This is a genomic window from Nonomuraea jabiensis (genome assembly GCF_014204795.1).
GTDB classification, from domain to species: Bacteria; Actinomycetota; Actinomycetes; order Streptosporangiales; family Streptosporangiaceae; genus Nonomuraea; species Nonomuraea jabiensis.
Genome location: NZ_JACHMB010000001.1, coordinates 1,197,092 through 1,251,766 on the forward strand (window position 1 = coordinate 1,197,092; position 54,675 = coordinate 1,251,766).

A 54,675-nucleotide genomic window follows, 5' to 3' on the forward strand; every position below is an offset into this window, starting at 1 on the left:
GAGCCGAAGATCGAGACGGGGACGCCGAAGCAGGAGGTCAAGACGTACCGGGCGGGCTACGTCTTCGGCCGTACGGCCTGGGGCAAGCCGGACTCGGCGTACTACTCGATCAGGTTCGGGCCCGGGCTGAAGTTCCACGGCCACGAGGACCACCTGGGCGTCACGTACTACGCCCACGGGCGCAACCTCCTGGTGGACGGCGGCTTCCACTCCTACGAGAAGAGCGCCTACCGCTACTGGACGCTCTCCCCCGAGGCCCACAACGTGCCGACGGTGGCCGGGGCGCGCTTCAAGCCGCGGACGCCCTCGAAGCTCGTGGCGTCGAAGTACGGCAAGGGCCGACAGTCGTTCAAGCTGACCGACAAGGCGTACGGGGTGAGCCGCACCAGGTCGGTCCTGGTGAACCACGGCGAGGACCTGATGGCGGTGCTGGACACGGCGTCGGGCGGCAAGAAGGTCAGCAACCTCTGGCGCTTCGACCCGTCGCTCAAGCTCGTGTCCAACGGCGGGGGCAAGGTCGTGCTCGGGGACGGCAAGTTCAAGGTCACCCTGCTGCAGTTCTCCTCGTCGTGCGACCGGGTCGGCGGGCAGAAGGTGGAGCGCGGGGGGAAGGTGGGCTGGGTCTCGCCCACGTACCTGTCGAAGCTGCCGACCAATGTGGTGGTCTCACCGGCGGCGAAGTCGCTGCTGACGGTGATCGTGCCCGGGACGGACTCGCCCAAGGTGTCCTGCTCGGGCGGGAAGGTCACGGTGGACGGCACCTCGTTCTCCGCCAAGGCGTTCTAGCCGTGGGGGTGGACGGGGCGCCGTCCACCCATCAGCCCAGGAACGAACCGCCGCCGTCCACCATGATCGAGCAGCCGGTGATGAACGAGGCGTCCGGCCCGGCCAGGAAGACGGCGGCACGGCCGATGTCGGCCTCCGCGTCGCCGGTGCGCCGCAGCGACAGGCCGGACAGCGCCGCGTCCAGCTCGTCCGGCCGCGAATCGAAGTAGGACTTAGCCCCTTCGCTGAGCGCGAAGGGGCAGATCGCGTTGACCGTGATGTCGTGGGCACCCCACTCGCGGGCCGCGGTCCTGGTGAGCCCGCCGACGGCGGCCTTCGCCGAGACGTACGCGGCGTAGCCGACCAGCCCCTGGATCTCGGAGCCGGAGCGCAGGTTGATGACCCGCCCGCCACCCTTGAGGTGCGGGAAACAGGCCCGCATGAAGTACGTGCTGGCCATGGGGCCGGTGCGGAACGCCAGCTCGAGATCCTCGTCGGTGATCTCCTCCAGCGGCACCCCGACGCGGGCGGCCATCGCGTTGTTGACCAGGATGTCCACGGTGCCGAACCGCTCGACCACCGCGGCCACCGCGGCACCGACGGCGGCGGAGTCGCGGATGTCGCAGGTCAGCGGGATCGCCGCCGCGCCGAGGCGCTCGATCTCGCCGGCCGTCCCGGCCGCCGCCTCGGCGTTGAGGTCGACGACGGCGATCGAGGCGCCCTCCTTGGCCATGGCCGTCGCGATGCCGCGCCCGATCCCCTGCCCGGCGCCTGTCACTATCGCGACCTTGCCCTCCAACGAGCCCATGACGGCTCCCTTCCTTCGCACTATCCAACACCTGTCGGATAAACAACGGGTGCCGTCAAAGTACACTGAGCCCGTGCCCGGAGAGAAGCCCCCGCTGACCGGCCGCGACCAGGCCGCCGACCCCCGCGCGCGGCGATCCCTGGCCGCGCTGCAGCAGGCGCTGCTGGATCTGGTCCTGGACAAGGAGCTGGGGCAGATCACGGTGGCCGACGTCACCAAGCGGGCCGGCCTCAACCGCTCGACCTTCTACGACCACTTCCCCGACGTCCACGCCCTCGCCGAGTCGGCCTGCGCGGCGATGTTCGACGGCCTGGTCGCCGCCGCGCCGAAGCTGGGCCGGTACGTGGTGGCCCGGAGCGAGCCGCCCGCCGAGACCACCCGGCTGTTCGCGCACGTCGCCGAGCACGCGCACCTGTACCGGGCGCTGCTGGGCCCCGACGGCAGCGCCCGGCTCCAGGACCACCTGCGGCACCGCATGACCGTCGCCATCCACGTCAGCGTGCGGCACGCCGCCCCGGACGACGGCGGCTCCACCCACGTCGACGATCCCGCGGACATCCCTCATGACGTTCCGGCGGCGTTCATCGCGGGGGCGCTGCTGTCGGTGGCGGCCGACTGGGTGCGGCGGGGGTGCCCCGGCACCCCCGAGGAGCTCTCCGCGGCGGTCTGGCCCCTGATGGTCGGCGCCTCACCGTGAGCCGGCGGCCGCCGTCAGAACATCCCGTTCGGGATCTCGCCGGGGTCGGGCACCGGCTGCACCACGTCCCAGTGCTCGACGATCTGCCCGTCCACCATCCGCCATATGTCGACGACCGCGATCCCGCGCTCGTCCCCCGGCGGGACCAGGTGATAGTGCAGCATCACGTGGTCGTCCTCGGCGATGACCCGCTTGAGGTCGAGCTTCGCCCCGGCAACCGGGGCGCTCGCGATGAACTCGATGAACGCGTCCCTGCCTGAGGGATTTCCCGGGCTGTGCTCGACGAAGTCCTCCCGGAGCAGGTCGCGAAGGATCTCCACGTTGCCTGCCGCGAACTCCGAGAAGCCGCGCAGGACGATTTCCTTGTTGCGTTGGGCGATGCCGTTCTCACTCATGCGCCCACCATGCGGCGCCCCGGCCCGGCCCGTCGATTACATCCCGTGTAATTGACGGCGTTCAGCGCCCCCGCGTGGTGAAGGCCAGGAGAAGGTCGGCGGTCCGCTGCGGATCTTCCAGGATGGGCGAGTGTCCGGCACCGGGCAGCAGCTCGACCTTCGCGCCCGGAACCACGCCGTAGTCGGCCGCGGACGAGGATCGCCATCTCCGGTCCTCCTCGCCGAAGATCACCAGCAGCGGCTTGCCCAGAACCTTCAGCCGGTCCGGGAGGGCCTGCTCCTCCAGGTACGCGCGGGGCGCCTGCATGATCGCGACGAACGCGGGGAAGCTCATGCCGCGCAGATCGTCCACGAGGTCCTGCGGGACCGGGTGGTCCGCGCGGCTGAAACCGGTGCTCGCGAACTGGCGGATCTGCTCGTCGTTCGGCGGCCACTGCGAGGGGCCTATCGTGGGGGTTTCCTGTGCGATGAAGGCGTCCATGCCGGGTCCGGTGTTGACGAGCGCGAGCGCGGTCACCAGGTCGGGTCGTTGCTCGGCGAGGGCGGTGGCGACCGTACCGCCGCTGGAATGTCCGGCGACCACGGCGTGCTCGACGCCGAGCCGGTCCAGTACGGCGCCCGCCCGGCGCGCCTGGTCCGGGATCGCGTAGCTGCCGTCGGCCGGTTGGCCCGAGCGGCCGTGCCCGAGCAGGTCGATCCGGATGACGCGATGGGATCCGGTCAGCAGCGGAACCAGCAGGTCCCACGAACGGGCCGAGGCCGCCGTCCCGTGGATGAGCAGGAGCGGGGGCGCGTCGCGGGGGCCGTCCTGACGCACGTACAGGTCGCCGTCGTCCAGGGACAGGGTCGAGCTCTCGGGGGCGTCGTTCACGTATGGTCCGCCGTCAGAAATGGTCATGAGGCCACTGTCGCCGCCTGCGGGAACCGCTGGATTGGACAAATGCTCCCTCGATCGGCCCGCGTAGCATGGGGCAGTGCGGACATTCGTGCACGGCACGGCTGTGTGGGGCGTGGCCTGCCCGCGGCGGCCCAGCCGGGTGGCCGGTGTCACCATGGCCGGGTTCCGGGTCCGTGAGCTGGACACGCTGCGGATGGTGCCGCATCCGGCCGTGACGCTGCTGGTGGAGTTCGGTGGCGGTACGCCCGTCATGGATCATGCCGCCGGGCGGCAGCAGCGGGGAAGCGTCGTCGCCGGGCCGGGGTTCGGGTCCGGAGGCGCGGTGCGGGCACGGGGCGAGAACGTCGAGTGCGTGCAGGTGCGCCTGTCCCCGGCGATCGCACGCGCCGTTCTGGACGTCTCCCCCGCCGACCTCGACGGCACCGTGGTGGCCCTCGACGACCTGTGGGGCCGGGAGGCGTCACGCCTGCGCGAGCGGCTGAGCGAGATCGCGTCGTGGCAGGAACGCTTCGCGCTGCTGGACGCGCTGCTCGCCCGCCGGCACGAGGCGGGGCCGACGGTGGATCCGGAGGTGGCCTGGGCCTGGCAGCGGATCGTCGCCGGCCGCGGCCTGGTGCGGATCGACGGGCTGGCGGCCGAGGTCGGGTGGAGCCGTAAGCGCCTGTGGTCCCGGTTCCGCTCGCAGATCGGCCTGCCGCCCAAGCGCGCCGTGAAGCTGGTCCGCTTCGACCATGCCGCCCACCGCCTGGTCGCGGGTGAGGGTGCGGCCCGGGTCGCGGCGGACGCCGGCTACGCCGACCAGTCCCACCTGCATCGGGACGTCGTGGCGTTCACCGGGGTGACCCCGGCGACCGTGGCCGGCGAGCCGTTTCTGGCGGTTGACGACCTCGCGTGGCCCAACCGGGAAATCTGCGCCGGCCGGACGTGAGATGGCCGCCAGTAGTGGGCGGTCACACCTCCGCGAGCCGAACCTGAGGCGGCCGACGCTACCGGGCGGTCACGAACTCCCGCGCGCCGCGCAGCCTGGTCCGCAGCCGCCGCTGGGTCAGGGCGCAGTCCAGCCGCACATCGAGCGGCCCGGGCAGGTCGGTGTCGGCCCGCCGGCCGGACGGCAGCCGAGCCGGATCCAGCCCGTCGCGCCGGGCGATGAGACAGCCCAGCTCGTACCGGCTCACCGCGTCTGCCCCGGCCACGTGGTGGATTCCCGCGCGATCAGAGTTCGCGAGCTCCAGGAGGGCTGCTGCCAGATCACGGACATGCACCGGGCAGCGCACGTCGTCGGTGAACAACACCCCGTGCGCACTGCCCGTGGCCAGCGCGTGCACGAAGTCCTCGTGCGGCGAGCCGCCGTCGCCGATGATCAGCGACGTCCGTACGACCACCGCCGTAGGATCGATCGCCTGCACGGCCGCCTCCGCGGCCGCCTTCGCCGCCCCGTACGGGCTGACCGGGTCGGGCATACAGTCCTCGGCATAGATGATCGCCTTGCCCGAAAAGACCGCATCGCTGGACACGTGCACCAGGCGTGCGCCGTTCCCGGAGGCGGCGACGGCCACGTGAGCGGCTCCCATGGCCGTCGTCACCCAGTCCGACTGGCGGTAGGCCGCGTTGACGACGACGTCAGGACCGAACGCACCGATCAGGTCGACCACGGCCGTGCGGTCGCGAACATCGAGTCGCAGCCACTCCACCTCCGCCGCCGTCCCCGGTCGGGTCAGAAAGGTCGCGGCCACGACGTCGCCGGCCGACGCGGACTGCCGCACGAGTTCGGCGCCGAGAAAGCCGCTGCCGCCCACGATGAGGACTCTCATGAGCTGTGACCGTAGTGGACTGTGCTACATCACGATGGTCGTCTTGGCGCCGGCCCGGACCGATCCTCTAAAACTGGAGCATGCATCGTGATCGCACGGTCGGCGAGCTGCTGCGGGAGTGGCGCCGGCGGCGCCGCCTGAGCCAGCTCGACCTGGCCATACAGGCGGACGTGTCCAGCCGGCACATCAGCTTCGTCGAGACCGGCCGTACGATCCCCAGCCGCCGGATGCTCCTGCACCTGGCCCAGCACCTGGACGTCCCCCTGCGCGAACGCAACCGGCTCCTGGTCGCCGCCGGATACGCCCCCGCCTACGAGCGGCGCCCGCTGGAGGATCCGCAGCTGGCCCAGGCGTACGAGGCCATCCAGGGCGTGCTGCGCGGGCACGAGCCGTTCCCCGCCGTCGCCGTGGACCACCGCTGGAACGTGCTGCTCAGCAACCCGGCCATGGAGATCTTCCTGGACGGCGTCGACCCGGAGCTGCTGAAGTCGCCGGTCAACATGATGCGGCTCGGTCTGGACCCGCGCGGGTTCGCGCCCCGGCTGCACAATCTGGGGCAGGTACGGGCGTACCTGCTGCCCCGGCTCGCCCGCCAGGCCGCCCGCACGGGAGATCCCGAGCTGAGCGCGCTGCACGAGGAGCTCCGGTCCTACGGCACCGAGGACGCCCCGCCGACCGCCGGGCCCACCGACATCGCCATGCCCATCCGGCTCCGGCATGACGGGGTCGAACTGAGCTTCTTCAGCACGATCACGACGTTCGGCGCGGCCTTCGACATCACGCTCGAAGAGATCGCCATCGAAACGCTCTTCCCCGCCGACGCCACGACCACCGCCTACCTGCGGCGCTCGGCGGCCCAACTGACGAACAGGTAGTTGCGCCAACGCGTGCTCACCCGGTCCGCCCGGTTCCAGCGGCCCCGGTGCCAGACGTGCATGCGGTAGCCGCGCGCGAGCAGCGAGCCCGCCACCTCGGCGGAGTCCCTGCCGTACTTGCCGAGATGGCGGTCCTCGATCTCCAGCAGCAGCGCGGGCCGGTGCTGCTCGATGGTCCACTCCGCGCCCTTCAGCACCTCCGCCTCGTACCCCTCGACGTCCATCTTGATGAAGTCGACGCGCGGGAGCTCCCGCAGCTCGCACACGCGGTCCACGGTGTACACAGGAACCTCGACGATCCTGGCGGCGGCGGAGCTGCCGGGATGCTTCAGCCCCTCCTCCAGGTGCGCCCAGCCATGGATGGGCAGGCCGAACCGGTACGGCAGCCGCAGCCGCTGGTATCCGGTGGATGAGCTCAGCGCGGCGTTGGTCACCCGCACGTTGCGCGCCCCGATCGCCCGCCACCCGGCCTCCAGGATCCGGTACGGCACCGGCAGCGGCTCGAAGCTGTGCACCTGCCCGGCCGGCCCGGCGAGCCTGGCCAGCGGGTAGGTGTACATCCCGTAGGCGGCCCCGATGTCGAAGCACACCGCACCCGGCCGGACGTGCTCGGCCAGGCCCAGCAGTTCCGGCTCGCTGAGCGACACCGCCGCCCCCGCCCGCAGCATCGCGGCCACGGCCCCCACTCTCATCATGCGGGTGACGGTAAGGACAGTGTGGGGAGCGGCGGATCCCTCTCAGGAGCGCAGTCGCGGGTTCCGGCGTGCCCCTGAGGAGGGATTGCCGGCGACGACCAGGCCGCTCTCGTAGGCGAGCACCACTGCCTGCGCCCGATCGCGCAGGCCCAGTTTGGTGAAGATCCGGCCGACGTGCGACTTCACGGTCTCCTCCGCGATCGTCAGCTCTCCGGCGATCTCGGCGTTGGCCAGCCCGGACGCCACCAGCCTGAGCACGTCCAGCTCGCGCGGGGTCAGCGCGTTCAGCCGCAGCGCCTCCCGCTGATCGATGGGCTGCCGGGCCGCGAACTCCTCGATGAGCCTGCGGGTGACGGAGGGCGCGAGCAACGCCTCGCCGTCGGCTATCACGCGTACGGCGGTGATGAGATCGGCCGACGGCGCATCCTTGAGCAGGAAACCGCTGGCCCCGCCGCGCAGGGCGGCGTAGACGTAGTCGTCGATGTCGAAGGTGGTGAGGATGAGCACCTTCGAGTCGCCGCCCGCTCCCGTGATGCGCCGGGTTGCCTCCAGGCCGTCGAGGTTGGGCATGCGCACGTCCATGAGCACGACGTCCGGTCGCAGATCGCGCGCCGCCACCACCGCCTCCAGGCCGTCCGCGGCCTCTCCCACCACCTGCAGGTCGGGCTGCGCGGCGATCAGGGCCGCGAGCCCGGCCCTGATCATCGCCTGGTCGTCGGCGACCAGCACCGTGATCATCCGGCTCCTCCTCCTTGTGGCGACTCCGTGGATCGGTCGGCCGTCCGCCGCGGCAGCCGCGCCCGGACGGCGAAGCCGCCCGCGTCCGTCGCCGCTGCCGTGAGGTCGCCGCCGAGCACCTCCACTCGCTCGCGCATCCCGATCAACCCGAGTCGCGAGCCCGGCTGCGCCGTGCCGGACGCGCGCGGAGCGGGCTCGTTGTCCACGGCGAGCGACACCGCGTCCGCCCCGACGCGTACGGACACGGTGGTCCTGGCTCCCGGCGCGTGCCGTACGACGTTGCTCAGCGCCTCCTGGACGATCCGGTAGACGGTGACGGACTCCACGGGAGAAAGTGACGGGGCGGGGCCGGAGACCGTGAGCTGGACGGGCACGCCCGCCCGGCGCACCGATTCGGTGAGTGCGCCGAGATCCTTCAGCCCGGGTTGCGGTGCGGTCCCCGGTACGTCGTCCGAGCCCCGCAGCGCGCCAAGCAGGTGCCGCATGTCCCGCAGGGACTCGCGGGCGGCCGCGTTGATGGCCGCGAACTCCTCCGCGACCTCCTCGCTCACCCCGCCGCCGATCCGGTAGGGCGCGCTGGCGGCCTGTACGGCGATCACCGACATGTGATGGGCCACCACGTCGTGCAGTTCCCTGGCGATCCGCGCCCGTTCCTCGAGGATCCGGCGCCGCCCGAGCTCGTCGGCGACGCGTAAGGTGGCCAGCCGCCTCATGCGCCTGGCGTGGCCGAGGACCACAGCCAGCAGCAAGGCCAGTGTCCAGGCCAGCAACCCTCTGGACAGGCGGTCCGGCGCCGTGCTCTGCGGCACGGTCATGGCGATCCCGACCGCGAACGTGACGACGACGGCGACGATCGTCACGCGCCGGACCGACGACAGCGCCAGCACGTACATGACGGGGAGCTGGGCCAGCGTCTGATCGAGCAACCAGGGTTGCGGCACGACCGGGGCGTGCAGCGCCATCCCGAGGCCGGTGATCAGGGGCATGGCCGCCACCATGGCCATCCAGGCGGGCACCGGCCGGTACCACGCCATGAGCACGGGTCCGGCGAGCAGGACCGCGGCCGGAACGGCGAGCACACCGAACTCGGCGGTCACGACATAGAAGGGCAGGTTGAAGATCAGGAGCGCCCCGGCCAGCACGGTGAACGACAGACGGCGGAGCATGGGCCGGCTCGTGCCCGGCGACGGGGGCACCCGGACGTACCATGCATCCAGAAGCGCCCCCATAGATCACACCTTATGGCGTGCCCGAGAGCGGAGCCGGGGCGTTGCCGGGTCAGCCCTCCGGCGCGGTCTCGGTCGTCGGCTTCTTGGGCGGGCTGAAGCTGCAGTGGTGCGAACGTGGCGCCACCGGCGATCCCGATGATGGTCGGACCGGGCAGCAGGTGCCACGCGCCGGTGGTGGGGCCGGCCATCACCACGTGACACCGCTCAGCCCGGCGGTGGCCAGCGCACCGCGCGTCCGGCACGGCCTCGCGGCCGCTGCCGCCGGACCGGCGAAGAAGTGGGTCTAGCTCCACCCCCCTGTACGTCCAGGCTCATACCGCGCCTCTCGTCCGCTTCCTAACGTCGTCACCACGACCGGCACCACGACCGGCACCACGACCGGCACCACGACCGGCACCACGACCGACGACGCACCGACGAGCCACCGACGACGCGCCGACGACGCATCGACAGCGCATCGACGACGCGAGGAAAGAGCGAGACATGGCAACCACTGATCACCCGACCGCAGCCGCGCTTTCCGGCGCGTCACCCGGCCAGAGCACCGCGTCACCGCCGCGGCTGTGGTTCGTGGACAATCTGCGGACCCTGCTGACCTCTCTGGTGGTCCTGCACCACACCGCGATCATCTACAGCGGGCTCCCGCTCTGGTACTACACCGAGCAGCCCACCAGCGGCGCCGTCGGGCTCGGCCTGTCGGTCTTCCTGCTGGTCGACCAGGCATGGTTCATGGGCGCGTTCTTCCTGCTCTCCGGTTACTTCACGCCCGGGTCGTACGACCGCAAGGGCCCACGTGCCTTCCTCCGCGACCGGCTGATCCGCCTGGGAATCCCGCTGGCGGTGTTCTACTTCGTGCTCAACCCGATCCTGTGCCTGGTCTCCTACCGGGGCGGCTCGCCGCTCGACACCTACCTGGACACCATCGGCGCCGGACCCTTGTGGTTCGTGCTCGCGCTTCTCGTCTTCGACGGGACGTACGCCGCCTGGCGCCTGGCGACCGGGAAACGCCCGCCGCGTAGCCGAACCCCCCGGCCGCCTGCCTTCCCGGCGGTGATCGGGTTCGTGCTGGTGCTGGCCCTGGCGACGTACGCCCTGCGGATCGTGATCCCGCACGGCTTCTGGGTGCCGGTCATCGACTTCCCGACCAGCACCTACCTTCCGCAGTACATCAGCTTCTTCGTCCTGGGGACCGTGGCGTACCGGCGCGGCTGGTTCCACGCCATCACCGCTCGGATGGGCTGGGCCGGGCTCGGCATGGCCGTCGGCGCCACCGTGGTGTTCCTCCCGCTGGCGCTGGCCGCCGGGCCCGACGCGTGGGCCGGGCACGGCACCCTGGGCTCGCTGTTCTACGCGCTGTGGGACTCCACCTTCGCGGTCGGCGTCGTTCTCGCGCTGCTCACCCTGTTCCGCCGCCGACTGAACGCCCAGGGCCCGCTGCGCCGGTACCTGTCCGGTCATGCGTTCACGGTGTACGTCATCCACGCGTTCGTGGTGACGGCGGCGGGTTACGCCCTCGGCGGGCTGGCCCTGCCGACTTCTGCGAAATTCGCGATCGCGGCTGTCGTGGTGCTCCCGGCCTGTTTCGCACTCGCCGCGCCGATCCGCCGGCTTCCCGGCGTCCGCCGCGTGCTCTGAGAGCACCTTCTGTGGGGTTCGGGTTCGGTGACCATGCGGTTGAGCTTGGCGTGCTGGCTCTCAGACACGGTCGGCATCGGTTACAGGACAACCCAGGAATCCGCTGAAGTCAGGGCAACGGCGAGTCAGACCGCACCGGAAACCGCCTGCTCCCTCAGTCTCACTGGGCAACGGGCGGGCTCAGCGAGCGGAGCGAGCGGGGGTTTCGGGGGGTCGAAGGGGGGCGTGAGCCCCCCTGGGAGGCGCTGCCCGGAGCTCCCCGGCGCGCAGCGCCCCCATTGCGGAGGACCATGCAGTTGCCCCCTGGGAGGCGCTGCCCGGAGCTTCCTCCGTCCCCTTGCGGAGGACCGGGCGGTTCCCGGTCAGGTGGTTTTGTGGCCTGCGCGGAGGAGGCCGTACGTGACTGCCTGCTCCAGGGCCTGCCACGACGCGTCGATGATGTTCTCCGCCACCCCGACCGTGGCCCACTCGGACGTGTCGTCGCTGGAGGTGATGAGGACGCGGGTGATGGCGTCCGAGCCGTGAGTGCCCTCGAGTATGCGGACCTTGAAGTCCACCAGCTCCAGCTTCGCCAGCTCGGGGTAGAGCTGCTCCAGCCCCAGCCGCACGGCCTTGTCCAGGGCGTTGACGGGGCCGTTGCCCTCGCCCGTGGCGACGATGCGCTCGCCCTTGGCGTGGAGCTTGACGGTGGCCTCGCTGACCAGCTCGCCGCCCTTGGTCCGCTCCACGATCACCCGCCACGACTCGACCTCGAAGTGGCGCTTGCGCTCCCCCTCCACGGTGTCGCGCAGCAGCAGCTCGAACGACGCGTCCGCGGCCTCGAAGGTGAATCCGCGCGACTCCAGGTCCTTGACGCGTTCGACCAGGGTCTTGGTGTGTTCGGGGGTGAGGTCGTAGCCGAGTTCGCGGCCCTTGAGCTCGACCGAGGCGCGGCCGGCCATGTCGGAGACGAGCATGCGCATGTCGTTGCCGACGGCGGCGGGGTCGATGTGCTGGTAGAGGTTGGGGTCGACCTTGATGGCGCTGGCGTGCAGGCCGGCCTTGTGGGCGAAGGCGGAGGTGCCCACGTACGGGGCGTGGGAGTTGGGGGTGACGTTGGTGACCTCGGTGATCGCGTGGGCGATGCGGGTCATGTCGGCGAGGGCGGCCGCCGGTACGAGGTCGAAGCCGCGCTTGAGCTGGAGGTTCGCCACGACCGTGAAGAGGTTGGCGTTGCCGGAGCGCTCGCCGTAGCCGTTCGCGCAGCCCTGTACGTGCGTGGCCCCGGCCCTGACGGCGGCCAGGGTGTTGGCGACGGCGCAGCCGGTGTCGTCGTGGCAGTGGATGCCGACGCGGGCGCTGGTCTGGACGGCCTCGTGGACGATCTCGGCCAGCTCGTCGGGGAGCATGCCGCCGTTGGTGTCGCACAGGGCGATGACGTCGGCCCCGGCTTCGGCGGCGGTCCTGAGGACTTCGAGCGCGTAGGCTGGATTGGACTTGTAACCGTCGAAGAAGTGCTCGGCATCGAGGAAGACTCGCTGTCCCCCCGCACGAAGGTGAGAGACCGTGTCGCGGATCATCGCGAGGTTCTCCTGGAGAGTCGTGCGGAGGGCCAGCTCCACGTGCCGGTCGTGGCTCTTGGCGACAAGGGTCACGACCGGCGCGCCGGATTCGCGCAATGCGGCCACCAATGGATCGTCGGCTGCCTTCACACCGGCCCGGCGGGTCGCACCGAACGCGGCGAGCTGCGCGTGCTTCAGGTCCAGCTCTGTTCGAGCACGCCTGAAGAACTCTGTGTCCTTGGGGTTGGCGCCCGGCCAGCCCCCTTCGATGAAACCGACGCCAAGGCCGTCCAGGTGCCGCGCGACGGCGAGCTTGTCGGCGACGGTGAGGTTGAGCCCCTCCTGCTGGGCGCCGTCACGCAGCGTCGTGTCGTATACGTGGAAGCGGTCGTCGGCCATGAGTCTCTCTTCTCTGGAAGTCCTCTGGAAAGCAAAAAGACCCCTCACGGACGTGAGAGGTCTGCGCGCTGGCGGTGTCCTTTGTCAGCCAGCGCGCCTGCCGATAATGAGCAGACCGTAGAACATGGTGCCGCCCAGTCTGCCATACGCATTCAGCATCTGGCACATCGATCTCAGCTTCTGGGACAAGCCTTTACACCGTGACCCCGCCGCCACCTGTGATGACGTGCTCGAGCGCGGCCGGGTCGAACGCCTCGTTGCCCAGCAGCCGCCCGTCGAGCAGCACCGTGGGCGTGCCCTGGAGGCGCACCTTCGCCGTCTCCGCCAGGTGGGCCTGCGCGTACGACTGCGACCTGACGCACTCGTCCACCGACGCCCCCGCCTGCCTGGCGGCCTTGACCAGCTCCTCGACGGCGAATCCGGACGCCTGGCCGTGCGGCGCGGGCTGCATGGCGTACAGCTCGTCCCTGAAGGTGAGCCAGCTCTCCTCGGGGACGCAGCGGGCGGCAGCGGCGGCGCGGATGGAGTTGGAGCGCATGGGCTCTTCCTGGAAGATCGTCACCGGGTGGAAGACGATCTTGACCTTGCCCTCCATGGCGAGCTTCCTGATGATCCCGTCCACCTTGGCGTGCATGTCCTTGCAGACCGGGCAGTCGAAGTCCTCGTACACGTCCAGCACGGGGGCGTCCGCGCCCCGGTCGGCCAGGACCATGGACCCGTCCACCTGCCGGGTCAGCCGCACCCCCTCGGACGACCGGCCCGGCTCCGAGAACGACAGCACCCCGAGTACGGCGATGGCCACGCACGCGAGCGCCACCGCCAGCAACCGCTTCATCATCAGCCCACTCTCACCTCATTGATCGCGCAGACCCTACCCGATGCCGGGAGAATGGACATATGAAGGCATACCTCCTCGATCCCGCTGTAGCACAGTACGTCCTCGCGCACACGACGGCGCCCGACCCCCTGCTGGACGAGCTGGCGAAGGAGACGCTCAGCGTCACCGGAGACGCCGCCGGCATGCAGATCTCCCCCGACCAGGGCACCTTCCTGACCATGATCACCCAGCTCGTGGCGCCCCAGGTCGTCGTCGAGGTGGGGACGTTCACCGGCTACTCGTCCGTGTGCATCGCCAGGGGCCTGTCCGGCGGGCGGCTGCACTGCTTCGACGTGAGCGACGAGTGGACCTCCATCGCGCGCCGCTACTGGCGCGAGGCCGGGGTGGAGGACCGCGTGACGCTCACGCTCGGGCCCGCGCTGGAGACGCTCGCCGCCTTCGACCAGACCGTCGACCTGGCCTTCCTCGACGCCGACAAGGGCAACTACCCCGGCTACTACGAGCTGCTCATGGAGCGCCTGCGACCCGGCGGGCTGATCGTGGCGGACAACACGCTGCGCCGGGGCCACGTGGCGGACCCGGCGCACGAGGAGCAGACCACCGTGGAGATCCGGCAGTTCAACGACCTGGTGATGGAGGATCCGCGGGTGACGGTCCTCATGCTGCCGGTGGCGGACGGGATGACCCTGATCAGGAAGAACTAGCGGGCGGCGGCCGGGCCCTGACGGACCCGGCCGTCCCAACTAGACGATCTTGTGGATCCAGTTGTGGGTGTCGGGGCGGGCCCCGTACTGGATGCCCACCAGCTCCTCGCGCACCCGCATCGTCACCGGGCCGGGGTTGCCGTCGGCGACGATCCAGGAGCGGTCGGCGCCCTTCACCGTGCCCACCGGCGTGACCACGGCCGCGGTCCCGCACGCGAACACCTCGGTGAGCTCACCGGACTCGCATCCGGCCTGCCACTCGTCGATCGAGATGAGGCGCTCCTCGGTCTCCAGGCCCAGGTCGCCGGCCAGCTCCAGGATGGAGTCCCTGGTGATGCCGGGCAGCAGGGTGCCGGTCAGCGCGGGGGTGACGAGCTTGTCGCCGAAGACGAAGAACAGGTTCATCCCGCCCATCTCCTCGACGTACCTGTGCTCGTGGGCGTCCAGCCACACCACCTGGTCGCAGCCCTTCTCCACGGCCTGCCGCTGCGCGACGAACGCGGCCGCGTAGTTGCCGCCGCACTTGGCGAAGCCCGTGCCGCCGGGGGCGGCCCGCGTGTACTCGGTGGACAGCCAGACGGAGACGGGCTTGAGCCCGCCCGTGAAGTACGAGGCCGCCGGGGAGGCGATGACCATGTACTTGTACGACTTCGAGGGGTAGTTGACGCCCAGCCCGGCCTGGGTGGCGATCATGAAGGGGCGCAGGTAGAGGCTGTGCCCCTCGGTCGTGGGCACCCACTCCCTGTCGGTCTGGACGAGGAGTTCGAGCGACTCCACGAACGCCTCCTCCGGCAGCTCCGGCATGGCCATCCGGAGCGCGGAGCGGTTGAAGCGGGCGGCGTTCGCGTACGGGCGGAACGCGACGATCGACCCGTTGGCCTGGCGGTAGGCCTTGAGCCCCTCGAACAGCTCCTGCGCGTAGTGGAAGACCGAGGTGGCCGGGTCGAGCGAGAGCGGGCCGTACGGCAGGAGCTTGGCGTCGTGCCAGCCCTGCCCCTCGGTGTAGTCGATCGAGACCATGTGATCCGTGAAGGTCTGCCCGAAGCCGGGGTTCGCCAGTACCTGCTCCCGCTCGGCCGCGGTGCGAGCGTGGTCGGATAGCTGCACGTCGAAGCTGAGCTTCTGAGCGATGGTCATGACGTCAGTCCTTCTCTCTGCGAATCTGCCCAAATCTACAGAAAACTGCGGATCGGTGCTGGTGAGCGGGCGCCGCCCGGAAGGCGGCCCCGTACTTCCTATTGTCTCGCTATATGGGATGGCAAGCGGCCGATGGGGTGATCAGCCCTTTTGGACGCAAAAAAGCGCCTGGCGGCCCTCGTCGGACCACCAGGCGCGTTCGTGGCTAGGCGGTCCTAGCCGGATACTCGCGCGGTGATGTCGTCACCGATCTCGTGGGTGGTGCGACCCGCCCAGCCGGTCAGCCGCTCGAGGATGTCATCGGCGACCGCCTGCTCGACCTTGGCCGCCTCGGCGTGCAGGCCGAGGTGGTCGAGGAGCATGGCGACGGACAGGATGGTCGCGGTCGGGTCGGCCTTGCCCTGGCCGGCGATGTCGGGGGCGCTGCCGTGCACCGGCTCGAACATGCTCGGCGCGGACCGCTCGGGGTTGATGTTGCCGCTGGCGGCCAGGCCGATGCCGCCGGCGATGGCGGCGCCCAGGTCGGTGATGATGTCGCCGAACAGGTTGTCGGTGACGACCACGTCGAACCGCTCCGGCTGGGTCACGAAGAACATCGAGGCCGCGTCGATGTGGCAGTAGTCGGTCGTGACGTCGGGGTACTCCGCCGCCAGGCGGTTGACCGTGCGCTGCCACAGGTCACCGGCGAAGGTGAGGACGTTGGTCTTGTGGACGAGCGTCAGCTTCTTGCGCGGCCGCGTGGTGGCCTTCTCGAAGGCGTAGCGCACCACGCGCTCGACACCGTAGGCGGTGTTGAGCGACTCCTGGGTGGCGATCTCGTGCGGGGTGCCGCGCCGCATGGCGCCACCGGTGCCCGCGTAGAGGCCCTCGGTGCCCTCGCGGACGACGATCATGTCGATGTTCTCCGCCGGCGTGTCGGCCAGCGGGGTCGCCACGCCGGGGAACAGCTTGACCGGGCGCAGGTTGACGTAGTGGTCGAACTCGAAGCGCAGCCGCAGCAGCAGATCGCGCTCGAGGATGCCCGGCGGCACGCTGGGGTCGCCCACGGCGCCGAGCAGGATCGCGTCGTAGCCGCGCAGCTCTTCGAGCACGGCGTCGGGCAGCGTCTCACCGGTACGGTGATAGCGTGCGGCCCCCAGGTCGTAGTGCGTGGGCTCGATCTTCGTGCCAACTGCCTCCAGGACCTTGAGTCCTTCGGCCACGACCTCGGTGCCGATCCCATCGCCGGGGATGACGGCCAGACGGATGTTACGCGACTCCATGGGCGGTACCTTACCGCGTCGTCTCGACTGACGAACACTTCATCTCATTTTACGGACGCCCTCTTTGTCCGTATTGCGGTTCTTTGACCGTTTCGTTAAAGTCACCGACCAGCCTAATCCGCGCAGCCGCTGCGTGGAGCCGGGGACCCACTTCCCCCCTGGGGCGAATCGGCACCCCTGTGTCGTAGGGCTACTTCCAGGCCCGAGCCCGTCAGCTAACCCGGCCGGCCGTATGGAAGGACAGACCCCTGTCTCGAATCGCCATTGTCCTGGCGGCGGGCGCCGCCGGGCTCATCCTGGCCTCCCCAGCCCATGCCTCCACCAAGATCGACGACCCCACCATCCTGACCGGCACCCAGATCAAGGAAATCCAGGAGAAACAGGCCCCGGCGCCCGCCTGGAAGATCGCCATCAAGTTCGCCATGAGCAAGCGCGGCACACCGTACGTGTGGGGCGGCGCCAGCCCGAGCGGATACGACTGCTCCGGCCTCATGCTCAGGGCGTACGAGCACGCCGGGATCGAACTCCCCCGCACCGCCGCCGAACAGTACGGCGCCTTCGACAGAAAGATCGCCTGGGAGGACCTCAAACCCGGCGATCTGGTCTTCTTCCACGGCCTCGGGCACGTCGGGATGATCTCCCGGCCCGGCTACATGGTCCACTCGCCGCACACGGGTGACGTGGTCAAGGAGGAGCGCCTGACCTCCTGGCGCAGAGACTCCTTCGTGGGTGGCGTCCGCCCCGACCCCAAGGGCGTACGGCTCTGGTCCAAGCTCCAGAAGCAGCGCGACGAAACACCCACCACCCTCACGGCCACCCTGTAGGAGGCTTCGGCATCCGCCTCCCCGCCGTGCGGTCAGGGGAGGCGGGCGTCGAAGATGAGGTCCCAGGCGCGGGTCCTGGCGTGGGCCACCGCGCCCAGCAGCACGCCGCTGTCCCCCAGCGTGCTGGCCACCACGGACGGCCGCAGCGGGCCGAGCTCGGCGATGCGGGCCTCGATGGCCTCCCCCAGGAGGTCCAGGTTGCGGCCCACGCCGCCGCTGAGCACGATCACCTCCGGATCGAGCACGGCCGCCACCGCCACCAGCAGCCCGCCGATGCGGCGCCCCTCGGCCTCCACCACCGCGCGGGCCACGCCGTCGCCCGAGGCCGCCGCGGCGAAGACCTTCTTGGCCGTCTCCAGGCTCAGGCCGGCGGCGCGGGCCGCGCGGACCACCCCGGGCGCGGCGGCCACCGCCTCCGTGGCGCCGTGGGCCAGGGCGTCGCCGCTCGGCGGCGGGGGGTCCTCGGCCGCGGGCACGTACGAGACCTCCCCCGCCGCTCCCCTGGCGCCCACGTACAGCTCTCCGTTGATCACGATGCCCATCCCGACGCCGGTGCCGATGGACACCAGCGCGAAGTTGGACTTGCCGCGCCCCGCCCCGTGCACGTGCTCGCCGACGGCGGCCAGGTTGATGTCGTTCTCGATGACGAGGTCGACCTCCATCGCGGCGCGCAGGCGCTCGGCCAGGTCGGAGCCGGGCAGGTTGGGGGCGAACTCCAGGCGTCCGAGCGCCGGGTCGTACACGCCGGGCGAGCCGACGACGGCGCAGGCGATGGCGGGCCAGTCGACGGCGGCCTCGCGGGCGGCGGCCCGGCACAGCTGCCCGACCAGGTCGGCCAGCTCGGCGGAGGTCTGGGCGGTGTTGCGCCCGTCCTTCCGGCCGGCGAAGGTGCCGCGCAGGTCTGCGACGGCGACCCTGATCCAGTCACGCCCGATGTCGACGCCGGCGACGTGGGTGGCGGCGGCGTTGACGTCGTACAGGGACGTGACCGGCCCGGGGCGGCCGGAGACCTCGCCGACGAGGTGAACGAGCCCGTCCTCCTCCAGCCCGGCCAGGGCCGCGGACACCGTGGGCTTCGACAGGCCGGTGATCTTGGCGAGGTCGGCGCGCGAGGCGGGGCCGTGCTCCTGAAGATGGTCGAGCAGGCGGCGCTCGTTCAGCACTCGCAGCAGCCGCGGATTACCCAGGTCGCCCCGCATCTCACCCTCCCTGAGGAAACAGAGCCTAGCCAACTCGCCTGATAGTAAATTACCTTTCTTACCAAGCACAGGGGCGGCACATCCGGAAGGACGAAGTGCGATGCACCGAGCATGGCGATCAATCCCTGTCGCGGCGGTCCTCCTGGCCGCCGCCTGCGGAAACACCGGAAACAACGCCGGAGCGGGCACCGGCGCCACCACCACGACCACGCAGGGCCAGGGCGGCAAGACGATCGCGCTGTTCCTGCCCGAGTCCAAGACCACCCGGTACGAGGCGTTCGACCGCCCGCTGTTCGAGGCGAAGGTCAAGTCGCTCTGCCCCGACTGCAAGATCCTCTACAGCAACGCCGAGCAGGACGCGCCCAAGCAGCAGCAACAGGTCGAGGCGGCGCTCACCCAGCAGGCCGACGTGCTCGTGCTCGACGCCGTGGACGCCAACGCCGTGGCTCCCCTGGTGAACCAGGCCAAGCAGAAGAAGGTCCCGGTCATCGCCTACGACCGGCTGATCTCGGGCATCGACTACGCGTACTACGTCTCGTTCAACAACGTACGGGTGGGCGAGATGCAGGGCCAGGCCCTGCTCGACGCCATGACCGCCAGGGGCACGGCGGCCAAGGGCCAGATCGTGATGATCCACGGTTCCCCCACCGACCCCAGCTCGGCCGACTACAAGAAGGGCGCCAAGAGCGTGCTGGACGGGAAGGTGAAGGTCGGCAGGGAGTTCGACACGCCGGACTGGAGCCCCGACAAGGCGCAGCAGGAGATGGAGCAGGCCATCACCGCGCTGGGCAAGGACACCATCACCGGCGTGCTGTCCGCGAACGACGGCATGGCGGGCGGCGCGATCGCGGCCATGAAGCGCGCGGGCTACGAGCAGCTGCCGCCGATCACCGGCCAGGACGCCGAGCTGGCCGCCGTCCAGCGCATCCTCACGGGCGAGCAGTACATGACCATATATCTGGACATCAGGGCGGAGGCGGAGAAGTCCGCCGAGCTCGCCGTCGCCGTCGCCAAGGGCGAGCAGCCCGCCGCCCCCACCAAGGTCAACAACGGCGCGGCCGACATCCCGGCCTTCCTCCTCGACCCCATCCCCGTCACGGCCGACAAGGTCAAGGACACGATCGTGAAGGACGGCTTCTACACCGCCGCCCAGCTCTGCACGGGCGAGGTCAAGGCCGCCTGCGAGAAGCAGGGCATCGAGTAGATGCTCTCGGCGACGGACATCTCCAAACGGTACGGGGCGGTCCAGGCGCTCGACGGGGCCCGCCTGGACCTGCGCCCCGGCGAGGTCGTGGCCCTCATGGGCGACAACGGCGCCGGCAAGTCCACGCTGGTCAAGGCCATCTCGGGGGTCGTGACGCCGGACGCCGGCACGATCACCGTGGACGGCTCGCCGGTCAGGATCGCCAACCCGCACGACGCGCAGGCGCTCGGCGTCTCGACCGTCTACCAGGACCTCGCGCTCTGCGAGAACCTCGACGTCGTGGCCAACCTCTTCCTGGGCACCGAGCGCCGCCGCGGCTCGCTGCTGCGCCACATCGCCATGGAACGCGCGACCCGCGACCTCCTCGGCCAGCTCGACGTGCGCATCAGGGACATCAGGGTGCCGGTCGCCATGCTGTCGGGCGGCCAGCGGCAGTCGGTGGCCATCGCCAGGGCGCTCATCGGCGAGCCGCGGCTGGTCATCCTCGACGAGCCCACGGCGGCCCTGGGGGTCGAGCAGACGGCACAGGTGCTGGCGCTGATCGGGCGGCTGCGCGAGCGCGGGCTCGCGGTGCTGGTCATCTCGCACAACCTCGCCGACGTGCGCGCGGTGAGCGACCGCGTGGTGGTGCTGCGGCTGGGCCGCAACGCCGGTGAGTTCACCACCGCCACCGCCTCCCAGGAGGAGATCGTGGCCGCGATCACGGGGGCAGGGGCATGACCGACACGCTGGTCCGCAGGCCGTACACGCCGAAGGTCGCCGTCGAGCGGCTGCGCCAGGGGGACGTGGGCGCGTGGCCGGTGGTCGGCGGGCTGATCGCGATCGCGATCGTGTTCAGCACGCTCAACGACCGCTTCCTGTCCCCCGAGAACCTCACCAACCTCGTGCTCCAGATGGCCGCCACAGGCACGATCGCGCTCGGCATCATCATGGTGCTGCTGCTCGGCGAGATCGACCTGTCGGCGGGCTCGGTCAGCGGCCTGTGCGCCACGATCATGACGATCGTCCACGTCAAGCAGGGCTGGAACCCGCTGCTCGCCATCCTCCTGGCGCTGGCCGTCGGCGCGGCGATCGGGTTCCTGCACGGCCTGATGCTGACCAAGCTGCGGATGCCGTCGTTCGTCGTGACGCTGGCCGGGCTGATGGGCTGGCTCGGCCTGCTGCTCTACCTGCTGCGGCAGGGCGGGACGATCAACCTGCCGTTCACCGGGTTCATCTCCAAGCTGAGCGACACCTGGCTGCCGGGCTGGCTCGCCTGGACGCTCGCGGCGGGCCTGGTGGCCGTGTCGGCGGGCGCGTCGCTCGTGGTCAGGAGGCTGCGGCTGGCGGCCGGGCTGCCGGTGACGCCGCTGTGGTGGTCGCTGGCCAAGGCGGGCGGCCTGGCGGTGCTGCTCGCCGCGGCGGTGACCGTCATGTCGGCGGACCGCGGCGTGCCGCTCCTACTGATCATCTTCGGGGCGCTGGTGGTGCTGCTCGACCTCATGCTGAGGCACACCACGTTCGGGCGGCACCTGTACGCCGTCGGCGGCAACGCCGAGGCGGCCAGGCGCGCCGGCATCAACGTCACCAGGATCAGGATCCTCGCGTTCATGCTGGCCTCCACCCTGACGGCGGCCGGGGGCATCCTGGCCGCCAGCCGCCTGTCGGCCGTCAACCAGGGCTCGGGCGGCAGCGACATCCTGCTCATGGCGATCGCCACCGCGGTCATCGGCGGCACCTCGCTGTTCGGCGGGCGCGGCCGGGCCTACGACGCGCTGCTCGGCGTCCTGGTCATCCAGGCCATCTCCAACGGCATGTACCTGCTCAGCGTGGACTCCTCGGTGCGGTTCATGGTGACCGCCGCGGTGCTGGCGCTGGCCGTGGCCATCGACTCGCTCGCCCGCAGGGGCGCCGCCCGGTGACCCGGGTCCTGGGCATCGACGTGGGCGGGACGAAGGTGGCCATCGGGGTGTCCACGGCCGACGGCCCCGCGCTGTCCGCCCACGTCCGCCTGGACACCGGGCCCGACACGCTCGCGCGGGCGCTCGCGGCGGCCCGGGCCCTGGACGGCGCGCCCGCCGCCGTGGGCTTCTCGACGTGCGGGGTGATCCGCGATGGCGTGGTACGGCTCGCCCCGAACGTCCCCGGCTGGGAGGGCCTCGAACTGCCGAGGCTGCTCCAGGAGGCGTACGGCGCCACTCCGGTGGCCATCGACAACGACGTGAACGCGGCGGCCGCCGCGGAGCTGCGCTGGGGCGCCCTGCGCGGCGTCTCCACGGGCGTCTACCTGAACCTGGGCACCGGCCTGGCGGCGGCCCTGGTGGTGGACGGCCGGGTGGTGCCCGGAGCCCACGGCGCGGCAGGCGAGATCGGCTACCTCCAGGTGATGCCGGGCGAGCCCGCCTTCGCCGACGGCCGGGTGCCCCTGGAGGAGCGCGTCTCGGGCGGCGCGCTGGCCGCCCGGGGCGCGGCCCTCCTGGGCCGCCCCGTCACGGCGGCCGAGCTCCTCGGCGGGGGCCGGGCGCGGGAGCCGGTGGACGAGACGCCGAGCGGGGACCCCGCGCGGGAGCTGGTGGACGAGACGCCCGGCGGGGACCCCGCCCAGGAGCTGGTGGACGAGACGCTGCGGACGCTGGCCATGAGCGTGGCGAACCTGTGCGTGGTCCTCGATCCCGAGCGCCTGGTGGTCGGCGGCGGCATGATGGGCGCGGCGGAGCTGATCCTGCCGAGGCTGACGGCGGAGGTCGGCCGGGCGGTGCCGTTCCCGCCGGAGATCCGCCCGGCCCGCTTCGCGGACGACGCTCCGTTGCTGGGCGCGCTTGCGCTGGCCCGCGCGGCGGTAGCGTAGGGACATGGCACCAGAAAAGGTGCGACTCACCGGGGAGAAGGCCACGCTGCTCGCCACCCTGTACGGGCGGGCGCTGGACGCGCGGTCCCCGGATCCGATCCTCGGCGACGACCTGGCCGCCGACGTGGTCGAGCGCATCGACCACGACTTCACCAAGACCGGGATGAACGCCGCCCTCGCCGTCTCGGTCGCGATCAGGGCGCGGTTCATCGACCGGTGGGTGGCCGAGTTCCTGGCCACCCATCCCGAGGCCACCGTGCTCCACCTGGGCTGCGGCCTCGACACCCGCGTCCACCGGCTGGACCCGCCGCCCACCGTCCGCTGGTACGACGTGGACTACCCCGACGTGATCGAGCTGCGGCGGCGCCTGTTCCCCGAGCGGCCCGGCCACCGCCTGATCGGCTCGTCGGTCACCGAGCTGAGGTGGCTGGAGCAGGTCCCGGCCCGCGCCCCTGTGCTGGTCGTGGCCGAGGGCCTGCTCTACTATCTCGACCCCGGCGAGGGCCGGGCCCTCATCAGGGCGATCGTCGAGCGCTTCCCCGGCGGCCAGTTCGTCTTCGACGCGGTGAGCCCGCTCGGGCTCAGGACGCAGAAGCTCAACAGGCCGGTGCGCAAGGCGGACGCCCACCTGGTCTGGGGCATCGACGGGCCGGGCGAGCTGCTGGCCATCCATCCGAGGTTGCGTTGCCTGAGCGCGGTGAGCGCGTTCGACATCGAGGGGTTCGACCGCCTGCCGGCGCCGCACCGCGTCGCGGCCCGGATCGCCGGGCTGCTGCCGGCGGTGAAGCGGGCGGCGGTCTTCTACCGGCTCGGGTTCTGAGGGGCGCCGCCGTTGTCCCTGCGGTCCAGGGCGGTCTGCAGGGCCTGCGCGGCCTCGTCCTCATGCTCTTCGGCACGGTTCCAGGCATACATGTCGTACATGTGACTCATCTCATTTCGTGGGCCGTTCGGCGGACGAATGGGACTTACTGGCCGACACACCACTACGCACCGCGGCGAGTCGTCGACCTGCCCTAACAGGCCCCGCCGCGGCAGGTAATAAGTACGAGCACCTGGCGCATTACCAGCAACAGTACCCCAGCAATCTCATTGGATGTCCTAGTATCTTGCATGCTGAGACAGCAAAGGCCGCCACCCGGAAGCCGGGCGGCGGCCTTCAGACCGGGCAGGAGGCTCAGCCCTCCAGGTCCACGGAGCGGCCGCTCTCGGCGCCGATCTCGCTGCCGATCTGGTCGATCACGTCGGCCGGGATCGCCGAGTCGACCGTCAGCGCGATGAGCGCGTTGCCGCCCTTGGTGGAGCGGGCCACCTGCATCGAGGCGATGTTGACGCCGTGCTCGCCGAGAAGGCGGCCGACCACGCCGACGATGCCGGGACGGTCGGTGTAGGTGAAGAACGCCAGGTGGGCCGTCGGCTCGATCTCCATCTCGTAGCCGTTGACCTCGACGATCTTCGTGATCTGGCGCGGGCCGGAGAGCGTGCCGGACACCGAGACCTGGCGGCCGTCGGCGAGCACGCCGCGCACGGTCACCACGTTGCGCCAGTCGGGGCTCTCCGAGCTGGTCACCAGCTCCACGGTGAGACCGCGGTCCTTGGCCAGCAGCGGCGCGTTGACGTACGTGACCTGCTCCTCGATCACGTCGGTGAACACGCCCTTGAGGGCGGCCAGCTCGATCACCCGCACGTCCTCGGAGGCGATCTCGCCGCGCACCTCGACGTCGAGCTTGGTGGCCACCTCACCGGCCAGCGCGGTGAACACGCGGCCGAGCTTCTCGGCCAGCGGCAGGCCCGGCTTGACGTCCTCGGCCACCACGCCGCCCTGGACGTTGACCGCGTCCGGCACGAACTCACCCGCGAGCGCCAGCTTCACGCTCCGCGCGACCTGCGTGCCGGCCTTCTCCTGGGCCTCGTGCGTGGAGGCGCCCAGGTGCGGCGTCACGACGACCTGGTCCAGCTCGAACAGCGGGCTGTCGGTGCACGGCTCCTTGGAGAACACGTCGAGGCCCGCTCCCGCGACGCGCCCCTCCTTGATCGCCGAGTAGAGGGCGCCCTCGTCCACGATGCCGCCGCGGGCGACGTTGATGATGCGCACCGACGGCTTGACCTGGTGCAGCTCCCTGTCGCCGATGAGGCCGACGGTCTCCTTGGACTTGGGCAGGTGGACGGTGATGAAGTCGGCCTGCTTGAGCACCTCTTCGAGGCTGAGGAGCTTGACGCCCATCTGCGCGGCGCGGGCCGGCGGCAGGTAGGGGTCGTAGGCGATCAGCTCGACGCCGAAGGGCTGCAGCCGCTGGGCCACGAGCTGCCCGATCTTGCCCAGACCGAGGATGCCGACGACCTTCTCGTCGAGCTCGACACCGGTGTACTTGGAGCGCTTCCACTCCCCGTTCTTCAGCGCGGCGTGAGCCTGGGCCGTGTTGCGCGCGCTGGCCAGGATGAGCGCGAGGGTCTGCTCGGCGGCGCTGGTGATGTTGGAGGTCGGCGCGTTGACGACCATGACACCGGCCTTGGTGGCGGCTTCGACGTCGACGTTGTCGAGGCCGACGCCGGCGCGGGCGACCACGCGCAGCTTCGGCGCGGCGGCGATGGCCTCGGCGTCGACCTGCGTGGCGGAGCGCACGATCAGGGCGTCCACCTCGGCGAGGGCGGGCAGCAGCTGGGAACGGTCGGCGCCGTCGGTGTGGCGGACCTCGAAATCAGCGCCGAGTACGGCGAGGCCAGCCTCGGACAGCTCCTCTGCGACCAGAACGACGGGCTTGTTCACTGGTGTGGATCCTTAACGGCACGGCGGGCATTCGGGGGACACGTCCACGGATCCCCCGACGGTCCCACAGAGTCTATCCGGGGCTTGTGAACGCGTTCACGAGGCACCCACGATGTGAGACAGGTCCGCCCTACCCCCGGAGGAAGAAACTCATCCACTCCGCTCCCATCTTTGTCTTGATCGGGAGATTTATTCGCCATTAGCCTGATAAGCCGTGGCCGAGTACCTAGGGTTCGTCTTATGAGCATCGGGAATCCTGCGCTTGCCGACGTGCTCGCTCAGCATGGCACTCCGCATCGCCTGCTGGGCGCTCTCGCCGACGGTGGAGTCCTGGTGGCAGTGCGGCCAGACCGCTCGGTCGTCCTCGGGACGACCCAGGCCGGAGACCGGGTGTTGCTCGGTTACACCGGCCCTGCCACCTATGCCAGGCACCGCGGCAGTCATTCCCTATCGGCGTGCGACGCCGACACCATCCTGGACATCCAGCGCGTCACCGGCGTGCGGGAGATCGTGATCGACGCGGCCGGACCAGCCGCCGCGGCCGTGCCCATCGACGACCTCCAGCGCTTCATCACCTCGACGCGCACGGGGCCGACGCCCGTCCTCTCGGGAGCGGTGCCGGCCGCGTACGCGACGGGGGCGATGGCGACCGTGTCACGCGGTGCCGCGCTGGCCCAGGTGGCACCTCCGAGTCCGCAGGCGCCGACGCTGCCGTGGGTGCCCGCGCCCCGGCCGCACCTGTCGGGGCCGATGCAGCAGGTGGACCCCGGCTACCGGCGGTGCACGCATCCGATCCTGCCCGCGCTGCGGCAGGCCATCGGGCTGCTGCTCATGGACTTCCCGCTCGTGCACCACGTCTGGATCTCCGAGGCGCGCACGGCGTCCGGGGCTCCGGGGATCATGCTGCACGTGAAGGTGCACATGTCAGCCGCCGAGGACGTCGTACGCGACCTGCACCGCCTGGTACGCGCCCGGCTGCCGCAGTTCGCGGCCTCCGGGGCGCCGATCCTCATGGCGAGGGTGGCGGACGCGCGCAGCGAGCGCCGGATGATCGAGATCGGCGCGCACGTGGTGTGCGCCAACGTCATCGACTGACGCGACCCATGTGCCGCGGGGCCCGGGTGACCGGGCCCCGCGGCGTGGAAAAGTGGGCCCTCCCGAACAAGCTCTCGCTCGGCTTCAATGAGGGAATGATCACACCGGCGGTGGGCGCGTCCGCGGTCTCCAGGGGCGTGCGCCTCGGCTACGGCGTGGGGTCCTTCTGCACGGCCACGGTCAGCACCGTGCCCGGCCTGCTCCTGCTGTACTACATGACCAATTTCCTGGCCGTGCCCGCCTGGCTGGCCGGGGTCGTGGTGACCGCGCCCAAGGTCTGGGACCTGGTCGTCAACCCGCTGATCGGCCGCTGGTCGGACCGGACCCGGTCGCGGCTGGGCCCCCGGCGGCCCTGGCTGCTGGCGGGCGCCTGCACGCTGCCGATCGCGTTCTTCCTGGTGTTCGCGGGGCCGCCGCTGACGGGCGTGCCCGCCGCCCTCTACGTGGGGGTGTGCTTCCTCGTGACGGCGACGGCGTACGCGCTGTTCGAGGTGCCGTACAAGGCGATGCCCGGCGAGATGACCCACGACTACCACGAGCGCACCTCGCTGCTGCAGTGGCGCATGGTCTTCATCGGCGCGGCCACCGCGGTCAGCGGCGTGCTCGCCCCGGCCATCGTCACGAGCCAGGGCGAGCACGGCACGCTGGACAGCTACCGGCTGATGGCCACGGTGATCGCGGTCATCCTGCTCCTCGCCATGCTGGGCTCCTTCTTCGGCACCGCCCGCGCGCCCATGACCGGCGCGCCGGAGGCGGACCGGGGAGGGTGGCGCGAGCAGTTCGCCGCGATCAAGGGCAACCGGCCGTTCCTGTGGCTGACCATGCTGGCCTGCACGCAGATGCTCGCCGTGAGCATGATGCTGGCCGCCGCGCCCTACTTCGCCGCGTACACGCTCGGCTCGCCGAAGGCCACGCAGACGCTCTTCGCCGCGCTGGTCGGCCCGATCCTGCTGACGATGCCGCTGTGGGTGCGCCTGGCCAGGCGCTTCGACAAGCGGGGCGCGATGATCCTGGCGGCGCTCCTGTACGCCGGCGGCACGACGGCGGCCCTGGCCACGCCGGTCCTCGGCATCGTGTGGGCACACGTGACGATCCTGGTCGTCGGCGTCGGCTACGCCGGGGTGCAGTTGCTGCAGTTCTCGATGCTGGCGGACGTGATCGCGGTGGACGCCGCCGAGACCGGCAAGCGGCGGGCGGGCGTGCTGACGGGGCTGTGGACGGCCATCGAGAGCGGCGTCAGCGCGTTCGGCGCGCTGATCTTCGGGGTGATCCTGTCCATCGGCGGTTTCATCGAGTCCGAGCCGAGCAGGCCGGTCGAGCAGCCGGACAGCGCCGTGACCGCGGTCCTGATCGGACAGACCGCGGTCCCGGCGCTGATCATCTTCCTGTCGGTGCTGATGACGCTGAAGTACCGGCTCACGCCACCCGGCGCGCCAGCACCAGACGCGTCCGCGTGAACAGCCCCGCCACCAGCGCCGCCAGCAGGGGCAGCCCCACCACGACCCCGGCCAGGAAGAGCCAGGGGACGGCGATCGTCGTGGCTCCGGGGTTGAACAGCTCCATCCTCCCGTAGACCGTCCGGGTCAGCGGCCAGGTCAGCGCGATGCCGCTGACGAGGCCCGCCGCCAGGCCCACCAGGGCGCCGAGGCCGGAGATGTAGGCGGCCTGGGCCGCCACCACGAGCCTGCGCACCCGCGCCGCCCCGCCGACCGCGGACAGGGTGTCGAGGTCCGGGCGCATGTCGGCGGCGGCCAGCCCCGTGGCCGCGAACGTGCCGCCGAGCACCAGGACCAGCGCGGCCCCGAGCAGGATCAGCAGGGTGACGAAGCGGCTCTCGGCCGTGCCCCGCTCCACGAGGGCGTAGGCCTGATCGCCGATGAGGACCCTGATCTCCGTGCTCAGCCGCTGATCGTCGATATCCGTGTACGCCGCGTAGAAGGTCCGCTGCTGCACCTTGAGTCCCGCCTGCGTCAGCACGGACGGTGGGATCAGCGCGCCTGTCTGACCGGCCTCGGCCGGCGCCGCCGCCACGGCGGGAACCCGGAGGGTCGTGACCGGCTTGTCGTCCCCGTTCTCGACCTGGATCGTGAGCATGGCGTCGCGCACCGCGCCCGGGCTGAAGGCCACGGCCTTGCCCGCAGCCAGTGCCGCCGCAGCCTGCGGGTCCCTGCGTTTCTGGAGGAAGGCGAGCACCTCCTCGTCGGCCACCTCCACGGCGCCGGGGAAGTCGCGGAGGTCGCACGGGGATGTGCAGCCCCCCGGCAGGGCGAGGTTCAGATAGACGGGCTCGCCCTGCGCGTCCGTCACGGCCAGCCCGTTGACCAGGCTCACCCCCGGCAGCTTCTGCTGGACGAGCGCCCGCACCCGGGCCCACCCCTGATCGTCGGTCTTCCAGGCACGGACCATCAAGGTGTCCGCGGGGACGATCGAGTTGCGTCTCGCCTCCTGGTCGACATAGTCACTGTTGAGGCCGATGCCCAGCGTGACCGCCCCCATCGTGGCCGCCATGACCGCGGCGGTGGCGGAGGCCGTACGGACGCGGTGGCGGGAGGCGTCGCGTACGGACAGGCGCAGCGGGAGCGGCAGCCGCCCGGCGAGCCGCCCCGTGGCCTGGACCAGCCACGGCATCAGCGCGACCAGCCCGAACACCACCAGCGTCGAGGCCAGCGCGACCGACAGCATGCCCCGGTGCAGGGCGAACCCCAACGCGGCCACCCCGAGCAGCACCAGCACGGCCCCGAGCACGGGACGGCCCGCGCGGCCGGGCGTGTCCACGGCGGCGCGCCCGGCCAGCACGTGCACGGGGCTCTGCCGGCTCGCCTGGATCGCCGGCACGATCGCCGCGGTCAGCGCACTCACCACGCCCAACGCGGCCACGCCGAGCACCGACGCCCACGGCACGTCCGCCGGACCGTGCGTCCAGTCCAGCCGACGGGCCGCGAACCACTCCACCGCCAGCCCGGCGCCGATGCCCAGGGCGGCGCCCAGCAGGGCCGCCGCGCCGCCGAGCACCAGGCCGTCGGCCAGCACGATGGTCTTGAGGTGCCGCCCGGAGCCGCCCTGCGCGGCGATCATGGCGAGCTCCCTGCGCCTGCGGCGCAGCCCGACCGCGAAGGCGGGGCCCGCGAGCAGGACGGTCTCGGTCACGATGAGCACGACGGCGACACCCAGCTCGACCAGCCCGTGCAGGTCACGGGGCCCGGAGTCACCGGTGTCGGAGCGCTCGATGAGGGCCCGGGACTCGACGCCCAGGCCCACCTCGTTGAGGCGTCGCACGTCCGGCCACTGGACGGGGGCGGCGGTGTCGATGAGCCAGCCGCTGTCGTTGCCGTCGTTCTGGTGCGGGAGCAGCCCTTCCGGCAGGGCGAGCATCTCGCGCAGGCCAGGCCGGTTCGGGTGCTCGGCGACCCCGACCACCCGCACGCTGCGGTCCGGCCGCCACGTCTTGATCGTGTCGCCTATCCGGACACCGCTGTCGATCAGCGCGGGGGACACGGCGACCTCACCGGGTGCGGCGGCGAACCTGCCCTCGACCAGGCGGCGCATCCCCCTGGTCAAGGGGTCGCGCAGGTCGGCCTCGAACACGTCGACCCGGCTGTAGCCGTCCGCCAGGCGGGCATGCACGATGCTCGCCTGGTAGCGGAGCAGGCGGCCCTGGAGCAGGGTGCCGATCTCGGCGGGCGTCCACGGCCGCCCGGCCCGCTGCGATTGGCGCATAGTGGTGATCACCCCGTCCGCTCTCTGCTCGACCGCGGTGCGGAACGGGGTCGTGACGATGCGGGCGTCGGCCGCCCCCAGCCTCGAGTCCAGCTTGTCGCGGCTGGTGATGCTCGTGGTGGCGGCGCCGGTGAGCACCGCCGTGATGACCAGGACGGGCAGGCCGATCATCACCATGATGAGCGCGGTCCGGCCCTTGAAGCGAAGGGCGTCCCTGCGGGAGATGCGCAGCGCGGCGCGGAACGCGCTCATCGGGCGCTCTCCAGCCGCACGGCGCTCGACTCCACGATCGCGCCGTCACGCAGGTAGACCACCCGGTCGGCCCAGCCCGCGTACCGCGGTTCGTGGGTGACCAGCAGGACCGCCGCGCCGGCGTCGCAACGGGTGCGCAGCAGCTGCAGGATCTCGTCACCGGTGGCGGTGTCGAGCGCGCCGGTCGGCTCGTCGGCCAGCAGCAGCCGCCGCTCGCCCACCAGCGCCCTGGCGATGGCCACGCGCTGGCGCTGCCCCCCGGACAGCTCCTCGGGGAACCGGCCGGCGGCGTCCCCGGCCCCCACCTCGGCGAGCACGGCCAGCGCCTCCTCGCGGGCGGTCGCGGAACGCACGCCGTCGAGCTCCCTCGGCAGCATCACGTTCTCGGCGGCCGTCAGGGACGGGATCAGGTTGAGGTCCTGGAAGACGTACCCGACGCTGGTGCGCCTGAGCGCGGCCAGGTCCTTCACCCTGGCCAGGTCCTCGCCCTCGATGGTCACGGTCCCCGAGGTGGGCCGGTCGAGACCGCCCGCCACGTTGAGCAAGGTCGACTTGCCCGAGCCCGACGGGCCCATGACCGCGACCAGCTCCCCCGCCGCCACCTCCAGGCTCACGCCCTTCAGGGCCTGCACCTGGCCGTGCTCGCGGGTCACGTCCCGCAAACTCACCACAGTCATCGCTCTTGCTCCTTGGACATCTGCTGGGAAACGGCCTCGCAGTGGTCCAGCCAGCGCTGCTCCGCCTCTGCCTTGAAAATCAGCGAGTCGAGGACCAGCCGCTGCGCGAACCCGCCTGTCGCGGCCCGCTTGGCCCGGGTCAGCTCCTGCAGCCCGAGCATGGTGGCCACGCGCTGGGTCTGGATGACCTCGGCCACGTCCAGGCCACCGGCCACGGCCATCGCGATCTTGATGGCCAGCTCGTCCCGAGGCCGGTCGGACGGGGCGACGGGGGTGCTGAACCATCGCTCCAGCTCCTCCCGACCGGCCTCGGTGATCGTGTAGACCGCGCGGCCCTGCTCGTCGGCTCCCCCTGGGGCCACCAGGCCATCGCGCTCGAGCCGGGAGAGCGTCGTGTAGACCTGGCCGATGTTCAAGGGCCAGGTCGCCCCTGTGGACGTCTCGAACTCGACCCTGAGCTGATAGCCGTAACGCGGTCCGCTGCTCAGCAACGCGAGCAGTCCGTGTCTGATCGACATGGATACTGAGTATGCATACTGAGTATGCCCACCGCAAGCGATCCGCGTTTTCTGGACAGCGAGCGCCTTTCGGTCCGATACTCGCTACATGAGCTCGACGCAGCCGCCTTTTCGCGCATCAGACGGGGAACGGGACCGCGCGATCGACGAGCTCAGGGACCAGGCCGTGGAGGGCCGGATCTCCCACGACACGTTCGTGGGCCGCGTCGACCAGGCGCTGCGCGCGCGCAGCCGGCACGAGCTCGACAAGCTGGTCGCGGACCTGCCGCGCAAGCCGACGGTCAGGCAGCGGCTGACCGACGCCGTCGCGTCGGTCTCCGAGTTCACCACCCGGCTGCAGTCCGCGTGGCGGCGTCCCCGGCTGCCCAAGCTGGCGCTGCCCGACGACGACCGGCTGCGTTACGTGGTGGGGCGCGGGTCGGCGTGCGACCTCGTCCTGTCGGACTTAACCGTCTCCCGGGTCCACGCCGAGCTGCGCCGCGAGGGCGACGGCGAGTGGATGCTGGTGGACCTCGGCTCGCTCAACGGCACCCGGCTCAACGGGTGGCGGCTGGTGGGGCCGGCGCGGGTGCGGTCGGGTGACGAGATCTCGTTCGGCGACTGCGGCTTCATGGTGACCTCGGGCCAGCCGTCCTTCTGACGCGTCCGCCCAGAACCTCCCGACAAATACGGATATTTGCGGATTACAGCTGGCTTGTGGTGATCCACGCTGGCAGGGCGATTCCCCGTTCACTTGGAGACCCCCCATGCGGCGCACCTCAGCATCCCTCGTCGCGGGCGCGCTCGTCGCGACCCTCGCGTGGGCGTCCAGCCCCTCCTCCCCGGCCGTCGCCCTGGAGCCCTCCGCGGGCGTGGCGGACCTCACCCAGGACATCAACAAGATCCTCAGCGACTCCCGGCTCACGATCGCCAGGGCGGGCGTGGTCGTCAAGAGCGCCGCCACCGGCGAGGAACTGTACGCCACGGACGCCGGCAAGCTCCTGACCCCCGCCTCCAACACCAAGCTGTTCACCTCCGCCGCGGCCGCCGAGACCCTCGGGCTCGACTACCGCTTCCCCACCACCGTGCTCTCCTCGGGCCGCAAGGCCGGGTCGGTGCTGGCCGGCGACCTGGTGCTGCGCGGGACCGGCGACCCGACCATGCTGGCCGAGGACTACGACGCGCTGGCCGCCAAGGTCGCCGCGGCGGGTGTCAAGGTCGTGACGGGCAAGCTGGTGACCGACGACACCTGGTTCGACTCGCAGCGGCTCGGCAACGACTGGTCGTGGGACGACGAGACCGCCTACTACGCGGCGCCGATCTCCGCCCTGACCGCCTCGCCCGACCGGGACTACGACGCGGGCTCGGTGATCGTCTCCGTCGCCGCCGACGGCGACAAGGTCAAGGTGTCCACCACCCCGGAGACCGGCTACCTGAAGATCGTCAACAAGGCCACGGTCGGCTCGGAGACCGACGTGCTCATCGAGCGGCAGCACAGCAGCCGGACCGTGGTGATCACCGGCACGGTCAAGGACCCGTACCAGGAGTGGGTGGCCGTGGACGACCCCACGGCGTACGTCGCGTCGCTGTTCCGCACGTCGCTGGCCAAGCACGGCGTCAAGGTGCTCGGGCCAACCGTCACGGCCGCGGCCCCGGCCGAGGCCAAGGAGCTGGCCAGGCACGAGTCGATGACGCTGGGCGAGCTGCTGGTCCCGTTCCTGAAGCTGAGCAACAACATCCACGCCGAGATCCTCACCAAGGCCATGGGCCGCAAGGTCGCGAACCAGGGCACGTGGTCGGCCGGGCTCAAGGTCAGCACCGACTTCGCCAAGGCCAACGGGGTGCAGGTGATCAACATGCGGGACGGCTCCGGCCTGTCGCGCCGCGACGGCTTCTCGCCGGGCTCGATCGTGCAGCTGCTGACGGCGGTGCGGAGCAAGCCCTGGTTCACCACCTGGTACGAGTCCCTGCCCATCGCGGGCAACGCCGAGCGCTTCGTGGGCGGCACCCTGCGCAGCCGGATGCGGAACACGCCGGCCGCGAACAACGTCCACGCCAAGACGGGCTCGCTGACCGGGGTGACCTCGCTGTCCGGGTACGTCACGAGCGCCGAGGGCGAGCCGCTGATCTTCTCGATCATGCTGAACCAGTACCTGTCCGGCTCCCCCAAGGACATCGAGGACAAGATCGCCATCCGGCTCGCCCAGTTCACGCGCGCCACCGCGACGGCCGACGCCACCCAGCTCCGCGCCACGGAGCAGGGGGAGGCGGGCGACCTCGAATGCTCCTGGCTGAAGCCCGTGCAGTGCTAGCCCTCGCCTGAAAACCGCGCGGCCCCCTGACGCTCAGGGGGCCGCCGTGGTTTACCGGGATCCTGTTGGAGCTCCAGGTTAGGTCTGAAATTTCCGTACATAGCCGACCCAGGAGGGCCAGAATGCGGGTTCGACGCAATGTCGAGCCCTGCACCGGAGGAAAGAAATGCGCGGACAGCTCCAGGCACTCATCTGCCTCGGGAGTCTGGCGGCGTTCAGTTTCCCCGCTCCCGCCGCGCAGGCCGCCACCGCGCAGGCCTGCCGCGTGATCGCGGCCAAGCCGGTCGTGACCAAGGGGGTGGTCCGGGGCACCGCCACCAGGACGGGCTGCACCGACCAGGCCCGGCTCAGGGTACGCATCCAGGTCGTCGCGTCGGGCCCCGACCGGGTCCTCAAGAGCGGCTCGAAGACGGTCGGCACCGGGCGGATCACCGCAGGCGTGCAGTGCTCCCCCACCCCGCGCAGCTACTACGTGGTCGCGGTCGACTCGAAGGGGCGCAGCAGCCGGTCGCGCCCCGTGAGGCTGTCGTGCGCGTCGGGCGGCGGCTTCGCGTCCTCGATCGAGACCGAGGTCGTCAGGCTCACCAACCAGGCCAGGGCGAAGAAGGGCTGCCGGCCCCTCATCCACGACCCCAGGCTGCACCTCGCCGCCGAACGCCACTCGGCCGACATGGGGACCAGCGGCCGCTTCACGCACAACTCCAGCAACGGCCGGACGTTCGACCAGCGCATCAAGGCCGCCGGTTTCTCCTTCAGCTCAGCCGCCGAGAACATCGCCACGGGCCAGCCCACCGCGGCCGCCGTGATGAGGGACTGGCTCAAGAGCTCAGGACACCGGGCCAACATCCTCAACTGCTCCTTCACCCACATCGGTGTCGGGCACAACGCCAAGGGACCCTCCTGGACCCAGGACTTCGCCGCCCACTGAGCCGAACCCACTGAGCCGAACCCACTGAGCCGAACCCACTGAGCCGAACCCACTGAGCCGAACCCATTGAGTTGAACCACTGGGCCAAGGGAGCGTCGGGCCTCCACCGGCCACACCCGCCGGTATCCCACCGCACGCCCACGCGCTCCCCTTCCGAGCGGGCCCGGCCGCGCCTCCCCCGCACACAGGACCGCGGCCGGGCCCGCAAACTCCCCGCTTACGAGCGGTCGGAGAAGCGGGCCAGGACCAACGACTCGACCACGCCGACGACCGCGTACGCCAGGATCGACACGGCGGTGACCACCACGATGTCCGCCCACACCTCGTCGTAACGGAAGCCGCCGATCGCCCGCAGGATCTCGGCGCCGATCCCCCGCCCCGTGGCCAGCCACTCCGCGATGAGCGCCCCGATGATCGAGGCGGGCACGGAGATCCGGGCGGAGGCGAAGACGGAGGGCATCGCGGTCGGCACGGCCACCTTGCGCAGGACGGTCAGGCGCGTCCCGCCGTACGCCATGATCAGGTCGGTGGCCTGCGGCGAGGCGGAGCGGAGCCCGAAGGCGATGTTCACCAGGGCCGGGAAGAAGACCACGATGCCGCCGATCACGGCCACGCCCAGCAGGTCCCGGCCGAAGATCAGGGTGATCAGCGGCGTCATCACCACGAGCGGCACCGAGCGCAGCAGCATCGCGACCGGCATGAACGTCTGCTCGACGGTCCTGAACAGCACGAACGCGACCGCCACGGCCATGGCGGCGATCATCCCGCTGGCGAACCCGATGGCCGCGTCCCTGATCGTGATGCCCAGCGCGCCGAACACGGCCTCGCGGTGGGCGGCCGACGAGGTCAGGTACTCCCAGACCTGCGGCGGGCGCTTGCCGACGAGCGGGCTGATCCCGAACGCCTCCAGGGCCACCCACCACGCGGCCACGACGATGACCACGGACGGGGCCAGCGGCCCGACGATCCTCAGCACGGTGCGGCCGATCACTGTGACTCGCCTCTCGACCAGGGGGTGACCACGCGGGCGACGAGGGCGACGATCGCGTACCCGAGCCCGGCGATCAGCCCGGACACGAGCGCGAGCCCCCACGTGCGCGGCACCTGGAACTGCTGCTGGGAGATCATCAGGGAGACGCCCAGGCCGGCGTCGTTGCTGCCGAGGTACTCGCCGATGATCGCGCCGAGCAGCGCGGAGGGCGCGGAGATCTTCAGGCCCGCGAACGTGCTGGGCAGGGCGGAGATGATCTGCACGTAGCGGAGCCTGGCCAGCCGGCCGCCGCCGTACACGGTGACGACGTCCAGGCTCGCCCGGTCGGCGGAGCGCAGCCCGAGCAGGGCGCCGATGAGCGTGGTGAAGAAGACGGAGATGGCGGCGAGGAAGACCACGGTGGCGTCGCCGCCGAAGACCACCAGCACGATGGGGCCGATGGCGAGCAGCGGGATGCAGTAGCTGATGACGGCGAGCTGGGTGGCGACGGCCTCCAGCCGGGGCACGAGCAGCACCAGCAGCGCCACGCCGACGGCCAGCCCGTTGCCCCACAGGAAGCCCTGGACCGCCGCGCCGAGCGTGGCCGAGACGTTCGGGCCGTAGAAGGCCCAGCCGTCGGCGCCCATGGCGGCCAGCACCGCCCACGGGGTGGGCACCGCGCCGCCGGCGGCGAACACGGTCGCGGCCAGCAGCCACCACAGCGCGACGAGCGCGACGACGCCGATCAGCCCCTGGACGCGTCTCATGCGCCGTGCCCGAACAGCAGGTCGCTGAGGTGGTCGTGGATCGCGTGGAACTCGGGCGTACGCATCATCTCGGGGGTGCGGGGCCGGGGCAGGCCGATCTCCACCATCTCGATGACCCGCCCGGGGCGCGGGCTCATGACGGCCACCACGTCCGACAGGAAGACGGCCTCGCCGATGCCGTGGGTGACCATGAGCGTCGTGGCGGGCTTCTCGGTCCAGATGCGCAGCAGCTCCAGGTTGAGCCGCTGCCTGGTCATGTCGTCCAGCGCGCCGAACGGCTCGTCCAGCAGCAGCACGCTGGGCTTGACCACCAGCGCGCGGGCGATGGACACGCGCTGCCGCATGCCGCCGGACAGCTCGGCGGGCCGGGCCTTCTCGAACCCGTCCAGCCCGACCAGCTTGATCAGGTCCTCGATCACGCCGGGCTCCGGCTTGAGCCCGGCGACCTCCAGCGGCAGCCGGATGTTGGCCGCGACGCTGCGCCAGGGCAGCAGCGCGGAGTCCTGGAAGGCGATGCCGAGGTGGTGGCTCCTGCGCAGCTCCTCGGGGGTCTCGCCGTTCACCCGGATCTCGCCCGACGTGGGCTCCTCCAGCCCGGCGAGGATGCGCAGCACCGTGGACTTGCCGCAGCCGGAGGGGCCGAGCAGCGACAGGAACGAGCCCTTCGGCGTCTGGATGTCGACCCCTTGGAGCGCGGTCACTCCCTTGCCGAAGGACTTGCTCAGCCCCGCGATGCTGATCCCCGTCATGACAGCTTCAGGCTCGGGTCGGCCTTGTAGATCTCGTCCAGGATCGTCAGGTCGAAGAGCTGCTCGGCCTTGATGTTCAGGCCGGCCTTGGCGAGCGAGGCGATGTTCTGCTCGATCAGCTCCGGCGTGATCGTGAACAGGCCGTTGGCCTTGACGTCGGGGGTGACCACGAGCTCGTTCTGCATCTTGGCCTCCTCGGTCTGCTCCTTGACGTCGAGGTTCTGGTCCTTGCCGTAGACGGTGGTGGCCAGCTCGGCGGACTTGGCCGGGTCGGCGACGGCGTCCCTCCAGCCCTTGATCTCGGCGGTCAGGAACGCCTTGAGCTTGTCGCGCTCCTTGTCGATCGTCTCCTGCGTCACCGTGAACGTCTCGGCGACCAGCGGCAGGCCGGCGTCGGCGAACAGCAGGTAGGCGGGGTCGTGGCCCTGCATCCGCAGCCGTACGGGACCGCTGGTGACGTAGCCGACGTAACCGTCGAGCTGCCCGGAGGTGAGCATCGACGGGTCCGACTGGAACGGCACGCGGGTCACGCTCGACGGGTCGAGGTTGTTGGCCTTGAGCAGCGCGTTCCAGACCAGCTCGTTGGAGTCCTGGACGCCGATCTTCTTGCCGGCGAGGTCCTTGGCCTCCTTGATCGGGTTCTTGTTGAGCGAGACGATCGCGAAGGGGTTCTTCTGGAAGGTCGCGCCGACGATCTTCAGCTGGGCGCCCTGCAGGACGGCCGGGGCAGTGATCGTGGGCGCGGACAGGCCCGCCCAGCAGCGGCCGGTGGCCAGGCCCGACTCGACCGAGGTGCCGGAGCCGCCGCCCGACAGCAACTCCACCTGGGAGAATCCGGCGGCCTTGAAGTAACCCTTGCTGTCCGCGAAGTACTCGCCGGCGAACTCGACGTTCTTCTTCCAGGAGAGCTGGAGCTTGACCGAGCCCAGCCCGCTCGCTTCTCCGCCTCCGCCGGCGGCCGTGGTCTCGCCGCAGGCGGCCAGGCCGAGCGCCAGACCGGCCAGACCTGTTGTCCGCAGGAACGCGCGGCGGTCGAGAGAAATAGCCATAATTCTTCCTTGAGCGGCGGTGAAGGTGCAGGTCAGGAACGGTATCCATTGATTATTACCATCGTGTGACGGTGGTTTTGGACGACCGGGCACCGGGAGCCGTCTCTCAGGGAGAATGCGGGAAAACCGCTGGCGAGCCCTGTAGGTCCCTACGAGAGCGCCACCCGAGGACCGTAGATCCCTCCAGCCACCCGGCGGTTCCGGTAGCGTCGGGCCTGAAATGAGACTCGACGGAATCCCCCTTTGGGACGGTACCGAATATCGCGGCCCAGTCGATCTGAGCTGGGAGCCGGACCGGATCCTCAGCGTGCAGCCGGACGCCCATCCGGGCCACGACGGTCTGTGCGTGCTCCCCGGCCTGGTGGACACGCACGTCCACCTGGTCGGCTACGCGGGGCCCGGCGAACCGCCGGACTTCGCGACCTGGCCGCTGGTGACCACCCGCGACGAGCAGGTGCTGCACGGCGCCGCCCACGCCCAGCGGGCCATGCGGCACGGCGTGACGACCCTGCGCGACCTGGCGGGCGACGAGGCGCAGATCGCGCTGCGCCGGGTGTTCGACGCCGGGGTGCTGCCCGGGCCGCGCGTCCAGGTGCACGGCGTGGTGGGGATGACGGCCGGGCACAACGACCTGTTCGTGCCGCCCGCGTTCCCCGTGCGCAAGCCCACGGCGGACGGTCCCGACGAGTGCCGCAAGCTCGTACGGGCCTGGGCCCGCGCCGGCATGGACGGCATCAAGCTCACGACCAGCGGCGGCGTGCTGTCGATCGGCGACAAGAACGCCTGGCGCAACTACACCCGCGACGAGATCAGGGCGGTCGTGGACGAGGCGCACGCGCTCGGCATGCTGGTGGCCTCGCACGCCCACTCCGAGGACGGCATCCGCGTGGCCGTCGAGGAGGGCGTCGACTCGATCGAGCACGGCACGCTCATGAGCAAGGACCTGGCCGAGACGCTGGCCGCCCGGGGCACGCCGGTCGCGCCCACGCTGCTGATCAACGAGGCCATCGCCCAGGGCCGGGTCCCCGTCACCTCCGAGGCCAGTGCCAAGGCCGCCGAGCTGATCGCCCGGCGCGACGTGCTGCTGGCCCAGGCCGCCGCGCTGGGCGTGCGGTTCGTGCTCGGCACCGACGCGAACGGCCACCACGTGCAGTTCGGCGACCAGTTCGCCGAGGTCGTCCACATGACGCGGGTGCTCGGCATGGACGCCGAATCGGCGCTGCGCGCGGCCACCTCCGACGCGGCCGACTCGATCGGCATGCCAGTGGGCCGGATCGCGCCCGGGCTGGGCGCCGACTTCGTCGTGCTGCGCGGCCGCCCGTGGGAGCGCATCGAGGACCTGGCCACGGAGAACATCGTGGCCGTGGTCTCACGGGGCCGCGTCGTCGCGGGCCGCCTGCCCGTCTCTGCCTGACCGCAGCGCCAGGTAGAGGTCGGTACGGTCGCGCATCGACGACATGCGCCGCCCGGTCAGCTCCTCGATCCGCTGCATGCGGTAGCGCAACGTGTTGACGTGCACGTACAGCTCGTCGGCGGTGCGCTGCCAGGAGCCGCACGTCTCCAGGAAGATGTCGAGCGTGCGCAGCAGCTCGGAGCCGTGCCGCGCGTCGTACTCCTCCACCGGCCCCAGCAGGTGATCGCGGAAGGACCGGCGCACGCTCGCCGGCAGCGCGGCCATCAGCAGGTCGAAGCTGTCGATGTCGGCCACCGACATGATCGACACCGGCCCCGGCCCGCCCCGCGCGGACTCCATGCCCCGCCTGGCCGTCTCCAGCGCCTCGCCGAGCTGCGACACGCTGGCCGCCATCTCGCTGATCCCCGCGGCGATGCTCAGGCCGGGGCGCTCCGCCACCAGGCCGCGCAGCTCGTCGGCCAGGCTCTTGCGCGACGCCCGGCCGTTGACCAGCACGATCGCCTCGTGCGGGGTGCCGCCGACGATCAGGTGCCGGCCCCTCCTGGCCAGGCCCTCGTGCAGGACCTCGGGCAGGTCGTAGTCGTCATTCGCCGGTCCCGTCCACGTGACCGCCATGGCGGCGGTCGGCAGGCCCGGATCGGCACCGAGCAGCCGCAGGTGCGCGGAGACCTCGCCCGGCGGGATGTGGCCCAGCACGTCGAGCAGCGTCTGCGCCCTCGTCCGTTCGGCCCTGCGCTGCTCGGCCGCGAACCCCTCGGCGGTCACGACCTGCGTGATCACGCCGAACGACTGGTCGGGAGCGGCCAGGAGCAGCGGCAGCCGGCGCCGTTCGCACGCCTTGACCAGCTCCTCGGGCAGCTCTCCCAGCACGATCAGCCCCACCACCAGGCCGGCGGCGTCGGTTGCCCACAGCGCGTCGGCGAAGCGCTCGCAGTCGGCCGGCTCGCCGTACCAGACGCCGCTGGTGAGCACGAGGTCGCCGGACTGCAGGTAGCGCCGGGGGTCGGGCAGGTCCGTCGGGTACGCGCGCCGGATCTCGCGGCCGACCTCCTCGTGACCTGTCACCAGCGTCAGCCGCAGGTCGTCGCGCGCGAGCAGGTCCGACAGCCTCATGAAATCTGATGTTATGCCAGCTCAAACCCCAAGAGTTCAGAGGTTCACACGATACGTCCACCGGCCATGGTCGGGTTTACTCGTTGCCATGCGTCCCAAAGCAGAGCTCCATCTGCACATCGAAGGCACCCTCGAGCCCGAGCTCGTCGTCGAGCTGGCCCGGCGTAACCGGATCGACCTGCCGACCTTCGACGTGGACGCCATCCGCTCCCGCTACTCCTTCACCGACCTGCAGTCGTTCCTGGACCTCTACTACGAGCACATGGCGGTCCTGCGCACCGAGGAGGACTTCTACGACCTCGCCGCCGCCTACCTGCGACGGGCCGAGGAGCAGGGCGTGCGGCACGCGGAGATCTTCTTCGACCCGCAGGCGCACCTGAGCCGGGGCGTGCCGCTGGAGGTGGTGTTCGGCGGGCTGTCGGCGGCACTGAAGGACGGCGGCGTGTCGGCCGCGCTGATCCTGTGTTTCCTGCGTGACCAGGGGGCGGACGAGGCCGAGCAGGTGCTGCGGGCGGCGCTGCCGTACCGGGAGTCGTTCATCGGGGTGGGGCTGGACTCGGCGGAGGTGGGTTACCCGCCGTCGCTGTTCAGGCGGGTCTTCGAGATCGCGGCCGCCGAAGGGCTGCACCGGGTGGCGCACGCGGGCGAGGAGGGCGGGCCCGACTACGTGTGGGAGGCGCTGGACATCCTGCGCGTCGAGCGGGTGGACCACGGGATCAGGGCCATGGAGGACCCGCAGCTCGTGGCCAGGCTCAGGGACGAGCGGATCCCGCTGACGGTGTGCCCGCTGTCGAACGTACGGCTGCGCGCCGTGCCGTCCCTGCGTGACCACATCCTGCCCGCGATGCTGGACGAAGGGCTCGTCGTGACCGTCAACTCGGACGATCCCGCGTACTTCGGCGGTTACGTCGAGGACAACTACGCGGCGCTCCAGCGGGAGCTGGGGATGACGGACGAGCAGCTCGACCGGATCGCCCGCAACTCCTTCGAGGCGTCGTTCGCCTACGAAGGTGAGACTACGGGGACCTGCCCCTCGGCATCGGCCGCCGAGGAGCAGGTCCGGTAGCGGCATCGCTGTTTCAGGCGAGGTGTTCGAGACCGCCGCCTCCGAGTGGCCTGCGTAGGGTGGCGGACGCGGATTCGAAGTGCGGGCCGACCACCTGCGCGAGGCCTCTCTCACAGACGAGCTTGGCGAGACCGTGGGGCCCGGCCCTGCGGGCGGGCCCGTGGTCACGTTTCTCAACCGCTGAGCAAACTACGTCAGACGAGCGAGCACTTACGGTTGTCGTTCTCGTCGTGGCGGCTGAGGATGCTGAGGATGTCGCCAGTCTTGATGTTCACCAGGCTGTTCTCGTTCGTGTTGATGTCGCCGCCGGCGATGTTGTTGTCGTCGCCACAGACGAACAGGATCTTCCTGTTGTCGTCGTGGTCCTTCGAACCAGCGGTGGCCGCGAACGCGGAGCCGCCGAACACGGCCATCCCGGCGACGAGGCCGGCCAGAACGAGTCCATGTCTGTACATGTCGATTCCTCTCTGATACCTGTCAACTACTCTGAGTAGCTGTCGCGGGGAGATGTCCCCGACCCTCGACTTCGACAAACGCCCACAATTTTCACTTTTGACCCTGCGGGCGCTGGTCTCACAGGCGAGGGATCGAGCAAGACCAAGGGGCCCGGCCTGACAGGCGGGCCCCGTGGTTACGTTTCTCAACCGCCGAAGAGACTGCTTAGGTGAGCGTGCACTTCCGGTTGTCGTCCTCGCTGTGGACGCTGAGGATGTTGAGGATGTCGCCGGTCTCGAGTTTCACCAGGCTGTTCTCGTTCGTGTTGATGTCGCCGCCGGCGATGTTGTTGTCGTCGCCACAGACGAACAGGATCTTCCTGTTGTCGTCGTGGTCCTTGGGCCAGCCGGTGGTGGCCGCGAACGCGGAGCCGCCGAACACAGCCATCCCGGCGACGAGGCCGGCCAGAACGAGACCATGTCTGTACATATCGATTCCTCTCTGGTACATGTCCACTACTCTCCGTAGCTGCCGAGAGAGAATGTCCCCGGCCCCCAACTTCGACAAACACCCACAATTTCGCTCTTGACCTGGCGAAATGGCGCGCATGGCCGAACCACTAAACAGATCGCCGATCTTGACGTAGCAGTGCTGCCCCGTGGTAACTCCTGTACCTTTTCCCACCTCGCCACAGACCATGACGCGGGCGCATTCGGGGCCTCAGACTGGTACATACGGGAGGTGATCATGACCATGCGTAACGACCCGCCCCTTCCGCCCGTCCTGAACGGCGCTCGGAGCTCGGCGCGATGCGCGCCCTGGTGCTGGTCGGGCCGGTGTTCCGGGGTTTGCTTCTACGTGATCTGAGCCGTCACCCGATCGTCGTGGCGGTGGCCTGTGTATCCGGTGGCCGGGGTCCTGTTCGGGAGGCGGGAGCCTACGGCAAGGTGAGGATGACCGGGCCGTCCGCGGTGATGGCGACCGTGTGCTCGACGTGCACGCTCCTGCTGCCGTCCCCCGAGCACACCGACCAGCCGTCCTCGGCCATGTAGTACTCGTCGTCGCCCCCGGCCATCAGGCTCGGCTCGATCGCGATCACCAGGCCGGGGCGCAGCCGCATCCCGCGTCCCGCGCGGGCCTCGTTGGGCACGAACGGCGACTCGTGCATGGCCCGCCCGATGCCGTGACCGCCGAAGTCGTTCTGCATGCCGTATCCCGCGCCGCGCCCGACCGTGGACATGGCGTGGCCGATGTCCCCCATCCGGCCCCCGGGCACGGCCGCCTCGATGCCGGCGGCCAGCGTCTCCTCGGCGACCCTGATGAGCTTGAGGTCCTCCGCCCGCGGCTCGCCGACCGCGAAGCTGACCGTGCCGTCGGCGTGCCACCCGTCCACGAACGCGCCGCAGTCGACGCTGATCAGGTCGCCGTCACGCAGCCGGTACGGGCTCGGCAGGCCGTGCAGCATGACCCCGTTCACGGACGTGCAGATGACCCCTGGGTACGGCATCGCGCCGAACGACGGGTGGTAGCCGAGGAACGACGCCCCTGCCTTCGCCTCCTCGATGACCGTCCGGGCCACCTCATCGAGCGCCTTCAGCGAGACGCCGACGGCGGCCCTCTCGCGCACCGCGGCGTGGACGGCGGCGACGACCCGCCCCGCCTCCCGCATGGCGTCGATCTCTCCGGCGCTCTTCAACTCGATCACGGCTCCTCCTGGCGTGCGTCACCAATAACTATACCGGTATTACTATCACGCTAGGAAGGTCGGCCGCATCGCGCTAGTCGAGCCCCTTTCTGCCGGGCGTCCAGAAGGGCTTCGTACGGACGTCCCTGCGCTGCCAGCCGCGCTCGTTGACCAAGTGGGCCCGGATGGCCTGGATCGTGCGCGCCTCCCCGGCCAGGTAGGCCACGCCGGGCCCGTCCGGCAGGTCCAGCTCCCTGACGGCGTCGACCAGGACCTCCGACCTGGCCGCCGGCTTGCCTCCCCGGCACACCTTGACCAGCTCCTTGGGCAGCTCCAGATGGTCGCCCGGCCCCTCGGCCTCCACCGCGCCGTACACCGCCGCGCCTTCCGGGAGCGCCCGCAACATCGCGCCGAACGCCACCGAGGCCGTCTCCTCACCCGCGAACAGGTGGTAACGGGCCTCTTTCGTGACGAAACCGCCGTCCGGCCTGGTGAAGGAGATCTCCATGCCGGGCTCGGCGGCCCTGATCCAGGAGGCGCCCGGCGAGTCGCCGCCGTGGTCGTAGCCGATCAGGTCGAGAGCCTCCCAGGCCGGGTCGTGCCGCCAGATCGAGTAGGTGCGCAGGACGCCGCCCAGCAGGCCGCCGCCGTCGCCGATGAAGAGGCGTACGTGCTGGCCGGGCGTCCATTCCAGGCCGGCGAGCGCCTCTCCCCCGATCCTGACCCGCCGCATGCGGGCGGCCACCTCCTCGACCTCGACCACCTCACCCGTGAGGAACATCCGGTCGAGTAACCGCCGTGCCATGCTCCGCCTCATGGCGTCTCCTTCCATGGCCGTCTCCTGGTGTCCAGCTCCTCGATCCTGCGGCGGGCCTCCACGAAGACCTCCTGGATGCGCTCGACCACGGCAGGGTCGCCGTGCGCGTGGGCCAGCGCCTTCACGGCGGCTTTGACCAGGCGCAACGCCGGCCCGACGATCTCCGCGGCCTCGGGCTCGCGGAACATCCCCCACTCGCCCCTGCTGGCCGCCCGCCCCCACAGCCGCTCGATCACGTCGGCCTGCTCTTCGGCCGCCCGCCTGCCGTCCTCGGTGACGTGGTAGACCTTGCGACCGTCCGTCTGCTCGACGCGCACGAGTCCTTCGTCCTCGAGCAGCTGGAGGGTGGGGTAGATGGAGCCGGCGCTGGGCTCGTAGGTGCCGTTGAAGCGGTCTGCGAGACGGCCCATGACCTCGTAACCGTGGCCGGGCCGCTCGACGATCAGGGCCAGGATGGCCAGGCGAAGCTCGCCAGGACCGAAGAAGCGCCCGGTAGGGCCCCGCTCGGGGCCGCGACGCGCGTTCATCATGGCTCGGATGCTATATCGAACGATATAGCTAAGCAACTATCGATCGATTCCACCGAGGCCCGGCCACCCGGCAAAGCCCCAGGACAGGGCTCTTTGGGGTGGCGGTTGGCGATGCCGCTGTCGGGGGTATGGAGGCTAACGGTGCTGTTGTGGAAGGTGTGGAGTTATTTGTGCCGGAGGGCGCGTGCGCACCGTACGCCCCTCTTCCGTCCACGCTCGCCATGACGGACGCCTGAAAACAAGGCTGTGGCCTGTCCTATGCCCGGCTCCTCGGCGAACATGGCAAAACCACAGAACGTGTCTCCGCTTGGTCACAGGGGCGGGACCGTCGTGGCGCCGTACTCATCCAAGGTCCCGGACACGCGGGACGCGCCATCCAACACAGGGGGAATTGATGAGTACACGGGGGAACGGCAAGCGGCCGCGGATCAGCGCTCTGCGCGCGCACGGCGTGCGGACGCTCGCCGTGGGAGGGACGCTGGCCGCCTCGCTGCTGGCCGTCGCCGGGCCGGCGCACGCCACGACCGACGTGAGCGTGTCCGGTTCGGAACTGCACGTCTATGGGGGCGACGCGTCCGACAACATCGACCTGTCCCTGTCCGGCCGCTGGGTGATCGTTTCGAACGCCGGCGACAGGATCGACGCCTCCGCGCCGTGCAGGCAGGAGAGCGACAGCCGGGTGGCCTGCCCGGCCGACCAGATCGAGTCGATCGTGGCGATCACCGGGCCGGGCGACGACACGCTGCGCAACCGTACGCGCCTGCCGATGCGGGCGAACATGGCGCCGGGGCGGGACAACCTCATCTCGGGGAACGGGGCCGCCACCATCGGCGGCTCCGGCAACGTGATCCAGCTGTAGCCGGGCGACGACGCGCTTTCCGGAGACGCGCTTTCCGGAGACGCGCTTTCCGGCGACGCGGGGCACCGACCTGGCCGGCGTGAGGGAGGGCACCGACAGGTGCGACGCCGGGTCCGGGAAGTGCGGCGAGAACTGATTGCCGGGTGAGCGCCCCGCCGCTTCAGGGGAGGGGGCGGGGCGCTGGCCGGAACCGGCGGATCTCCGCCCCCAACCCCCGCAGCGACTCCACCGGGACCTCGACCTCCGTCCACGGAGGCGTGAGGTCCGTGTCCGTGTAGCGCGGGACCACGTGAATATGGAAATGGAAGACGCTCTGCCACGCGGTCACGCCGCTGGCGTGCCACAGGTTGACGCCCTTCGCCCCCAGCGCGCCCGCGAGCCGGCGCCCCACCTCCACGGTGGCCCGCATGACGTGGGCCGCCGCGTCGAGCGGGATCTCCGCCAGATCCCGGTGATGTGTTCGCGGCACGACGAGCGTGTGCCCTTTGGTGGCTTGGGCGAGGTTGAGGAAAGCGATCGTGTGGTCGTCCTCGTGGATCGTCTGGGAGGGCTCGGTGCCTTCGACGATCCGGCAGAAGACGCACGGGGCGCCGCTCATGCCGCGGGCCTTCGGAGGCGGCTCGATCTCGTTCACCCGTCGCGCTCGAACAGGCGGTGGAGGAGCGCGCCCTGGCCGGACTGGAGCACGTGGCCGTGCTCGAGCGGGATCCAGAAGCACTCCAGTCGCGTGGGCGGCTCCTCGCCGTCATGGTCCTCGCTGCTCGCCCACCGATCCGGGGTCTCCTCGTGCAGGGCCAGCTCGAAGATGTGGCGGCGTTGGAGCTCGGCGCGGTAGGGGGTCATGTCGTACTCCGCCACGCCGAGTTTCCGCACGACGGTGAAATCGTGGAGCCCGGTCTCCTCCCGCGCCTCCCTGAGCGCGGCGTCCCGAGGGTCCTCCCCTTCCTTGACGGTCCCCGCGGGGACCTGCACCCCGACCTCCTCGGGGCTGTAGTCCAGGTGGCGGAAGACGAGGAGCTCGTCACCCCGGACGATGTAGCACACGGCCTTGTCGCGGATCGTTCTGTCAGGCATAGGCGATGATCGCATAGCGCTCGTCGTCCACCGAACCGCCCCAAAGGTCGGCGTCGTCGCTGAGCGGCTCGACGCGCAGGTCGGCGACCAGCGGGCGGACGGCGGCGGCCAGGTCGGCGGCGCCGAGACCGCCGTTCCAGGGCAGCGATCCGGCTCCCTCCACATAGGGCTGCCCGGTCTCCCGCCAGCGTCCCTCCACGAGCACGAGCCTGCCGGACGGGCGCAGGCGGCCGGCCCACTCGCGCAGCGCCGCCCGGGGGTCGGGCAGGGTCCACACCAGGTGCCGGCAGAGCACCACGTCGAAGCGGTCGTCGCCGGTGGGCGGGGCGGCGGCGTCGCCGACCAGGAACCGCGCCGCGAGCCCGGCGGACGACAGCTTGGCGCGGGCCTGCTCGATCATCCGCGGCGCCACGTCCACGCCGGTCACCCGGTGCCCGGCCGCGGCCAGCAGCAGGGACAGGGAACCGGTGCCGCAGCCGACGTCGAGGACGTCGGCGGGATGGGCCGGGGTCCAGGCGCGCAGGCGGCGGTCCCAGGCGGCACGCGTGCGATCGGCTCGCAGGCCGTGGTCCGGCTCCTCGTCGAAGGTGGGCGCCGCGTCGTCCCAGTAGCCGGTGATCGCGGAGGTGAGATCGGACATGGACCCGATCCTCTCAACCGCCACCGACAATCCCGCCGTCATGCCATGGTGATGACGACCTTGCCCCGGGCGTGGCCTCGCTCGACGTAGCCGATGGCCTCGGGGACTTCGCTCAGCGGGTGGGTCCGGTCGATGACCGGCCTGATCTTCCCCGTTTCGAGCAGGTCGCGCAGGGCCACGAGATCGTCGGTGTTCTCGTCCGCCACGTGTCCGGCGACCAGGCGCTGCCGTACGAACAGGGAGGACAGCATCACGTGGACGATGCGGGGCATGACCCCCACCCAGCGCCCGCCCTTGTCGCCGCTGTTGTGCAGGTAGATCCCCCGCGGGGCGAGCACGCGCCTGCAGTCCGCGAGGGAGCGGTTGGCCACGTTGTCGAGGATGACGTCGTAGCGCTCGCCGCTCCGCGTGAAGTCCTCCTTGGTGTAGTCGACGACGTGGTCGGCCCCGATCGAGCGTACGATCTCCGCGTTTCCCGGCCCGCACACGCCGGTCACCTCGGCGCCCAGCGCCTTGGCGATCTGCACCGCGAACGGCCCCACCCCGCCGCCCGCGCCGTTGACCAGCACCTTCTGCCCGGCTTTGGCCTGCGCCTTGTCCCGGAGGGCCTGTAACGCGGTGACGGCCGCCACCGGCACGGCCGCCGCCTCCTCGAACGTCAGCCCGGCGGGTTTCCGCACCACGAACCCCTCCGCCGGAACGGCCACGTACTCGGCGAACGCGCCGCGGCAGAAGCCATACACCTCGTCGCCGGGCCGCAGCGCGGTGACGCTCCTGCCCGCCGCCACGACCTCTCCGGCCACGTCGGCGCCCAGCAGGTGGGCCTTGGGGCGGGTCAGCCCGGCCTGCGCCCTGAAGATGTAGGGCAGGCCGCGCAGGAGATGCCAGTCCCCCGCGTTGACGGAGGCCGCCCGCACGCGGACCAGCACGTCGTCGTCGCCGATCTCGGGTTTGTCGACGTCCTGGAGCTTGATGACGTCGGGCGAGCCGTAGGAGTGGTAGCGGATGGCTTTCATGGCGACGCTCCCTGGTCAGAGTCTTCGTTCATATGTAAGATTCTTCTTACACATGAAAGACGGTAACACTGACCGATCGCCCTCGACAATGCTCACCGATCGGTAGCAATTGCTAACCTGTGAACATGGAGCCATGGCCGCAGAGAGATCAGATAGCCGCGGCGCTACGCCAGATCAGCGCCGGCTTCGCGGCGCTGGCGGAGGCGATCTCGGCCGATCCGGCTCAGCCCCCGGCAGACAGCCGGCATCGAGCGCTCATCGCCGAATGGGGGCGCAATGGCCTGACCAGGGCTGAAGCCAGCACATTGTTCCGCAAGCACGGCTTCTCCCCTCAGGCCGCCGGCGGCTGGGCCCGCGGCGGCTGGCTGGAGATCCGCGAGGACGGCCGCCGCTATCTCACCGACCGTTCGCTGCATTGGTTGACCGAACAGGAGTCCCCCGATGACTGAGCCGTTCAGCGTCCGCCTCGAGATCCGCAGCTACGAGATCGACCCCCAGCTCCACCTCAACGGCGGCTTCTACATCCAGTACGCCGACCATGCCCGCTTCGCCTGCGTCCGGGCCGCCGGGGTGTCGATCGAGGACCTGCTCGGCAGCGGGCTCGGCCCCGTCAACCTCGAGACCGTCATCAAATACCACCGCGAGCTACGCGGCGGGGACGAGGTGGACGTCACCTGTGACTGGGAATGGGGCGATGGGAAGGCCTACCGCGTTCACCATCTCTTCCGGCACCAGGACGGCGGCTTGGCCGCGGAGGTCAGCCACGTGAGCGGCCTGCTCGACCTGAAGACCCGGCGGCTGGTCCCCGATCCCGGCCGCGAGTGGCGAACGAGAGCCACCAGACCCGAACTCCTGGGCCTCGCACCCTAGTCCGGCCCGTGCGGCCATCTGGCCGGCTTACGTAGGGTGACAGGCATGACCAAGACGGTGATCGACCTCGACGATGAAGCCTTGGCCGAGGCCGCGAAGCTCCTTGGCACCTCGTCGAAGAAGGACACGGTCAACGCCGCGCTGCGGGAAATCGTCGACCGGCGCAGACGGGCCGCTGCGGTGGCTCGCATGCGTGAGATGGTGGCCACAGGGGAGGTCGACTTCTCTGTCCTCGACAAGGGCGGCGACGCGAACCAGGCCGTGGCGTGACAGAGCTCTTTCTCATCGACACCGTTGATCCGCTTTTACGGAGGACAAGTCGGCGCCGAATGGGACCTGGCAGTCTCTGCAGGTCTGGTCGGCCGCACGCCCATGATCACACTTTCGGTCAATGACCAGGCGTAGAGATCCGAATGATCACGGTCCTTCACCCCCACGTGCGGTAGGCGGCCACAGCCGGGACGGGTGTGCGCCGCAGGCGCCTCAAGCTGGGCGTCTGAGCGAAGCGAAGTCCTGCAGGGGTCGGGGCTCCGGCCCGACTGGGAGCGCCGCCTGAGCTTTCCAGCGCGAAGCGCTCCCTTGCGAAGACCTTGCGCGCCGGCAGGGGCGCCCCCAGGAAGGACGCCCGAGCGGAGCGAGGACCGCTCGGGGCGGGCTCCAGCAGGCCCACCCCGGTGACAAGGCAACGGGTGGGTGCGCCCGGCTCACCTACGCCGACGCCCCACCCGTACCCCGAAGGACTGACTAGGCCTTCAGCCAGCTCATCATCGGACGCAGCTTGGCGCCCGTCTTCTCGATCGGGTTCTCGGCCAGCTCGTCGCGGTGGCGCTGGAACTCCTTCTGGCCGCTGTCGAACTCCTCGACGAGCTGCCGCGCGAAGGTGCCGTCCTGGATCTCGCCCAGGATCCGGCGCATCTCCTGACGGGTCTCTTCCGTGATGACGCGCGGGCCGCGGGTGTAGCCGCCGTACTCGGCCGTGTCGGAGACCGACCAGTACATCTTCGAGATGCCGCCCTCGTACATGAGGTCGACGATCAGCTTCATCTCGTGCAGGCACTCGAAGTAGGCGACCTCGGGCTGGTAGCCCGCCTCGATGAGGGTCTCGAAGCCGGCCTTGATCAGCTCGGACACGCCGCCGCACAGCACGGCCTGCTCGCCGAACAGGTCGGTCTCCGTCTCCTCCGTGAACGTCGTGCGCAGCGCGCCGGCGCGGGTGCCGCCGATGCCCTTGGCGTACGAGAGCGCCAGGTCCAGCGCCTTGCCCGAGGCGTCCTTCTCGACGGCGACGAGACACGGCACGCCGCGCCCGGCCTCGAACTGGCGGCGGACGAGGTGGCCGGGGCCCTTGGGGGCGACCATGCACACGTCGACGCCCTCGGGGGCCTCGATGAGGCCGTAGCGGATGTTCAGGCCGTGGCCGAAGAACAGCGCGTCGCCCTCGACCAGGTTGGGGGCGACGTGCTCGGCGTACAGGTGGCGCTGGATGTGGTCCGGCGCGAGGATCATGGTGAGGTTGGCCTCCTCCACCGCCTCCCCCGGGGTGACGACCCGCAGCCCGTCGTTCTCCGCCTTCTCGCGGCTCTTGGAGCCCTCCGGCAGGCCGACGCGCACGTCCACGCCGGAGTCACGCAGGGAGAGCGCGTGGGCGTGGCCCTGGCTGCCGTACCCCAGCACGGCCACGTGGCGTCCCTGGATGATCGACAGGTCGGCCTGGTCGTCGTAGTAAATCTCGGTCACTTGCTCAAAACCTTTCAGGCGGTACGGTCCAGTGCCCTGAGGGACCGGTCAGTGATGGAACGGGCGCCGCGGCCGATGGCCACCATGCCCGACTGGACGAGTTCTTTGATCCCGAACGGCTCGAGGACCTTGACGAACGCCTCGAGCTTGTCGGTGGTGCCGGTGACCTCGATGGTCACGGCGTCGGCGGCCACGTCGACGCAGCGCGCGCGGAAGAGGTTGACCAGCTCCAGCACGGAGGAACGGTTGTCGGCGTCGGCCTTGACCTTGATCAGCATCAGCTCGCGCTGGACGGACTGCGACGGGTCGAGCTCGACGATCTTCAGTACGTTCACCAGCTTGTTGAGCTGCTTGGTGACCTGTTCGAGCGGCAACTCCTCGACGCTGACCACGATGGTCATGCGCGAGATGTCGTCGTGTTCGGTCGGCCCCACGGCCAGCGAGTCTATGTTGAAGCCCCTTCGGCTGAACAACGCGGACACGCGTGCCAGTACGCCCGGCTTGTTCTCGACAAGCACCGACAGAGTATGCCTACTCATCCTCGTTCTCCCACTTGGGCGCCATGTCACGGGCGATCTTGATGTCGTCGTTGCTGGTGCCTGCCGCGACCATGGGCCAGACCATGGCGTCCTGGTGGACGACGAAGTCGACCACGACGGGCACGTCGTTGATCTCCATGGCCTTCTTGATCACGGCGTCCACGTCCTCGGCACGCTCGCATCGCAGGCCCACACAACCATAGGCCTCGGCCAGCTTGACGAAGTCGGGGATGCGGCGGACCGTCTGCAGGTCGGTGTTGGAGTAGCGCTGGTCGTAGAAGAGCGTCTGCCACTGGCGGACCATGCCGAGGTTGCCGTTGTTGATGACGGCGATCTTGACCGGCACGCCCTCCAGGGCGCAGGTGGCCAGCTCCTGGTTGGTCATCTGGAAGCAGCCGTCGCCGTCGATGGCCCACACCGTGGATTCGGGGCGGCCCATCTTGGCGCCCATCGCGGCCGGGACGGCGAAGCCCATCGTGCCGAGGCCGCCGGAGTTGATGAAGGTGCCGGGGTTCTCGTAGTCGATGAACTGCGCGGCCCACATCTGGTGCTGCCCGACCCCGGCCACGTAGTACGTGTCGGGCCCGGCGATCGCGCTCAGCCGCTCCATGACGTACTGGGGCGCCAGCGTGCCGTCCTCGTACGTCTCGTAACCCAGCGGATAGGTCTGCTTGTAGCCGTTGAGCGTCGTCCACCATTCGGTGTAGTCGCCCTTCTGGCCGGACGCCTGGATCACGGCGACCAGGTCGCCGATGACCTCCTTGCAGTCACCCACGATCGGCACGTCGGCGTGGCGGTTCTTGGAGATCTCCGCCGGGTCGATGTCGGCGTGCACGACCTTGGCGTACGGGGCGAACGACCCCAGGTCGCCGGTCACCCGGTCGTCGAAGCGCACGCCCAGCCCGATGAGCAGGTCGGCCTTCTGCAGCGCGCCCACGGCCGACACGCTGCCGTGCATCCCCGGCATGCCCATGTGCTGCGGGTGGCTGTCGGGGAACGTGCCGCGCGCCATCAGGGTGGTGACGACCGGGATGCCGGTCAGCTCGGCCAGCTGCAGCAGCTCGGCGGAGGCACGCGCCTTGTGGACGCCGCCGCCGACGTACAGGACCGGCCGCTTGGACTCGGCGATCAGCTTGGCGGCCTCGCGGATCTGCTTGGAGTGCGGCCTGGTGACCGGGCGGTAGCCCGGGAGCTGCATGGTCGGCGGCCAGCTGAAGGTGGTGTCGGCCTGCAGCGCGTCCTTGGAGATGTCCACGAGCACCGGGCCGGGGCGGCCGGTGGAGGCGATGTGGAAGGCCTCCATGATCGTGCGCGGGATGTCCGCGGGGTCGGTGATCAGGAAGTTGTGCTTCGTGATCGGCATGGTGATGCCGGAGATGTCGGCTTCCTGGAACGCGTCCGTGCCGATGGCCGCGCTGGCCACCTGACCGGTGATCGCCACGATCGGCACCGAGTCCATGTAGGCGTCGGCAATCGGCGTCACCAGGTTGGTCGCACCCGGACCGCTGGTGGCCATGCACACCCCGACCTTGCCGGTCGCCTGCGCGTAGCCCTCGGCCGCGTGACCGGCGCCCTGCTCGTGGCGTACGAGCACGTGCCGGACCTTGGTCGAGTCGTAGAGAGGATCGTAGGCCGGCAGAATGGCACCGCCCGGGATCCCGAACACTGTGTCGACTCCAACGTGCTCCAGCGCCCTCACCAGGGCCTGTGCACCTGTCATCCGTTCGGTCATCGGCTCGTTCCTTGCGTGGCTACTCGCTTAAGGACATAAAAAATGCCCCTTCCCACCGGACGGCGGGACTGGGGCGGCGCGCAGGTCGTCGTGCTTCGCTATCGGCCTGCGCGCCGGCGAAGTACTACGAGAATCTCACTGCGAAGCATGACCTACACCATAGCCGCACTGAATGCCCCGGTGCCAACTTCGTGGACACATGTCTCAAACAGTGAGACTCGTACGCATCAACGAGTCGACTCCGCGCGCCGCCATCGGCCGTGCGACCAGGAAGCCCTGACCCTTCGTGCACCCCATCCGCTTGAGCAGATCGAGCTGTTCGGGACGCTCTATCCCCTCTGCCACCACGATAAGCCCGAGGTCGTGGCCGAGCCGCACGATCGTCCGGGTGAGCAGCGTCAGCGTGTCGTCGGTGCCCAGCCCCGACACGAACGACGGATCGATCTTGATCATGTCGACCGGGAGCTGCCGCAGGAACGCGAGCGAGGCGTAACCCGTGCCGAAGTCGTCGATGGCCAGCCGCACCCCGAGCGCCCGCAGCTCCGACAGCCGCTTGATCGTCTCCTCGGCATCCTCGACCAGCATCTCCTCGATCACCTCAAGGGTGAGCGCGGAGGCCGGCAGCCCGCTCTCGGCCAGCGCCTCCTCGACCGTCTCGACGAACCGCGGCGCGGTGATCTGACGGGCCGAGAGGTTGAGCGACAGGCCGATGTCCCACGACGAGGCCCGCCAGGCGGCCACCTCGCGGCACGCCTCGCGCAGGATCCACTCCCCCAGCGGCACGATCAGCCCGGTGTCCTCGGCCGGGCCCAGGAACTGCTCGGGCGGCACGAACACCGACCCGCGCCACCACCGCACCAGCGCCTCGACCGAGGTCACCCGCGAGGTGGC

General features: G+C 70.4%; 58 protein-coding genes and 1 riboswitch (2 of these 59 only partly in view). Of the genes, 24 read left to right on the plus strand and 34 right to left on the minus strand.

What is annotated here, in order from left to right; translation table 11 throughout:
• Nucleotides 1–786: the 3' portion of a heparinase II/III family protein gene (locus tag HD596_RS04930; protein ID WP_313042799.1), read on the plus strand. Its footprint begins 771 nt before the window's first position; only the last 786 of its 1,557 coding nucleotides appear in the window; its start codon lies beyond the left edge, outside the window; it ends in the stop codon at nt 784–786.
• Between the two features lie 31 nt (nt 787–817).
• On the opposite strand, the gene HD596_RS04935 is transcribed toward HD596_RS04930, so the two are convergent.
• On the minus strand, nt 818–1,573 hold the full coding sequence (locus tag HD596_RS04935; protein ID WP_185068098.1) for an SDR family NAD(P)-dependent oxidoreductase: 756 nt from the start codon (nt 1,571–1,573) through the stop codon (nt 818–820).
• Between the two features lie 73 nt (nt 1,574–1,646).
• On the opposite strand from HD596_RS04935, the gene HD596_RS04940 reads away from it, so the two are divergent.
• Nucleotides 1,647–2,270 (plus strand): TetR/AcrR family transcriptional regulator, encoded by a 624-nt coding sequence (locus tag HD596_RS04940; RefSeq protein WP_313042803.1) that lies wholly within the window; start codon nt 1,647–1,649, stop codon nt 2,268–2,270.
• Between the two features lie 14 nt (nt 2,271–2,284).
• Here HD596_RS04940 and HD596_RS04945 read toward each other — a convergent pair whose 3' ends face one another.
• Nucleotides 2,285–2,665, minus strand: coding sequence for a nuclear transport factor 2 family protein (locus tag HD596_RS04945; protein WP_185068100.1), 381 nt, complete (start codon nt 2,663–2,665; stop codon nt 2,285–2,287).
• Between the two features lie 61 nt (nt 2,666–2,726).
• Entirely contained in the window at nt 2,727–3,563 is an 837-nt protein-coding gene (locus HD596_RS04950) for an alpha/beta fold hydrolase (protein WP_185068101.1), read from the minus strand.
• A gap of 76 nt (nt 3,564–3,639) precedes the next feature.
• Here HD596_RS04950 and HD596_RS04955 point away from each other — a divergent pair, with 76 nt between their 5' ends.
• Nucleotides 3,640–4,491, plus strand: coding sequence for an AraC family transcriptional regulator (locus HD596_RS04955; protein ID WP_185068102.1), 852 nt, complete (start codon nt 3,640–3,642; stop codon nt 4,489–4,491).
• A 58-nt stretch (nt 4,492–4,549) separates the two neighbouring features.
• Here the strand turns inward: HD596_RS04955 and HD596_RS04960 are convergent, their stop codons facing one another.
• The gene (locus HD596_RS04960; RefSeq protein WP_185068103.1) at nt 4,550–5,374 is read right to left on the minus strand and encodes an SDR family oxidoreductase; all 825 of its coding nucleotides are present in this window, start codon (nt 5,372–5,374) and stop codon (nt 4,550–4,552) included.
• Nucleotides 5,375–5,454: 80 nt separating this feature from the next.
• Here HD596_RS04960 and HD596_RS04965 point away from each other — a divergent pair, with 80 nt between their 5' ends.
• Nucleotides 5,455–6,249, plus strand: coding sequence for a helix-turn-helix domain-containing protein (locus HD596_RS04965; protein WP_185068104.1), 795 nt, complete (start codon nt 5,455–5,457; stop codon nt 6,247–6,249).
• Here HD596_RS04965 and HD596_RS04970 read toward each other — a convergent pair.
• Genes HD596_RS04970 through HD596_RS04980 form a run of 3 tightly spaced genes read right to left on the minus strand, consistent with a single transcriptional unit; the run spans nt 6,210 to nt 8,848 of the window.
• Nucleotides 6,210–6,944: an FkbM family methyltransferase gene (locus tag HD596_RS04970; protein ID WP_221519186.1), complete on the minus strand. Its 735-nt coding sequence runs from the start codon at nt 6,942–6,944 to the stop codon at nt 6,210–6,212. The two genes, HD596_RS04965 and HD596_RS04970, sit on opposite strands and share 40 nt — an antisense overlap.
• Before the next feature lie 42 nt (nt 6,945–6,986).
• Complete coding sequence (locus HD596_RS04975; RefSeq protein WP_185068105.1) at nt 6,987–7,682, minus strand: response regulator; 696 nt, start codon at nt 7,680–7,682, stop codon at nt 6,987–6,989.
• Nucleotides 7,679–8,848: a sensor histidine kinase gene (locus tag HD596_RS04980; protein WP_185068106.1), complete on the minus strand. Its 1,170-nt coding sequence runs from the start codon at nt 8,846–8,848 to the stop codon at nt 7,679–7,681. Before HD596_RS04980 ends, HD596_RS04975 begins: the two co-directional genes overlap by 4 nt.
• A gap of 80 nt (nt 8,849–8,928) precedes the next feature.
• Between HD596_RS04980 and HD596_RS04985 the strand changes: the two genes are divergently transcribed.
• On the plus strand, nt 8,929–9,198 hold the full coding sequence (locus HD596_RS04985) for a hypothetical protein (RefSeq protein ID WP_185068107.1): 270 nt from the start codon (nt 8,929–8,931) through the stop codon (nt 9,196–9,198).
• A 196-nt stretch (nt 9,199–9,394) separates the two neighbouring features.
• Nucleotides 9,395–10,546: an acyltransferase family protein gene (locus HD596_RS04990; protein ID WP_185068108.1), complete on the plus strand. Its 1,152-nt coding sequence runs from the start codon at nt 9,395–9,397 to the stop codon at nt 10,544–10,546.
• 362 nt (nt 10,547–10,908) lie between these two features.
• On the opposite strand, the gene cimA is transcribed toward HD596_RS04990, so the two are convergent.
• Both cimA and HD596_RS05000 read right to left on the minus strand, forming a co-directional pair.
• The gene (gene cimA, locus HD596_RS04995; RefSeq protein WP_185068109.1) at nt 10,909–12,486 is read right to left on the minus strand and encodes a citramalate synthase; all 1,578 of its coding nucleotides are present in this window, start codon (nt 12,484–12,486) and stop codon (nt 10,909–10,911) included.
• Between the two features lie 193 nt (nt 12,487–12,679).
• Nucleotides 12,680–13,324 (minus strand): DsbA family protein, encoded by a 645-nt coding sequence (locus HD596_RS05000; RefSeq protein ID WP_185068110.1) that lies wholly within the window; start codon nt 13,322–13,324, stop codon nt 12,680–12,682.
• A 59-nt stretch (nt 13,325–13,383) separates the two neighbouring features.
• On the opposite strand from HD596_RS05000, the gene HD596_RS05005 reads away from it, so the two are divergent.
• A complete protein-coding gene (locus tag HD596_RS05005; protein ID WP_185068111.1) occupies nt 13,384–14,028 on the plus strand; it encodes an O-methyltransferase in 645 nt (214 codons plus the stop codon).
• 39 nt (nt 14,029–14,067) lie between these two features.
• On the opposite strand, the gene HD596_RS05010 is transcribed toward HD596_RS05005, so the two are convergent.
• Together HD596_RS05010 and HD596_RS05015 are read right to left on the minus strand one after the other, a co-directional pair.
• Nucleotides 14,068–15,165, minus strand: coding sequence for a branched-chain amino acid aminotransferase (locus tag HD596_RS05010; RefSeq protein ID WP_185068112.1), 1,098 nt, complete (start codon nt 15,163–15,165; stop codon nt 14,068–14,070).
• A gap of 215 nt (nt 15,166–15,380) precedes the next feature.
• Nucleotides 15,381–16,427: a 3-isopropylmalate dehydrogenase gene (locus tag HD596_RS05015; protein ID WP_185068113.1), complete on the minus strand. Its 1,047-nt coding sequence runs from the start codon at nt 16,425–16,427 to the stop codon at nt 15,381–15,383.
• Nucleotides 16,428–16,527: 100 nt separating this feature from the next.
• Nucleotides 16,528–16,672, plus strand: a riboswitch (cyclic di-AMP (ydaO/yuaA leader).
• Between the two features lie 177 nt (nt 16,673–16,849).
• Between HD596_RS05015 and HD596_RS05020 the strand changes: the two genes are divergently transcribed.
• A complete protein-coding gene (locus HD596_RS05020) occupies nt 16,850–17,251 on the plus strand; it encodes a C40 family peptidase (protein WP_185068114.1) in 402 nt (133 codons plus the stop codon).
• A gap of 32 nt (nt 17,252–17,283) precedes the next feature.
• Here HD596_RS05020 and HD596_RS05025 read toward each other — a convergent pair whose 3' ends face one another.
• The gene (locus HD596_RS05025) at nt 17,284–18,450 is read right to left on the minus strand and encodes an ROK family transcriptional regulator (protein ID WP_221519187.1); all 1,167 of its coding nucleotides are present in this window, start codon (nt 18,448–18,450) and stop codon (nt 17,284–17,286) included.
• A gap of 100 nt (nt 18,451–18,550) precedes the next feature.
• Here HD596_RS05025 and HD596_RS05030 point away from each other — a divergent pair, with 100 nt between their 5' ends.
• The 5 genes from HD596_RS05030 to HD596_RS05050 are packed head-to-tail and all read left to right on the plus strand — an operon-like array spanning nt 18,551 to nt 23,301.
• Nucleotides 18,551–19,654, plus strand: coding sequence for a sugar ABC transporter substrate-binding protein (locus HD596_RS05030; RefSeq protein WP_185068115.1), 1,104 nt, complete (start codon nt 18,551–18,553; stop codon nt 19,652–19,654).
• Nucleotides 19,655–20,374, plus strand: a complete 720-nt coding sequence (locus HD596_RS05035) for an ATP-binding cassette domain-containing protein (protein ID WP_185068116.1) — start codon at nt 19,655–19,657, stop codon at nt 20,372–20,374.
• Nucleotides 20,371–21,555, plus strand: a complete 1,185-nt coding sequence (locus tag HD596_RS05040; RefSeq protein WP_185068117.1) for a sugar ABC transporter permease — start codon at nt 20,371–20,373, stop codon at nt 21,553–21,555. Before HD596_RS05035 ends, HD596_RS05040 begins: the two co-directional genes overlap by 4 nt.
• Nucleotides 21,552–22,481 (plus strand): ROK family protein, encoded by a 930-nt coding sequence (locus HD596_RS05045; RefSeq protein ID WP_185068118.1) that lies wholly within the window; start codon nt 21,552–21,554, stop codon nt 22,479–22,481. Before HD596_RS05040 ends, HD596_RS05045 begins: the two co-directional genes overlap by 4 nt.
• 4 nt (nt 22,482–22,485) lie before the next feature.
• A complete protein-coding gene (locus tag HD596_RS05050; protein ID WP_185068119.1) occupies nt 22,486–23,301 on the plus strand; it encodes a class I SAM-dependent methyltransferase in 816 nt (271 codons plus the stop codon).
• A gap of 354 nt (nt 23,302–23,655) precedes the next feature.
• Here the strand turns inward: HD596_RS05050 and serA are convergent, their stop codons facing one another.
• Complete coding sequence (gene serA / locus HD596_RS05055; RefSeq protein WP_185068120.1) at nt 23,656–25,245, minus strand: phosphoglycerate dehydrogenase; 1,590 nt, start codon at nt 25,243–25,245, stop codon at nt 23,656–23,658.
• Nucleotides 25,246–25,578: 333 nt separating this feature from the next.
• On the opposite strand from serA, the gene HD596_RS05060 reads away from it, so the two are divergent.
• Together HD596_RS05060 and HD596_RS05065 are read left to right on the plus strand one after the other, a co-directional pair.
• Nucleotides 25,579–26,340 (plus strand): hypothetical protein, encoded by a 762-nt coding sequence (locus tag HD596_RS05060; RefSeq protein WP_313042823.1) that lies wholly within the window; start codon nt 25,579–25,581, stop codon nt 26,338–26,340.
• Between the two features lie 95 nt (nt 26,341–26,435).
• Nucleotides 26,436–27,797: an MFS transporter gene (locus HD596_RS05065; RefSeq protein ID WP_185068122.1), complete on the plus strand. Its 1,362-nt coding sequence runs from the start codon at nt 26,436–26,438 to the stop codon at nt 27,795–27,797.
• Here HD596_RS05065 and HD596_RS05070 read toward each other — a convergent pair.
• Genes HD596_RS05070 through HD596_RS05080 form a run of 3 tightly spaced genes read right to left on the minus strand, consistent with a single transcriptional unit; the run spans nt 27,757 to nt 31,504 of the window.
• Nucleotides 27,757–30,309 carry an FtsX-like permease family protein gene (locus tag HD596_RS05070; RefSeq protein ID WP_185068124.1) on the minus strand — a complete coding sequence of 851 codons (2,553 nt, stop codon included), beginning with the start codon at nt 30,307–30,309 and terminating at the stop codon, nt 27,757–27,759. The genes HD596_RS05065 and HD596_RS05070 overlap by 41 nt on opposite strands.
• Nucleotides 30,306–30,986 carry an ABC transporter ATP-binding protein gene (locus HD596_RS05075; RefSeq protein WP_185068125.1) on the minus strand — a complete coding sequence of 227 codons (681 nt, stop codon included), beginning with the start codon at nt 30,984–30,986 and terminating at the stop codon, nt 30,306–30,308. Before HD596_RS05075 ends, HD596_RS05070 begins: the two co-directional genes overlap by 4 nt.
• Nucleotides 30,983–31,504 (minus strand): PadR family transcriptional regulator, encoded by a 522-nt coding sequence (locus tag HD596_RS05080; RefSeq protein ID WP_185068127.1) that lies wholly within the window; start codon nt 31,502–31,504, stop codon nt 30,983–30,985. The genes HD596_RS05075 and HD596_RS05080 overlap by 4 nt, the downstream gene beginning before the upstream one ends.
• Nucleotides 31,505–31,592: 88 nt before the next feature.
• Here HD596_RS05080 and HD596_RS05085 point away from each other — a divergent pair, with 88 nt between their 5' ends.
• From HD596_RS05085 to HD596_RS05095, 3 genes are all read left to right on the plus strand, one after another.
• A complete protein-coding gene (locus HD596_RS05085) occupies nt 31,593–32,144 on the plus strand; it encodes an FHA domain-containing protein (RefSeq protein ID WP_185068128.1) in 552 nt (183 codons plus the stop codon).
• A gap of 106 nt (nt 32,145–32,250) precedes the next feature.
• Nucleotides 32,251–33,795, plus strand: a complete 1,545-nt coding sequence (gene dacB / locus HD596_RS05090) for a D-alanyl-D-alanine carboxypeptidase/D-alanyl-D-alanine endopeptidase (RefSeq protein ID WP_185068130.1) — start codon at nt 32,251–32,253, stop codon at nt 33,793–33,795.
• Nucleotides 33,796–33,961: 166 nt separating this feature from the next.
• Nucleotides 33,962–34,723, plus strand: a complete 762-nt coding sequence (locus HD596_RS05095) for a CAP domain-containing protein (protein ID WP_185068132.1) — start codon at nt 33,962–33,964, stop codon at nt 34,721–34,723.
• A gap of 217 nt (nt 34,724–34,940) precedes the next feature.
• Here HD596_RS05095 and HD596_RS05100 read toward each other — a convergent pair whose 3' ends face one another.
• From HD596_RS05100 to HD596_RS05115, 4 genes are read right to left on the minus strand one after another with little or no spacing between them, the layout of a single operon-like run.
• Nucleotides 34,941–35,699, minus strand: a complete 759-nt coding sequence (locus HD596_RS05100; RefSeq protein ID WP_313042830.1) for an ABC transporter permease — start codon at nt 35,697–35,699, stop codon at nt 34,941–34,943.
• A gap of 11 nt (nt 35,700–35,710) precedes the next feature.
• Complete coding sequence (locus HD596_RS05105; protein WP_185068134.1) at nt 35,711–36,460, minus strand: ABC transporter permease; 750 nt, start codon at nt 36,458–36,460, stop codon at nt 35,711–35,713.
• Nucleotides 36,457–37,209, minus strand: coding sequence for an ABC transporter ATP-binding protein (locus tag HD596_RS05110; protein ID WP_185068136.1), 753 nt, complete (start codon nt 37,207–37,209; stop codon nt 36,457–36,459). Before HD596_RS05110 ends, HD596_RS05105 begins: the two co-directional genes overlap by 4 nt.
• On the minus strand, nt 37,206–38,258 hold the full coding sequence (locus HD596_RS05115) for an ABC transporter substrate-binding protein (protein WP_185068138.1): 1,053 nt from the start codon (nt 38,256–38,258) through the stop codon (nt 37,206–37,208). Before HD596_RS05115 ends, HD596_RS05110 begins: the two co-directional genes overlap by 4 nt.
• A 220-nt stretch (nt 38,259–38,478) precedes the next feature.
• Between HD596_RS05115 and HD596_RS05120 the strand changes: the two genes are divergently transcribed.
• Nucleotides 38,479–39,672 carry a metal-dependent hydrolase family protein gene (locus HD596_RS05120; protein ID WP_185068139.1) on the plus strand — a complete coding sequence of 398 codons (1,194 nt, stop codon included), beginning with the start codon at nt 38,479–38,481 and terminating at the stop codon, nt 39,670–39,672.
• Here HD596_RS05120 and HD596_RS05125 read toward each other — a convergent pair.
• A complete protein-coding gene (locus HD596_RS05125) occupies nt 39,628–40,785 on the minus strand; it encodes a PucR family transcriptional regulator (RefSeq protein WP_185068141.1) in 1,158 nt (385 codons plus the stop codon). The two genes, HD596_RS05120 and HD596_RS05125, sit on opposite strands and share 45 nt — an antisense overlap.
• Before the next feature lie 88 nt (nt 40,786–40,873).
• Here HD596_RS05125 and HD596_RS05130 point away from each other — a divergent pair, with 88 nt between their 5' ends.
• Entirely contained in the window at nt 40,874–41,851 is a 978-nt protein-coding gene (locus HD596_RS05130; protein WP_185068143.1) for an adenosine deaminase, read from the plus strand.
• A gap of 194 nt (nt 41,852–42,045) precedes the next feature.
• Here HD596_RS05130 and HD596_RS05135 read toward each other — a convergent pair whose 3' ends face one another.
• From HD596_RS05135 to HD596_RS05155, 5 genes are all read right to left on the minus strand, one after another.
• Nucleotides 42,046–42,306, minus strand: a complete 261-nt coding sequence (locus HD596_RS05135) for a hypothetical protein (RefSeq protein ID WP_185068145.1) — start codon at nt 42,304–42,306, stop codon at nt 42,046–42,048.
• A 205-nt stretch (nt 42,307–42,511) separates the two neighbouring features.
• Nucleotides 42,512–42,775: a hypothetical protein gene (locus HD596_RS05140; RefSeq protein ID WP_185068147.1), complete on the minus strand. Its 264-nt coding sequence runs from the start codon at nt 42,773–42,775 to the stop codon at nt 42,512–42,514.
• A 448-nt stretch (nt 42,776–43,223) separates the two neighbouring features.
• On the minus strand, nt 43,224–43,991 hold the full coding sequence (map, locus tag HD596_RS05145; protein WP_185068149.1) for a type I methionyl aminopeptidase: 768 nt from the start codon (nt 43,989–43,991) through the stop codon (nt 43,224–43,226).
• Nucleotides 43,992–44,064: 73 nt separating this feature from the next.
• Complete coding sequence (locus HD596_RS05150) at nt 44,065–44,787, minus strand: siderophore-interacting protein (protein WP_221519188.1); 723 nt, start codon at nt 44,785–44,787, stop codon at nt 44,065–44,067.
• The gene (locus HD596_RS05155; protein WP_185068151.1) at nt 44,784–45,317 is read right to left on the minus strand and encodes a PadR family transcriptional regulator; all 534 of its coding nucleotides are present in this window, start codon (nt 45,315–45,317) and stop codon (nt 44,784–44,786) included. The genes HD596_RS05150 and HD596_RS05155 overlap by 4 nt, the downstream gene beginning before the upstream one ends.
• Before the next feature lie 394 nt (nt 45,318–45,711).
• Between HD596_RS05155 and HD596_RS05160 the strand changes: the two genes are divergently transcribed.
• A complete protein-coding gene (locus HD596_RS05160; RefSeq protein ID WP_185068153.1) occupies nt 45,712–46,176 on the plus strand; it encodes a hypothetical protein in 465 nt (154 codons plus the stop codon).
• Between the two features lie 160 nt (nt 46,177–46,336).
• On the opposite strand, the gene HD596_RS05165 is transcribed toward HD596_RS05160, so the two are convergent.
• The 4 genes from HD596_RS05165 to HD596_RS05180 are packed head-to-tail and all read right to left on the minus strand — an operon-like array spanning nt 46,337 to nt 48,906.
• Nucleotides 46,337–46,810, minus strand: a complete 474-nt coding sequence (locus HD596_RS05165) for an HIT family protein (protein ID WP_185068154.1) — start codon at nt 46,808–46,810, stop codon at nt 46,337–46,339.
• A complete protein-coding gene (locus HD596_RS05170) occupies nt 46,807–47,250 on the minus strand; it encodes an NUDIX hydrolase (RefSeq protein ID WP_185068156.1) in 444 nt (147 codons plus the stop codon). Before HD596_RS05170 ends, HD596_RS05165 begins: the two co-directional genes overlap by 4 nt.
• A complete protein-coding gene (locus tag HD596_RS05175; RefSeq protein WP_185068158.1) occupies nt 47,243–47,890 on the minus strand; it encodes a class I SAM-dependent methyltransferase in 648 nt (215 codons plus the stop codon). The genes HD596_RS05170 and HD596_RS05175 overlap by 8 nt, the downstream gene beginning before the upstream one ends.
• A gap of 38 nt (nt 47,891–47,928) precedes the next feature.
• Nucleotides 47,929–48,906: an NAD(P)-dependent alcohol dehydrogenase gene (locus HD596_RS05180; RefSeq protein WP_185068159.1), complete on the minus strand. Its 978-nt coding sequence runs from the start codon at nt 48,904–48,906 to the stop codon at nt 47,929–47,931.
• Nucleotides 48,907–49,031: 125 nt separating this feature from the next.
• Between HD596_RS05180 and HD596_RS05185 the strand changes: the two genes are divergently transcribed.
• From HD596_RS05185 to HD596_RS05195, 3 genes are read left to right on the plus strand one after another with little or no spacing between them, the layout of a single operon-like run.
• On the plus strand, nt 49,032–49,355 hold the full coding sequence (locus HD596_RS05185) for a hypothetical protein (protein WP_185068161.1): 324 nt from the start codon (nt 49,032–49,034) through the stop codon (nt 49,353–49,355).
• Nucleotides 49,348–49,776, plus strand: coding sequence for an acyl-CoA thioesterase (locus HD596_RS05190; RefSeq protein ID WP_185068163.1), 429 nt, complete (start codon nt 49,348–49,350; stop codon nt 49,774–49,776). The genes HD596_RS05185 and HD596_RS05190 overlap by 8 nt, the downstream gene beginning before the upstream one ends.
• 45 nt (nt 49,777–49,821) lie before the next feature.
• Nucleotides 49,822–50,046, plus strand: coding sequence for a type II toxin-antitoxin system VapB family antitoxin (locus HD596_RS05195; protein WP_185068165.1), 225 nt, complete (start codon nt 49,822–49,824; stop codon nt 50,044–50,046).
• 474 nt (nt 50,047–50,520) lie between these two features.
• On the opposite strand, the gene ilvC is transcribed toward HD596_RS05195, so the two are convergent.
• The 4 genes from ilvC to HD596_RS05215 all read right to left on the minus strand — a co-directional run.
• Nucleotides 50,521–51,513, minus strand: coding sequence for a ketol-acid reductoisomerase (gene ilvC / locus HD596_RS05200; protein ID WP_512699267.1), 993 nt, complete (start codon nt 51,511–51,513; stop codon nt 50,521–50,523).
• A 14-nt stretch (nt 51,514–51,527) separates the two neighbouring features.
• Nucleotides 51,528–52,052, minus strand: a complete 525-nt coding sequence (gene ilvN, locus HD596_RS05205; RefSeq protein ID WP_185068171.1) for an acetolactate synthase small subunit — start codon at nt 52,050–52,052, stop codon at nt 51,528–51,530.
• Nucleotides 52,045–53,784 carry an acetolactate synthase large subunit gene (locus HD596_RS05210; RefSeq protein WP_185068173.1) on the minus strand — a complete coding sequence of 580 codons (1,740 nt, stop codon included), beginning with the start codon at nt 53,782–53,784 and terminating at the stop codon, nt 52,045–52,047. The genes ilvN and HD596_RS05210 overlap by 8 nt, the downstream gene beginning before the upstream one ends.
• A 204-nt stretch (nt 53,785–53,988) precedes the next feature.
• A protein-coding gene (locus tag HD596_RS05215) for a putative bifunctional diguanylate cyclase/phosphodiesterase (protein ID WP_313042842.1) crosses the window boundary here: on the minus strand, nt 53,989–54,675 show its 3' end. It continues 1,917 nt past the right edge of the window; 687 of the gene's 2,604 nt are visible here — the last part of the coding sequence; its start codon lies off the right edge, out of view; it ends in the stop codon at nt 53,989–53,991.

Coding starts and splice junctions, on each gene's coding strand:
- HD596_RS04935 (WP_185068098.1), bottom strand. CDS start 1,573: ATGGGCTCGTTGGAGGGCAAGGTCGCGATAGTGACAGGCGCCGGGCAG.
- HD596_RS04945 (WP_185068100.1), bottom strand. CDS start 2,665: ATGAGTGAGAACGGCATCGCCCAACGCAACAAGGAAATCGTCCTGCGC.
- HD596_RS04950 (WP_185068101.1), bottom strand. CDS start 3,563: ATGACCATTTCTGACGGCGGACCATACGTGAACGACGCCCCCGAGAGC.
- HD596_RS04960 (WP_185068103.1), bottom strand. CDS start 5,374: ATGAGAGTCCTCATCGTGGGCGGCAGCGGCTTTCTCGGCGCCGAACTC.
- HD596_RS04965 (WP_185068104.1), top strand. CDS start 5,455: ATGCATCGTGATCGCACGGTCGGCGAGCTGCTGCGGGAGTGGCGCCGG.
- HD596_RS04970 (WP_221519186.1), bottom strand. CDS start 6,944: ATGATGAGAGTGGGGGCCGTGGCCGCGATGCTGCGGGCGGGGGCGGCG.
- HD596_RS04975 (WP_185068105.1), bottom strand. CDS start 7,682: ATGATCACGGTGCTGGTCGCCGACGACCAGGCGATGATCAGGGCCGGG.
- HD596_RS04980 (WP_185068106.1), bottom strand. CDS start 8,848: ATGCTCCGCCGTCTGTCGTTCACCGTGCTGGCCGGGGCGCTCCTGATC.
- HD596_RS04990 (WP_185068108.1), top strand. CDS start 9,395: ATGGCAACCACTGATCACCCGACCGCAGCCGCGCTTTCCGGCGCGTCA.
- cimA (WP_185068109.1), bottom strand. CDS start 12,486: ATGGCCGACGACCGCTTCCACGTATACGACACGACGCTGCGTGACGGC.
- HD596_RS05000 (WP_185068110.1), bottom strand. CDS start 13,324: ATGATGAAGCGGTTGCTGGCGGTGGCGCTCGCGTGCGTGGCCATCGCC.
- HD596_RS05005 (WP_185068111.1), top strand. CDS start 13,384: ATGAAGGCATACCTCCTCGATCCCGCTGTAGCACAGTACGTCCTCGCG.
- HD596_RS05010 (WP_185068112.1), bottom strand. CDS start 15,165: ATGACCATCGCTCAGAAGCTCAGCTTCGACGTGCAGCTATCCGACCAC.
- HD596_RS05015 (WP_185068113.1), bottom strand. CDS start 16,427: ATGGAGTCGCGTAACATCCGTCTGGCCGTCATCCCCGGCGATGGGATC.
- HD596_RS05020 (WP_185068114.1), top strand. CDS start 16,850: ATGAGCAAGCGCGGCACACCGTACGTGTGGGGCGGCGCCAGCCCGAGC.
- HD596_RS05025 (WP_221519187.1), bottom strand. CDS start 18,450: ATGCGGGGCGACCTGGGTAATCCGCGGCTGCTGCGAGTGCTGAACGAG.
- HD596_RS05030 (WP_185068115.1), top strand. CDS start 18,551: ATGCACCGAGCATGGCGATCAATCCCTGTCGCGGCGGTCCTCCTGGCC.
- HD596_RS05035 (WP_185068116.1), top strand. CDS start 19,655: ATGCTCTCGGCGACGGACATCTCCAAACGGTACGGGGCGGTCCAGGCG.
- HD596_RS05040 (WP_185068117.1), top strand. CDS start 20,371: ATGACCGACACGCTGGTCCGCAGGCCGTACACGCCGAAGGTCGCCGTC.
- HD596_RS05050 (WP_185068119.1), top strand. CDS start 22,486: ATGGCACCAGAAAAGGTGCGACTCACCGGGGAGAAGGCCACGCTGCTC.
- HD596_RS05065 (WP_185068122.1), top strand. CDS start 26,436: ATGATCACACCGGCGGTGGGCGCGTCCGCGGTCTCCAGGGGCGTGCGC.
- HD596_RS05070 (WP_185068124.1), bottom strand. CDS start 30,309: ATGAGCGCGTTCCGCGCCGCGCTGCGCATCTCCCGCAGGGACGCCCTT.
- HD596_RS05075 (WP_185068125.1), bottom strand. CDS start 30,986: ATGACTGTGGTGAGTTTGCGGGACGTGACCCGCGAGCACGGCCAGGTG.
- HD596_RS05080 (WP_185068127.1), bottom strand. CDS start 31,504: ATGTCGATCAGACACGGACTGCTCGCGTTGCTGAGCAGCGGACCGCGT.
- HD596_RS05085 (WP_185068128.1), top strand. CDS start 31,593: ATGAGCTCGACGCAGCCGCCTTTTCGCGCATCAGACGGGGAACGGGAC.
- dacB (WP_185068130.1), top strand. CDS start 32,251: ATGCGGCGCACCTCAGCATCCCTCGTCGCGGGCGCGCTCGTCGCGACC.
- HD596_RS05095 (WP_185068132.1), top strand. CDS start 33,962: ATGCGCGGACAGCTCCAGGCACTCATCTGCCTCGGGAGTCTGGCGGCG.
- HD596_RS05105 (WP_185068134.1), bottom strand. CDS start 36,460: ATGAGACGCGTCCAGGGGCTGATCGGCGTCGTCGCGCTCGTCGCGCTG.
- HD596_RS05110 (WP_185068136.1), bottom strand. CDS start 37,209: ATGACGGGGATCAGCATCGCGGGGCTGAGCAAGTCCTTCGGCAAGGGA.
- HD596_RS05115 (WP_185068138.1), bottom strand. CDS start 38,258: ATGGCTATTTCTCTCGACCGCCGCGCGTTCCTGCGGACAACAGGTCTG.
- HD596_RS05120 (WP_185068139.1), top strand. CDS start 38,479: ATGAGACTCGACGGAATCCCCCTTTGGGACGGTACCGAATATCGCGGC.
- HD596_RS05125 (WP_185068141.1), bottom strand. CDS start 40,785: ATGAGGCTGTCGGACCTGCTCGCGCGCGACGACCTGCGGCTGACGCTG.
- HD596_RS05130 (WP_185068143.1), top strand. CDS start 40,874: ATGCGTCCCAAAGCAGAGCTCCATCTGCACATCGAAGGCACCCTCGAG.
- HD596_RS05135 (WP_185068145.1), bottom strand. CDS start 42,306: ATGTACAGACATGGACTCGTTCTGGCCGGCCTCGTCGCCGGGATGGCC.
- HD596_RS05140 (WP_185068147.1), bottom strand. CDS start 42,775: ATGTACAGACATGGTCTCGTTCTGGCCGGCCTCGTCGCCGGGATGGCT.
- HD596_RS05150 (WP_221519188.1), bottom strand. CDS start 44,787: ATGAGGCGGAGCATGGCACGGCGGTTACTCGACCGGATGTTCCTCACG.
- HD596_RS05155 (WP_185068151.1), bottom strand. CDS start 45,317: ATGATGAACGCGCGTCGCGGCCCCGAGCGGGGCCCTACCGGGCGCTTC.
- HD596_RS05160 (WP_185068153.1), top strand. CDS start 45,712: ATGAGTACACGGGGGAACGGCAAGCGGCCGCGGATCAGCGCTCTGCGC.
- HD596_RS05170 (WP_185068156.1), bottom strand. CDS start 47,250: ATGCCTGACAGAACGATCCGCGACAAGGCCGTGTGCTACATCGTCCGG.
- HD596_RS05175 (WP_185068158.1), bottom strand. CDS start 47,890: ATGTCCGATCTCACCTCCGCGATCACCGGCTACTGGGACGACGCGGCG.
- HD596_RS05180 (WP_185068159.1), bottom strand. CDS start 48,906: ATGAAAGCCATCCGCTACCACTCCTACGGCTCGCCCGACGTCATCAAG.
- HD596_RS05185 (WP_185068161.1), top strand. CDS start 49,032: ATGGAGCCATGGCCGCAGAGAGATCAGATAGCCGCGGCGCTACGCCAG.
- HD596_RS05190 (WP_185068163.1), top strand. CDS start 49,348: ATGACTGAGCCGTTCAGCGTCCGCCTCGAGATCCGCAGCTACGAGATC.
- HD596_RS05195 (WP_185068165.1), top strand. CDS start 49,822: ATGACCAAGACGGTGATCGACCTCGACGATGAAGCCTTGGCCGAGGCC.
- ilvN (WP_185068171.1), bottom strand. CDS start 52,052: ATGAGTAGGCATACTCTGTCGGTGCTTGTCGAGAACAAGCCGGGCGTA.
- HD596_RS05210 (WP_185068173.1), bottom strand. CDS start 53,784: ATGACCGAACGGATGACAGGTGCACAGGCCCTGGTGAGGGCGCTGGAG.